The organism is Streptomyces sp. NPDC028331 (assembly GCF_055565775.1).
Map to the genome: position 1 here is coordinate 110620 of NZ_JBVHTR010000016.1, position 56635 is coordinate 167254.

General features: G+C 72.1%; 52 protein-coding genes and 1 riboswitch (2 of these 53 running past the window's edge). Of the genes, 25 read left to right on the plus strand and 27 right to left on the minus strand.

The window, feature by feature from the left end; all coding sequences use genetic code 11:
- Positions 1–445 carry the beginning of an aminoglycoside phosphotransferase family protein gene (locus ACZ4SW_RS23580; RefSeq protein ID WP_468248447.1) on the minus strand. The gene continues 476 nt to the left of window position 1, outside the view, so the window shows 445 of its 921 coding nt (coding positions 1–445); it begins with the start codon at positions 443–445; its stop codon lies beyond the left edge, outside the window.
- Between the two features lie 10 nt (positions 446–455).
- Between ACZ4SW_RS23580 and ACZ4SW_RS23585 the strand changes: the two genes are divergently transcribed.
- The 3 genes from ACZ4SW_RS23585 to ACZ4SW_RS23595 all read left to right on the plus strand — a co-directional run bounded on the left by ACZ4SW_RS23585 (position 456) and on the right by ACZ4SW_RS23595 (position 3160).
- The gene (locus ACZ4SW_RS23585) at positions 456–1121 is read left to right on the plus strand and encodes a rhomboid-like protein (RefSeq protein WP_468248454.1); all 666 of its coding nucleotides are present in this window, start codon (positions 456–458) and stop codon (positions 1119–1121) included.
- Between the two features lie 10 nt (positions 1122–1131).
- Complete coding sequence (locus tag ACZ4SW_RS23590; RefSeq protein WP_468248461.1) at positions 1132–2538, plus strand: NAD(P)/FAD-dependent oxidoreductase; 1407 nt, start codon at positions 1132–1134, stop codon at positions 2536–2538.
- Between the two features lie 106 nt (positions 2539–2644).
- Positions 2645–3160: a GNAT family N-acetyltransferase gene (locus ACZ4SW_RS23595; RefSeq protein ID WP_468248466.1), complete on the plus strand. Its 516-nt coding sequence runs from the start codon at positions 2645–2647 to the stop codon at positions 3158–3160.
- Here the strand turns inward: ACZ4SW_RS23595 and ACZ4SW_RS23600 are convergent.
- The 3 genes from ACZ4SW_RS23600 to ACZ4SW_RS23610 all read right to left on the minus strand — a co-directional run bounded on the left by ACZ4SW_RS23600 (position 3157) and on the right by ACZ4SW_RS23610 (position 4890).
- Positions 3157–3912, minus strand: a complete 756-nt coding sequence (locus ACZ4SW_RS23600) for a PP2C family protein-serine/threonine phosphatase (RefSeq protein WP_468248473.1) — start codon at positions 3910–3912, stop codon at positions 3157–3159. The two genes, ACZ4SW_RS23595 and ACZ4SW_RS23600, sit on opposite strands and share 4 nt — an antisense overlap.
- A 33-nt stretch (positions 3913–3945) precedes the next feature.
- Positions 3946–4134: a hypothetical protein gene (locus tag ACZ4SW_RS23605; protein ID WP_468248479.1), complete on the minus strand. Its 189-nt coding sequence runs from the start codon at positions 4132–4134 to the stop codon at positions 3946–3948.
- Between the two features lie 81 nt (positions 4135–4215).
- Positions 4216–4890: a pentapeptide repeat-containing protein gene (locus tag ACZ4SW_RS23610; protein ID WP_468248486.1), complete on the minus strand. Its 675-nt coding sequence runs from the start codon at positions 4888–4890 to the stop codon at positions 4216–4218.
- 107 nt (positions 4891–4997) lie between these two features.
- Between ACZ4SW_RS23610 and ACZ4SW_RS23615 the strand changes: the two genes are divergently transcribed.
- On the plus strand, positions 4998–5972 hold the full coding sequence (locus ACZ4SW_RS23615) for a zinc-binding dehydrogenase (RefSeq protein WP_468248493.1): 975 nt from the start codon (positions 4998–5000) through the stop codon (positions 5970–5972).
- 40 nt (positions 5973–6012) lie between these two features.
- Here the strand turns inward: ACZ4SW_RS23615 and ACZ4SW_RS23620 are convergent, their stop codons facing one another.
- The 3 genes from ACZ4SW_RS23620 to ACZ4SW_RS23630 form a co-directional block, all read right to left on the minus strand.
- A complete protein-coding gene (locus ACZ4SW_RS23620; protein ID WP_468248498.1) occupies positions 6013–6513 on the minus strand; it encodes a hypothetical protein in 501 nt (166 codons plus the stop codon).
- A 13-nt stretch (positions 6514–6526) separates the two neighbouring features.
- Positions 6527–7039, minus strand: coding sequence for a GNAT family N-acetyltransferase (locus ACZ4SW_RS23625; protein ID WP_468248506.1), 513 nt, complete (start codon positions 7037–7039; stop codon positions 6527–6529).
- Positions 7040–7151: 112 nt separating this feature from the next.
- The gene (locus ACZ4SW_RS23630; protein ID WP_468248512.1) at positions 7152–7727 is read right to left on the minus strand and encodes a TerD family protein; all 576 of its coding nucleotides are present in this window, start codon (positions 7725–7727) and stop codon (positions 7152–7154) included.
- A gap of 149 nt (positions 7728–7876) precedes the next feature.
- Here ACZ4SW_RS23630 and arfB point away from each other — a divergent pair, with 149 nt between their 5' ends.
- Positions 7877–8314 (plus strand): alternative ribosome rescue aminoacyl-tRNA hydrolase ArfB, encoded by a 438-nt coding sequence (gene arfB, locus ACZ4SW_RS23635; RefSeq protein ID WP_468248896.1) that lies wholly within the window; start codon positions 7877–7879, stop codon positions 8312–8314.
- A 21-nt stretch (positions 8315–8335) separates the two neighbouring features.
- Here the strand turns inward: arfB and ACZ4SW_RS23640 are convergent, their stop codons facing one another.
- On the minus strand, positions 8336–8809 hold the full coding sequence (locus ACZ4SW_RS23640) for a GNAT family N-acetyltransferase (protein WP_468248518.1): 474 nt from the start codon (positions 8807–8809) through the stop codon (positions 8336–8338).
- Positions 8810–8867: 58 nt separating this feature from the next.
- The gene (locus tag ACZ4SW_RS23645; protein ID WP_468248524.1) at positions 8868–9443 is read right to left on the minus strand and encodes a flavin reductase family protein; all 576 of its coding nucleotides are present in this window, start codon (positions 9441–9443) and stop codon (positions 8868–8870) included.
- Between the two features lie 401 nt (positions 9444–9844).
- Here ACZ4SW_RS23645 and cdgB point away from each other — a divergent pair, with 401 nt between their 5' ends.
- Positions 9845–11524, plus strand: coding sequence for a diguanylate cyclase CdgB (gene cdgB, locus ACZ4SW_RS23650; RefSeq protein WP_468248531.1), 1680 nt, complete (start codon positions 9845–9847; stop codon positions 11522–11524).
- Positions 11525–11642: 118 nt separating this feature from the next.
- Positions 11643–12581, plus strand: a complete 939-nt coding sequence (locus ACZ4SW_RS23655) for a CBM35 domain-containing protein (RefSeq protein ID WP_468248536.1) — start codon at positions 11643–11645, stop codon at positions 12579–12581.
- A 10-nt stretch (positions 12582–12591) separates the two neighbouring features.
- Here ACZ4SW_RS23655 and ACZ4SW_RS23660 read toward each other — a convergent pair whose 3' ends face one another.
- From ACZ4SW_RS23660 to ACZ4SW_RS23670, 3 genes are all read right to left on the minus strand, one after another.
- The gene (locus tag ACZ4SW_RS23660) at positions 12592–13521 is read right to left on the minus strand and encodes a 1-phosphofructokinase family hexose kinase (RefSeq protein ID WP_468248542.1); all 930 of its coding nucleotides are present in this window, start codon (positions 13519–13521) and stop codon (positions 12592–12594) included.
- Positions 13522–13677: 156 nt separating this feature from the next.
- On the minus strand, positions 13678–14820 hold the full coding sequence (gene nagA / locus ACZ4SW_RS23665) for an N-acetylglucosamine-6-phosphate deacetylase (RefSeq protein WP_468248549.1): 1143 nt from the start codon (positions 14818–14820) through the stop codon (positions 13678–13680).
- A complete protein-coding gene (locus ACZ4SW_RS23670) occupies positions 14820–15764 on the minus strand; it encodes an ROK family protein (protein ID WP_468248556.1) in 945 nt (314 codons plus the stop codon). Before ACZ4SW_RS23670 ends, nagA begins: the two co-directional genes overlap by 1 nt.
- Before the next feature lie 176 nt (positions 15765–15940).
- On the opposite strand from ACZ4SW_RS23670, the gene ACZ4SW_RS23675 reads away from it, so the two are divergent.
- The 3 genes from ACZ4SW_RS23675 (at position 15941) to otsB (ending at position 18488) form a co-directional block, all read left to right on the plus strand.
- Positions 15941–17164 (plus strand): extracellular solute-binding protein, encoded by a 1224-nt coding sequence (locus tag ACZ4SW_RS23675; protein WP_468248562.1) that lies wholly within the window; start codon positions 15941–15943, stop codon positions 17162–17164.
- Positions 17165–17213: 49 nt separating this feature from the next.
- On the plus strand, positions 17214–17441 hold the full coding sequence (locus tag ACZ4SW_RS23680) for a DUF3263 domain-containing protein (RefSeq protein WP_468248571.1): 228 nt from the start codon (positions 17214–17216) through the stop codon (positions 17439–17441).
- 201 nt (positions 17442–17642) lie between these two features.
- On the plus strand, positions 17643–18488 hold the full coding sequence (gene otsB / locus ACZ4SW_RS23685; RefSeq protein WP_468248578.1) for a trehalose-phosphatase: 846 nt from the start codon (positions 17643–17645) through the stop codon (positions 18486–18488).
- 35 nt (positions 18489–18523) lie between these two features.
- Here otsB and ACZ4SW_RS23690 read toward each other — a convergent pair whose 3' ends face one another.
- Both ACZ4SW_RS23690 and ACZ4SW_RS23695 read right to left on the minus strand, forming a co-directional pair.
- Positions 18524–19957, minus strand: coding sequence for an alpha,alpha-trehalose-phosphate synthase (UDP-forming) (locus tag ACZ4SW_RS23690; protein ID WP_468248585.1), 1434 nt, complete (start codon positions 19955–19957; stop codon positions 18524–18526).
- A 97-nt stretch (positions 19958–20054) separates the two neighbouring features.
- A complete protein-coding gene (locus tag ACZ4SW_RS23695) occupies positions 20055–21068 on the minus strand; it encodes a glucosyl-3-phosphoglycerate synthase (protein ID WP_468248901.1) in 1014 nt (337 codons plus the stop codon).
- A gap of 192 nt (positions 21069–21260) precedes the next feature.
- A riboswitch (SAM riboswitch) is annotated at positions 21261–21417 on the plus strand.
- Positions 21418–21435: 18 nt separating this feature from the next.
- Between ACZ4SW_RS23695 and thrC the strand changes: the two genes are divergently transcribed.
- From thrC to ACZ4SW_RS23750, 11 genes are all read left to right on the plus strand, one after another.
- Positions 21436–22716, plus strand: coding sequence for a threonine synthase (thrC, locus tag ACZ4SW_RS23700; protein ID WP_468248591.1), 1281 nt, complete (start codon positions 21436–21438; stop codon positions 22714–22716).
- A 52-nt stretch (positions 22717–22768) separates the two neighbouring features.
- The gene (locus ACZ4SW_RS23705) at positions 22769–23044 is read left to right on the plus strand and encodes a MoaD/ThiS family protein (protein WP_309063974.1); all 276 of its coding nucleotides are present in this window, start codon (positions 22769–22771) and stop codon (positions 23042–23044) included.
- A 449-nt stretch (positions 23045–23493) separates the two neighbouring features.
- The gene (locus ACZ4SW_RS23710) at positions 23494–23697 is read left to right on the plus strand and encodes a cold-shock protein (RefSeq protein ID WP_004986573.1); all 204 of its coding nucleotides are present in this window, start codon (positions 23494–23496) and stop codon (positions 23695–23697) included.
- A 376-nt stretch (positions 23698–24073) separates the two neighbouring features.
- The gene (gene groL / locus ACZ4SW_RS23715) at positions 24074–25699 is read left to right on the plus strand and encodes a chaperonin GroEL (RefSeq protein ID WP_388571858.1); all 1626 of its coding nucleotides are present in this window, start codon (positions 24074–24076) and stop codon (positions 25697–25699) included.
- Between the two features lie 209 nt (positions 25700–25908).
- Positions 25909–27033, plus strand: a complete 1125-nt coding sequence (locus ACZ4SW_RS23720; RefSeq protein ID WP_468248610.1) for an NADH:flavin oxidoreductase — start codon at positions 25909–25911, stop codon at positions 27031–27033.
- 235 nt (positions 27034–27268) lie between these two features.
- Complete coding sequence (locus ACZ4SW_RS23725; protein ID WP_468248617.1) at positions 27269–28810, plus strand: carboxylesterase/lipase family protein; 1542 nt, start codon at positions 27269–27271, stop codon at positions 28808–28810.
- An 84-nt stretch (positions 28811–28894) separates the two neighbouring features.
- A complete protein-coding gene (locus ACZ4SW_RS23730; protein ID WP_468248623.1) occupies positions 28895–29677 on the plus strand; it encodes an alpha/beta fold hydrolase in 783 nt (260 codons plus the stop codon).
- Positions 29678–29758: 81 nt separating this feature from the next.
- On the plus strand, positions 29759–30904 hold the full coding sequence (locus ACZ4SW_RS23735; protein ID WP_468248631.1) for an FUSC family protein: 1146 nt from the start codon (positions 29759–29761) through the stop codon (positions 30902–30904).
- Between the two features lie 85 nt (positions 30905–30989).
- Entirely contained in the window at positions 30990–31634 is a 645-nt protein-coding gene (locus ACZ4SW_RS23740; RefSeq protein ID WP_468248636.1) for a DedA family protein, read from the plus strand.
- Positions 31635–32050: 416 nt separating this feature from the next.
- Positions 32051–33316 carry a ricin-type beta-trefoil lectin domain protein gene (locus tag ACZ4SW_RS23745; protein ID WP_468248643.1) on the plus strand — a complete coding sequence of 422 codons (1266 nt, stop codon included), beginning with the start codon at positions 32051–32053 and terminating at the stop codon, positions 33314–33316.
- Positions 33317–33396: 80 nt separating this feature from the next.
- Positions 33397–34599 carry a glycoside hydrolase family 64 protein gene (locus ACZ4SW_RS23750; RefSeq protein WP_468248650.1) on the plus strand — a complete coding sequence of 401 codons (1203 nt, stop codon included), beginning with the start codon at positions 33397–33399 and terminating at the stop codon, positions 34597–34599.
- Between the two features lie 58 nt (positions 34600–34657).
- Here the strand turns inward: ACZ4SW_RS23750 and ACZ4SW_RS23755 are convergent, their stop codons facing one another.
- The 3 genes from ACZ4SW_RS23755 to ACZ4SW_RS23765 all read right to left on the minus strand — a co-directional run bounded on the left by ACZ4SW_RS23755 (position 34658) and on the right by ACZ4SW_RS23765 (position 38067).
- On the minus strand, positions 34658–36061 hold the full coding sequence (locus tag ACZ4SW_RS23755; RefSeq protein WP_468248658.1) for a PTS transporter subunit EIIC: 1404 nt from the start codon (positions 36059–36061) through the stop codon (positions 34658–34660).
- A 79-nt stretch (positions 36062–36140) separates the two neighbouring features.
- A complete protein-coding gene (gene murQ / locus ACZ4SW_RS23760) occupies positions 36141–37076 on the minus strand; it encodes an N-acetylmuramic acid 6-phosphate etherase (protein ID WP_468248666.1) in 936 nt (311 codons plus the stop codon).
- 52 nt (positions 37077–37128) lie between these two features.
- Entirely contained in the window at positions 37129–38067 is a 939-nt protein-coding gene (locus ACZ4SW_RS23765) for a MurR/RpiR family transcriptional regulator (RefSeq protein ID WP_468248674.1), read from the minus strand.
- Between the two features lie 55 nt (positions 38068–38122).
- Here ACZ4SW_RS23765 and ACZ4SW_RS23770 point away from each other — a divergent pair, with 55 nt between their 5' ends.
- Positions 38123–38506 carry a hypothetical protein gene (locus ACZ4SW_RS23770; protein WP_468248681.1) on the plus strand — a complete coding sequence of 128 codons (384 nt, stop codon included), beginning with the start codon at positions 38123–38125 and terminating at the stop codon, positions 38504–38506.
- Positions 38503–38823 carry a DUF4031 domain-containing protein gene (locus ACZ4SW_RS23775; RefSeq protein ID WP_468248688.1) on the plus strand — a complete coding sequence of 107 codons (321 nt, stop codon included), beginning with the start codon at positions 38503–38505 and terminating at the stop codon, positions 38821–38823. Before ACZ4SW_RS23770 ends, ACZ4SW_RS23775 begins: the two co-directional genes overlap by 4 nt.
- Here the strand turns inward: ACZ4SW_RS23775 and ACZ4SW_RS23780 are convergent.
- The 4 genes from ACZ4SW_RS23780 to ACZ4SW_RS23795 form a co-directional block, all read right to left on the minus strand.
- Positions 38771–39838, minus strand: coding sequence for a GNAT family N-acetyltransferase (locus ACZ4SW_RS23780; RefSeq protein ID WP_468248695.1), 1068 nt, complete (start codon positions 39836–39838; stop codon positions 38771–38773). The genes ACZ4SW_RS23775 and ACZ4SW_RS23780 overlap by 53 nt on opposite strands.
- 103 nt (positions 39839–39941) lie before the next feature.
- Positions 39942–44450, minus strand: coding sequence for an HD domain-containing protein (locus ACZ4SW_RS23785; protein WP_468248703.1), 4509 nt, complete (start codon positions 44448–44450; stop codon positions 39942–39944).
- 13 nt (positions 44451–44463) lie between these two features.
- On the minus strand, positions 44464–44826 hold the full coding sequence (locus ACZ4SW_RS23790) for a Pepco domain-containing protein (RefSeq protein WP_468248711.1): 363 nt from the start codon (positions 44824–44826) through the stop codon (positions 44464–44466).
- A 98-nt stretch (positions 44827–44924) separates the two neighbouring features.
- The gene (locus ACZ4SW_RS23795) at positions 44925–45569 is read right to left on the minus strand and encodes an HD domain-containing protein (RefSeq protein WP_468248720.1); all 645 of its coding nucleotides are present in this window, start codon (positions 45567–45569) and stop codon (positions 44925–44927) included.
- 46 nt (positions 45570–45615) lie between these two features.
- On the opposite strand from ACZ4SW_RS23795, the gene ACZ4SW_RS23800 reads away from it, so the two are divergent.
- Positions 45616–46293, plus strand: coding sequence for a maleylpyruvate isomerase family mycothiol-dependent enzyme (locus ACZ4SW_RS23800; protein ID WP_468248727.1), 678 nt, complete (start codon positions 45616–45618; stop codon positions 46291–46293).
- Here ACZ4SW_RS23800 and ACZ4SW_RS23805 read toward each other — a convergent pair.
- Positions 46290–50906 (minus strand): HD domain-containing protein, encoded by a 4617-nt coding sequence (locus ACZ4SW_RS23805; protein ID WP_468248733.1) that lies wholly within the window; start codon positions 50904–50906, stop codon positions 46290–46292. The two genes, ACZ4SW_RS23800 and ACZ4SW_RS23805, sit on opposite strands and share 4 nt — an antisense overlap.
- Before the next feature lie 289 nt (positions 50907–51195).
- Between ACZ4SW_RS23805 and ACZ4SW_RS23810 the strand changes: the two genes are divergently transcribed.
- Entirely contained in the window at positions 51196–51885 is a 690-nt protein-coding gene (locus ACZ4SW_RS23810; RefSeq protein WP_468248738.1) for a copper homeostasis protein CutC, read from the plus strand.
- Between the two features lie 14 nt (positions 51886–51899).
- On the opposite strand, the gene ACZ4SW_RS23815 is transcribed toward ACZ4SW_RS23810, so the two are convergent.
- The 5 genes from ACZ4SW_RS23815 to ACZ4SW_RS23835 all read right to left on the minus strand — a co-directional run.
- Positions 51900–52565: a response regulator gene (locus tag ACZ4SW_RS23815; protein ID WP_468248743.1), complete on the minus strand. Its 666-nt coding sequence runs from the start codon at positions 52563–52565 to the stop codon at positions 51900–51902.
- A 3-nt stretch (positions 52566–52568) separates the two neighbouring features.
- Positions 52569–53786, minus strand: a complete 1218-nt coding sequence (locus tag ACZ4SW_RS23820; protein ID WP_468248748.1) for a sensor histidine kinase — start codon at positions 53784–53786, stop codon at positions 52569–52571.
- A gap of 52 nt (positions 53787–53838) precedes the next feature.
- Positions 53839–54654: an ABC transporter permease gene (locus tag ACZ4SW_RS23825; protein WP_468248753.1), complete on the minus strand. Its 816-nt coding sequence runs from the start codon at positions 54652–54654 to the stop codon at positions 53839–53841.
- The gene (locus tag ACZ4SW_RS23830; protein WP_468248758.1) at positions 54651–55595 is read right to left on the minus strand and encodes an ABC transporter ATP-binding protein; all 945 of its coding nucleotides are present in this window, start codon (positions 55593–55595) and stop codon (positions 54651–54653) included. Before ACZ4SW_RS23830 ends, ACZ4SW_RS23825 begins: the two co-directional genes overlap by 4 nt.
- 178 nt (positions 55596–55773) lie before the next feature.
- Positions 55774–56635 carry the 3' portion of an MFS transporter gene (locus tag ACZ4SW_RS23835; RefSeq protein WP_468248764.1) on the minus strand. The gene runs 335 nt beyond the window's last position, so the window shows 862 of its 1197 coding nt (coding positions 336–1197); its start codon lies beyond the right edge, outside the window; its stop codon occupies positions 55774–55776.

Below are 56635 nucleotides of genomic sequence, written 5' to 3' on the forward strand. Positions count from 1 at the left end.
GGCGGGCCAGCAGCTCCGCGATGACGAGGACCGCCTCGCGCGTGTCCGGCACATGGGTCAGCATGCGGGTCTCGTCCAGCCGTTCGAGCAACAGCGTGCAGGTCGGCTCGTCGTGCTCCAGCAGGCGTACGGCACCCCGCCCGTCCCACGCGCGAAGCGCCAGGGGCTCGCCCTCGCTCTCCGCGTCCCGGAGCTGGAGCTTGAGCGCGGCCGGGGAACCTTCCCCGAGCGCCGACGGGCAGGCGGCACCCCCATCGCGGATCACCGGCAGGACCAGCGCGGTCACGCCGTACATCGCGGGCCCGTCCACCCGCAGCCCCCAGCGCCGAAGGAACTCCTCGGCCCTCCGGGGCAGGTCCGTGACGAACGCCCGCCCCGCCTCCCCGTTGAATTTCTCCTGAGAAGCGGCCAACTCGCCAGGCACCTCGATCACCTTTCCGACCATACTGGCCTGTGTGGACGGGGTCAGGCGGATCCGCAGCGGCCTCCGGGCCGCGGCGGAGTACATACGCAGCGCCCCGGGGACGTACGTGTGGCTGCTGATCCTGTTCTTCACGACCATCGCCCTGCACCACATGTCGCCGCACTTCGAGGAGCGCTTCCTGCGGCACCGCTCCACCAACATCCACCAACTGTCCGAGGACCCGCTGCGCGCGTTCATCACCAGCGCGATGTGGATCGACGGCGGGCACTGGCTGCCGTACGCCGCGCTCTACACGGTCTTCCACGCACAGGCGGAGCGCTGGCTGGGCACCGCCCGCTGGCTCGGCGTGTGCGCCGCCGCGCACGTGCTCGCCACGCTGGTCAGCGAGGGGGCGCTGTTGCAGGCCATAAGGGACGGGATGGCCCCGCACTCCGCGGTCTACACGCTCGACTTCGGGGTCAGTTACGCGCTGGCCGGGGTGGTCGGCGTGCTCACGTACCGGATCGCCGCGCCGTGGAGGTACGCGTACCTGACCGTCGTCGCGGTGGTCTACGCCCTGCCCCTGACCGCGGCCCCCACCTTCACCGATGTCGGGCATTTCGTCTCGGTGCTGATCGGACTGGCCTGCTACCCGCTGACCCGCGGCTGCGGAAAACCATGGAATCCGAAGGAGACACTGGTCGCTCTCAGGAGCTAACGTCCCGCGCATGAACAGTGCGGTGAGTGGCGTCGTCAACGGCGGCGTCTCCTTCTGGTACGCCGACGACGGCCTCCCCGACCCCCGCGAACCCCTCGCCGGGGACGCGTCCGCCGACGTGGTCGTCGTCGGCGGCGGCTACACCGGTCTGTGGACCGCCTACTACCTGAAGAAGGCGGCGCCCTTCCTGCGCATCGTCGTCCTGGAGCAGAGGTTCTGCGGCTACGGCGCCTCCGGCCGCAACGGCGGCTGGCTCTACAACGGCATCGCGGGCCGCGACCGGTACGCGAAGCTGCACGGCCACGAGGCCGCCGTACGCCTGCAGCGGGCGATGAACGACACGGTCGCCGAGGTCGTCCGCGTCACCGAGGAGGAGGGCATCGACGCGGACGTGCACGCCGGCGGCGTCCTGGAGGTGGCGTACACGCCCGCGCAACTGGCCCGGCTCAAGGCGTTCCACGAGCAGGAACTGTCGTACGGGGAGAAGGACCGGGAGCTGTACGGCGCCCGGCAGACCGCCGAGCGGATCCGGGTCGCGGACGCGGTCGGCTCGACCTGGACCCCGCACGGGGCGCGGCTGCACCCGGTGAAGCTGGTCAAGGGTCTCGCGGCGGCCGTCGAGGCGCTCGGCGTGACGATCCACGAGCACACCCCGGTCACCGAGATCCGCCCCAAGCACGCGGTGACGCCCTACGGCACGGTCCGCGCCCCCTACGTCCTGCGCTGCACGGAGGGCTTCACGGCCGCCCTGAAGGGCCAGCGGCGCACCTGGCTCCCCATGAACTCGTCCATGATCGCGACCGAGCCGCTCACCGACGCGCAGTGGGAGCGGATCGGCTGGCAGGGGTGCGAGACGCTGGGCGACATGGCGCACGCCTACATGTACGCGCAGCGCACCGCCGACGGCCGCATCGCGCTGGGCGGCCGGGGCGTCCCCTACCGCTTCGGCTCCCGCACGGACAACGACGGCCGCACCCAGCCCGCCACCGTCGAGGCGCTCCACGACATCCTGGTCCGCTTCTTCCCGTCGCTGGCCGGGATCGGGATCAGCCACGCCTGGTCGGGCGTGCTCGGCGTGCCGCGCGACTGGTGCGCCACGGTGACCCTGGACCGCTCCACGGGCCTGGGCTGGGCGGGCGGCTATGTCGGCTCGGGCGTCGCCACCGCCAACCTCGCCGCCCGCACACTCCGCGACCTCGTCCAGCAGGACGCGGGCCAGGCGGGCGCGACGGAGCTGACGGCGCTGCCCTGGGTGAACCACCGGGTGCGCAGGTGGGAGCCGGAACCGCTGCGCTGGCTGGGCGTGCACGGCATGTACGCCACCTACCGCACGGCGGACCGGCGGGAACGGACGACGCCGGGTACCGAGTCGTCACGGCTGGCACAACTGGCCGACCGGGTCGCCGGACGCCACTGATCCGGCGACCGGCGACCGGCGTACGACGCCCGCGCCGAGCCGTCGGCGCCCGCGGGCCGGGGCCGGGCCTTGGTGGTCCCGGCCCCGCCTGTGTTTGACTGCCCGCATGATCCGCACCGCGACCCCCGACGACATCCCCGTCATCCACACCCTGATCCGCGAACTCGCCGCCTACGAGAAGGCGGCCGACGAGGCCCGGGCCACCCCGGAACAGCTCGGCGAGGCGCTGTTCGGGGCGCGCCCGGCGGCGTTCGCGCACATCGCCGAGGACGACGGGGGACAGGTCGTCGGGTTCGCGCTGTGGTTCCTGAACTTCTCCACCTGGCGGGGCGTGCACGGCATCTACCTGGAGGACCTGTACGTCCGCCCGGAGGCCCGCGGTGCCGGCCACGGCAAGGCGCTGCTGACGGAACTGGCCCGCATCTGCGTGGAGCGCGGCTACGAGCGCCTGGAGTGGTCGGTGCTGAACTGGAACCGCCCCTCGATCGACTTCTACGAGTCCCTGGGCGCCCGCCCGCAGGACGAGTGGACGGTCTACCGGCTGACCGACGGGGCGCTGGCGGAGCTGGGGCGGTCCGCGGTGCGGCGGTCCCCGGCGGAGCGGTCGGCGGCGGACTCCTAGCCGTCGGCGACGCGGACGACCGCGAGGGTGATGTTGTCGGGGCCGCCCGCGCCGATGGCGGCCTCCCACAGCTCGAAGGCGGCCCGTCCGTCGTCGTGCTCCCGCAGCACCTCGTCGATCGTCTCCTCCGGCACCGGATCCGTGAGACCGTCCGTGCAGACCAGATAGCGGTCGCCCGGTGACAGCGGTGTGGCCGTCACATGCGGCACGACGGCACGGTAGTGCGGGGAGCCGCCGAGGCACTGCGTGACCAGCGAGGTGGTGCGCCGCCCGGGCGCCAGGGGCGGGCTGTCGTCCACGCTCACCTGCCGCAGGCCGCTCGGGGGCGCGGCGAAGACCCGGCTGTCGCCGACGTTGAAGACCAGCAGCTCCTCGGGCAGCAGGACGGCACCCGCGACGGTGGTGCCCATCATCGCGAGTCCGCGGCCGTCGTCGTCGCCGCCCTCGGCGGCCGTGTAGACGGCCCGGTTGCAGGAGTCCACGGCGCCCCGGACGGCGTCCTCACTGCTCAGCGCAGGCCCGAGGGCCGCGAAGCGCCGGGCCACGAGCGCGCTCGCCACCTCGCCCCCGGGGTGCCCGCCGAGCCCGTCGGCCACGGCGACGACCAGGGGCGTCCCGAGGGGGAAGACCAGCGTCTGCGGGTTCTCGGTGACGGTGGCGCACAGCGTCCACGGTCCGGCGACGAGACTGTCCTCGTTCTTGTCCCGCAGCAGGCCCGGGTGGCTGAGTGCGCTGACAGCGACATACGACACCGAAGGCCACCGCCGATCACGGCGTCACCGTGGTCAGGGGCGATTCGGCCCCTGCTCGTCCCCGCCCCGCTCGCCCTCCGCCTGGGACGGCTCCGTGCGGGGTACCTCCGGGTGCTGCTCCCAGGCACTGCGCTCGCCTGGCTCGTCGCGCTCACCCTCGGCCTGCGACGGGGTGTGGGAGTACAGCCAGGTGTCGTACTCCGAGGCTCCGGATGACTTCATGACGGGCCTCCTTCGTCGGCTCCTCTCCATGGTCCACCCTGGGAGGTGCCCAGGCGAGCCACGGCGGCACCGGGAACCGTCTCAGTCGGCCTCCGCCACCCGGAGCCCCATCGCCGCCGCCAGCACCGGCGCGAGGTCCAGCAACTGGGCATGGCTGACCGTGGCGCCGGACAGGCGGTCCACCCCGCGCGCGACGTCCAGCTCCGCCGCGCGGCGCAGGTCCACGTCCACCAGGGTCGCCGCCGTCAGGTCGGCTCCCTTCAGCACGCAGTCCACGAACTCCACCCGCTCCAGCCGGGCGCCCCCGAAGTCCGGCTCGATGAGGACACAGCCCTCGAAGACGACGTCCTTCAGCCGCGCCTTGCGCAGGTTCAGGTAGTCGATCTTGCCGCCGCGCACCAGTACCCGCTCCAGCACCGCCCCGTGCAACTGGGTCCCGCCGAGCCGGGCGTCCACCAGCTCCACGTCGCGCAGCGTCGCCTCCGCGAGGTCCGTGCCCACGCCCCGTATGCCCGTGAGGACCGAGTCCAGCACGCGCGCGTGGTGCAGCCCCGTCCCGTCCAGCGCGCACCCCGTCAGCGCGCAGTCCAGGAACCGGGCGCCCTCGCCGCCCTGCCCCGTGAGATCCGCGTCCCGGAACTCCAGCCCGTCGTAGTCCCCGTCCGGCGCCACCTCCCCGTCCGTCCACGCCGCCAACTCGGGCAGCCGGACCTCCGGCCGCCGCGCCGCCTTCACCACCCGCGCCTTCCGCACCATGCCCCCATGCTGCACCCCGCCACTGACAGTCGCCCCGGCCTGCGCCGTCGCCGCTTGACCTCAAGTGCGCTTGAGGCTGAAGGGTGGGACCGACGAGAGGAGCCCCCATGCACGCGATCCGGTTGCACGCCTTCGGCCCCGCCGAGAACCTCACCTTCGAGAAGGTGGAGGACCCGGAACCGGGCCCGGGCCAGGTCCGTATCGCCGTCGCCGCGGCCGGCGTGCACCTGCTGGACACCGCGCTCCGCGAGGGCGAGACCGGTCCCGCGCCCGGCCCGACCCCGCTGCCCACCATCCCCGGGCGCGAGGTCGCCGGCACCGTCGAGTCCCTGGGCGAGGGCGTCGACGCCCGCTGGCTCGGCCGGCGGGTCGTCGCCCACCTCGGCTTCGCGCCGGGCGGCTACGCCGAACTCGCCGTCACGGACGTCGCCCGCCTCCACGACGTACCGGCGAACCTGGACGCGGCGCAGGCCGTCGCCATGATCGGTACGGGCCGTACCGCGATGGGCATCCTGCAGTTCGCCGACCTGGGGCCCGGCTCCGTGGCCCTCGTCCCGGCGGCCGCGGGCGGCATCGGCACCCTCCTCGTGCAGTACGCCCGGCACGCGGGCGCCACCGTGATCGGGCTCGCGGGCGGGCCGGAGAAGGCCGCGCGGGTGCGGGAGAACGGCGCCGACCTCGCCGTCGACTACACGGACCCCGCCTGGGCGGGCCGGCTCGAGGAGTATCGCGGCAGGGTCACCGTGGTGTTCGACGGCGTCGGCGGCGCGGTGGCCCGGACCGCCGTGGGACTGCTCGCGCCGGGCGGCCGGCACCTCGTGTTCGGGTGGTCCGCCGAGGGCATCCGGGGCGGCCGCGGGTATCTCGTCGAGGGCGTCTCCGAGCAGGTCCTCGGCCCCGTGATGCTGCGGAAGGCGGGCGGCCCGGACCCCCTGCGCACCCTGGAGGAGCGCGCCCTGGCCGAGGCCGCGGCCGGCCGCCTGGTGCCGGCCGTCCAGCGCTTCCCGCTCGCCCGGGCGGCCGCGGCGCACCGGGCCCTAGAGACGCGGGCCACGGTCGGCAAGGTGGTGCTGGAGCCGTGAGGAGCGGTCCCGTACCCGGTGACGGCTTCGCGGGCTCCGGTCAGGGGACGCGGGGGAAGCGGGCCTGCAGCGTCCAGACCGCCGGGTTCTCGCCGAGGTCCTCGTGCAGGTCGGTCAGGTCGGCGAGCAGGTCGTGCAGGAAGTCGCGGGCCTCGCGGCGCAGTTCCGTGTGGGAGAAGGTCAACGGGGGCTCGGAGGGCGGCAGCCACTCCGCCTCGATGTCCACCCAGCCGAAGCGGCGCTCGAACAGCAGGCGGTCGGTCGACTCGGTGAAGTCCAGCTCCGCGTGCTGGGGCCGGGCGGCACGGCTGCCGAGCGGGTCCCGGTCGAGCCGCTCGACGATGTCGCACAGCGCCCATGCGAAGTCGAGCACCGGCACCCATCCCCACGCTGTGGACAGCTCCCGGTCCGCTTCCGTGTCGGCGAGGTAGACGTCACCGCAGAACAGGTCGTGCCGCAGGGCGTGGACGTCCGCGCGGCGGTAGTCGGTCTGCGGGGGGTCGGGGAAGCGGTTGGAGAGGGCGTAGCCGATGTCGAGCACGGGGGCGATGGTGTCACAGGGCCTTGCGCAGCACGGCGCACGGGCGGCCCCGCTCGCGGTCCGGGCGGCGGTCGACGACCTCGTAGCCGAGCGCCGTCCAGAAGGCGAGGCCGGCGGGGTTGTTCTCCAGCACGGCCAGGCGTACGGCGGTGCGGCCCGCGGCGCGGAAGCGGTCCTCCACCAGGGACGCCAGCAGTCGCCCGTGCCCGTGGCGCTGCATCGCCGCGTCCACCATCAGCAGGCCGATCCACGGGTCCGGGTCGGCCGGGTCCGGGTGGTGGGCCAGGGTGACGACGATTCCGACGAGCCGTCCGAAACTGCGGGCGAGCAGCACCTCCACGTCGGGGTGCGCCAACTCGTCGGCCAGCGCGGCCGCCACCTGTTCCGGGCGGATGTCGTCCGGGTCGGGGAAGTCGCCGCTGAGGGCGTGGAACTCCCGGTTGGAGGCGTAGAGCGCGGTGAGTTCGGTCAGCAGCTCACCCGGGATGTCGTGGTCGGGGGCGGGGGAGAGGGGCTCGAGGATCACTCGGGCAACGTATCGCGGACCGGTCCCGGAGAGGTTGCGGGAGGCCGCGGAAAACGCCGGGGCCCCGGCCTGCCACGGCCGGGGCCCCGGCGCGGAGGCCGAAGGGACTCCGTCAGACGTTGACGCCGAAGTCCTGGGCGATGCCGACCAGGCCCGACGCGTAGCCCTGGCCGACCGCGCGGAACTTCCACTCCGCGCCGTTGCGGTAGAGCTCGCCGAAGATCATGGCCGTCTCCGTGGCCGCGTCCTCCGACAGGTCGTAGCGGGCGATCTCCTGGCCGCCGGCCTGGTTGACGATGCGGATGTACGCGTTGCGCACCTGGCCGAAGTTCTGCGAGCGGGATTCGGCGTCGTAGATGGACACGGGGAAGACGACCTTGTCGATGTCGGCCGGGAGCGCCGCCAGGTTGACGTTGATCGCCTCGTCGTCGCCCGCGCCCTCGCCCGTGCGGTTGTCACCCGTGTGGACGATCGAGTTGTCCGGGGTCTGCTTGTTGTTGAAGAAGACGAAGTGCTGGTCGGAGTAGACCTTCCCCTGGGCGTTGACCGCGATCGCGGACGCGTCGAGGTCGAAGTCCGTGCCGGTGGTGGTGCGGACGTCCCAGCCGAGGCCCACGGTGACGGCGGTCAGGCCCGGAGCCTCCTTGGTGAGCGAGACGTTGCCACCCTTGGACAGGCTTACAGCCATTGTTGGGAGTCCCTTCCCTCGTTGCGTGTGCGGATGAAGCTACCGCCACCTCTAGCAACGCCAAGGGGGGTCCCCACGGTTCCGGATCTCTTTACCTTTTTTACCTGCCGCCGGAAATCAGGATGACGCGGACCGGGCGGGCGGGGAACATGGACGGCATGTCCGGTCCTTACGTCGTACGCGGCTCCGTCTCGCTTCCCGAGGCCGAGCTGATGTGGCGTTTCTCGCGGTCGTCGGGGCCCGGCGGACAGCACGTCAACACCAGTGACACCCAGGTGGAGTTGCGGTTCGACCTCGCCGCGACCGAGGCGCTGCCCCCGGTGTGGAAGCAGCGGGCGCTGGAGCGGCTCGCGGGGCGGCTCGTCGACGGCGTCCTCACCGTCCGGGCCTCCGAGCACCGGTCGCAGTGGCGCAACCGGGAGGCGGCGGCGGTACGCCTCGCGGCGCTGCTCGCCGAGGCGACGGCGCCGCCGCCGCGGCCGCGCAAGCCGACCCGCATCCCACGGGGGATCAACGAGCGGCGGCTGCAGGAGAAGAAACGGCGCTCGGAGACCAAGCGGGGCCGATCCGGCCGCGGCTGGACGTAGCGACTCGGCGCCCGGCACGGTTCAGGACAGATCGAGGACGCCCACCGTCTGCCCACCGCTCGTCTCCCCGTTCGTACGGAAGCCGAGTCCCAGGTAGAAGCCTTCCGGGCCGTCCGGTCCGGGATGCCAGGTGACGTACAGGCGGTCGCCGCCCCGGCGGCGGATCTCGGCGGCGACCGAGTCGACGGCGAACCGGCCGTAGCCCCGGCCCTGCTCGCCGGCCGCGATGTTCAGCCGCCACAGCCCGGAGCGCAGGACGCTGCCGTCCTCGTACCAGTCGATGTCGAAGAAGGCCATGAGGAAGCCGACGGGCCGGTCGCCGTCGAGGATCAGGCGCGGCCAGGCGACGCCGGCGGGGTGGGCGTAGGCCTCGGCGAGGGATTTCACCACCGGTGCGACGGCGTGTTCCTGGCCGGGGTGGACCCGAATGCCGATCGCGGCCTCGACATTGCGGGGTGTGATCTCTTCCAGCCGGAGTGCCGAACTCGTCGTCATCCGGGCACCGTAGGCCGGGCGGCAGTCGTCGGGCGACGGAATTTCCGGGCCGGGGGTCTCACCCCAAGTGCCGGTACCGCCCCCGGAAATACATCAGCGGCCCGCCCTCCGCACTCGGCACCCGTGCCGTGAGGACCCTTCCGATGACCAGTGTGTGGTCGCCCGCCTGTACCCGCTGCTCCGTGCGGCACTCCAGGGTCGCCAGCGCGCCGCCGACCAGGGGGGCGCCGGAGGCCTCGCCGCGGACGTACGGGATGTCCTCGAACAGCAGGCGGTCGCTGACGCGGCCCTTCATCGCGAAGCGTCCCGCGATGTGCCGCTGGCTCTCCGAGAGGACGGAGACCGCCCACAGCGGCTGCTCGGCGAGCAGGTCGTCCATGCGGGCGCCCTCGCGCAGGCTGACCAGGACGAGGGGCGGGTCCAGCGACACCGACATGAAGGCGGTCGCCGTCATGCCGACGTCCTCGCCCTTCGGCCCCTCGGGATCCAGCGCCGGCTCGTGCGAGGTCACCAGGACCACGCCCGCGGCCAGCCGGGACATGGCCGCGCGGAACTCGTCGTTGCTCACCCCCTCAGCATGCCCGGAGGAGGGCGGCACGGCGGACAGGGTCGGGACAGCGGAAGTCTTGAGCACGTCAAGAACGCTAGCCTCCGCTTCCGGGCGCCCGCATCGGGCCCGGGCCCCAACCGCGGCCTAGGACCAGCGACGGACGTCGTAGGATCTCAGGTCTGCACAGGGGCCCACGGAAGTCGGCATCGACGTCGGGTGCGTTCGAGGCCGGGTATGTTCGGCAGAAACACATGGAAAATGCGGAACCCCTCCTCAATTGTTCATCTTTGACTGTGACTTGAGTCACAGGAAGCGTATTTTGTTGACCCTGTGTACCTAGTGGGCAGCGCGCTGTGATTCAGTGGCGGAGACGCTGCATGACGCTACCCGGGGAGTACTCCGAGTAGTGCGCCGCGGAAGACCGGGAGAACGGTGGTACGCCGACGCATCCCTGGAGTTGCTGCGAGATCTCGAGGGGAGGGCGAATGGAAACCGAGTCGGAGCCCTATGTCCGTCTTGCGACCCTGCGGCAGCTTCACCAGGTGATGGCGGACATGAACACCGCGCGCAGCCTGGCGGACACGCTGCAGACGGTCGCCGACGGCATCGTCGGCGGCCTCGGCTACGAGCTGGCGGCCGTCAACCTCGTACGCCCCGACGGCGACCTCGTCGTCGCCGCGCTCGCCGGGAACTCCGCCGCGGAAGCGCTGATCACCGGCCGCGTCGGCTCCCGTGCGTCCTGGGAGCGGCGCCTGAACATGGGCGAGGCCTGGGGCACCCTGCGGTTCATACCCCACACCGAGGGCTGGATCCTCGACGAGGACGACGTGCCGCAGTGGTACACCGACGGCCCCGAGCCCCGCTTCGAGGACGAGTGGCACCCCTCCGACCGCCTCTTCGCGCCCATGTACACGCCGGGCGTCCAGGGCAGCTCCCGCGGTGAACTCCTGGGCGTCATCTCCGTGGACCGGCCGCGCAACGGGCGGCGGCCCGGCGCCTGGGGGCGCGAGGCCCTCCAGATGTACGCCTTCCACGCCGCCATCGCCATCAGCAACGCCCGGCTGCGGGCCAACATGCAGCGGGCCCTGGTCCGCCTGGAGCGGGAGCAGCAGGCGCTGCGCGCCAGCGAGGAGTCCTTCCGGCAGGCCTTCGAGTACGCCCCCTCGGGCATGGCCATCGCCGAGATGGGCGGCGACCAGCACGGCCGGATCCTGCGCACCAACGACGCGCTGTGCCGCCTGCTGGGCCGCCCCGCCTCCGCCATGCGCCGCTACTCGTTCTCCGACCTGGTCCACCCCGAGGACATCGGCACCCTGCTGCGCACCTCCGCCGAGGGCGGCCGGGCCGAACTGCGGCTCGGCCGCCGGGACGGCACCTACGTGTGGGTGTCCCTGCGCAACTCCGTCGTCGCCGACGCCGCCGACGGACCCCGCTTCCTGCTCACCCACGTCGAGGACATCGAGGAGCGCAAGCGCCGCGAGCTGCAGCTCGCCCACCGCGCCTCCCACGACTCGCTGACCGGCCTGCCCAACTCCGCGGAGCTGCGCGCCCGTCTGTCCGCCCGCCTGTGCCGGCGCCCGCAGTCGCTGCCGCCGAGCGCGGCGGACTCCCTGGACGCCGCGTACGGCGACGGGTTCCCGAGCGACCACCCGGCCGTCCACGAGGGCGGCGGGCACGCCTTCGACTTCCACGCCGTGCCGGGGCCCTACGACGCCTTCGACCACCATGTGCACACCGTCGCCCCGGACGGCGACGGCGACGACGGCACCAAGGGTCTCGCGGTCCTCTTCTGCGACCTCGACGGCTTCAAGTCCATCAACGACCGGTTCGGGCACAACGCGGGCGACGCCGTCCTCATCGAGGTCGCCCGGCGGCTCAGCCGCGGGGTGCGCGACGGGGACACGGTGGCCCGGCTCGGCGGCGACGAGTTCGTCGTGCTGGCGGACGGGCTCGGCAAGGCCGACGCCCAGGACCTCGCCGTCCGTCTGCGCAACGAGATCATCCAGCCGATCCGGGTCGACGGCCGCGCCATGCGGGTCGGCGCGAGTTTCGGCATCGGCTGGGCCCACTGCGGCATGACGGCGGACGAAGTGCTGAAATCGGCTGACGAGCGGATGTACGTAGAGAAACGGTCTCGTCCCAAACAGCACAGGCGTGCGGGATAAACCGCAGGTCAGCCACCGGGTGATGGGAACAACAGCCGTGCACGGTCCGGGGACCGGGTAGGCTCGCCATTCAGCCACGTACGCATCTGAACCCGCACCTGTTGAGGAGTACCTAGGGATGACGCCCGGCAACAACGGCGCGAGCACGCCCGAGGACGACGACCCGTTCGGCTACCTCTACGCCGACGGTCAGGCCAACGGCGCCCAGCCGCCCGCAGGCGGCTACGGCTACCCGGGTTCCGTCAACAGAGTGCGCACGGTCGGCCAGCGCCAGTACGGCCAGCCGCAGGCCCAGACGGCCGCCTACGGCCAGGTCCCGCAGCAGCAGGCGTACGGTCAGCCGAACGCGCACTACACGGCCCCGGAAACGGTGCCGGGAGGTGCCCCGACGAGCCGTCAGGCACCGGCGGCCCAGCCGCCCGGCCCCGGCCGCGGCCGGGGCCCCAACACCAAGGGCCTGCTGATCGGCGCCATCGCGGTGGTCGCGGCGGTCGTCATCGGCATCGGCGTCGCCATGATGAACGACGACGGGAACGACGGGAAGAAGGGCGGCCAGGCGGCGTCCACCCCGTCGACCGCGCAGAGCGCGTCCCCGAGCGGGTCCTCCACCCAGCAGTCCGCGCAGGACGGCAAGCTGCCGGCGATCGACGCGAAGGCACTGCACCTGGAGGGCGGCGCCACCACCGCGTCCGACGTCAAGGGCGCCAAGGCCGACGGCGGGACCTACGTCGGGAACTTCAACCACGTCGGCGCCGCCGTGACCTGGACGGTGGACGTCCCCTCCACCGGCAAGTACACCCTGCACACCGGCTACGGCGTGCCCGGCGTCGACGCCACCGCCACCCTCACGATCAACGGGACGGCGCAGACCACTCCCATGGGCCTGAAGAACTGGGCGCAGGCGCCCCAGGGCGACTGGGAGAAGGGCTGGACGAAGACGTACAACTGGATCGAGCTCAACAAGGGCACCAACACGATCCGGATCTCCTGCGAGCAGGGGAACCAGTGCAACGCCAACCTCGACCAGCTCTGGCTGACGAACGGCTGGTCGAAGTAGGCCCCGTCGGCTAAGCGGCCGTCGTCTCGGCGGTCACCGCGACCTGGTCCAGCAGCTCCTCGTAGGTGCGGCGGTCGAACTCGCCCGCCGCCGGGGCCAGTACCGTCGCCGCCGACAGCGCCACCGCCCGGGCCAGGCGCTGCGGCCACGGCAGGTGCTCCACCAGGCCCGACAGCAGGCCCGCGACCGCCGAGTCGCCCGCGCCCGTCGGGTTGCCCCTCAGCGGGCGCGGCGGGACGGCCCGCCAGCGTCCCTCCGCGTTCACGGCGAGCAGGCCCTCGGCGCCCAGTGAGGCGACCACCGTGTGCGCACCGCGCCGGCGGACGTCCCTCGTCGCCTGCGACGGCTCGTGGGAGCCGGTCAGTTCGGCCAGCTCCTCGGCGTTCGGCTTGACGATGTCCGGGCGGGCGGCGACGCCGCGGCGCAGCGGCTCCCCGCCGGTGTCGAGCAGCACGGGAACACCCGCCGCCCGCGCGGTGCGCACCAGGTGGGCGTACGCCCCCACGGGCACGCCCGGCGGCAGGCTGCCGCACAGGGCCACCGCGGCGGCGGAGCGCACCAGGTCGTCGTACGCCTGAAGGAAGGCCGACCACTCGGCGGGCGTTATCACCGGGCCGGGCTCGTTGAGCTGGGTGGTGTCGCCGGCCGACTCGTCGACCACCGCGATGGTGCGCCGGGTGGCGCCCGCGACCGGTACCAGTGCGTCCACGAGACCGTGCGTGCCGGTGAGCCGGTCCCGCAGCGAGCGGCCCGTCGCGCCGCCCGCGAAGCCCGTGGCGGTCACCTGGTGGCCGAGCGCGGCGAGCACCCGGGCCACGTTCAGCCCCTTGCCGCCCGGCCGTTCGGTCACCTCGGTCACCCGGTGCGAGGTGTGCGGCCTCAGCGCCCGTACGCGATAGGTGATGTCGAGAGCGGTGTTCAGCGTGACCGTCAGGATCACGTGGGGACCTCCCTCGAGAGTCGGACCGGCGCGGTCCGTGGGCGCGGACCGGGGAATGCGCCTGCCGTCGGCGGTTGCGGAGGCTCGATCATGCCAAAAGAGTCGGCGGTCGGCCCAGTCCCGGGGTCGACCGCCGCACACCAACAAACGGATGAATCACCCCAGTTGGGGATCGACCACCCACTGCCCGCGGCGCATCACGCCCTTGAGGCGGAAGTCGCCGTCCAGCAGCACCAGGTCGGCGTCCTTGCCGGGTTCCAGGGAGCCCACCCGGTCGTAGACGCCGAGCAGCTTGGCCGGGCCCGCCGAGACGGCCGTGACGACGTCCTCGACGGGCAGCCCGTCGACGGTGACCGCCCGGCGGAACGCGCGGTCCAGGGTGAGCGTGGAGCCCGCGATCGAGCCGCCCTCCACCAGCCGGGCCACCCCCTCGCTGACCTCGACCTCGAGCGGACCGAGCATGTAGCGCCCGTCACCGATGCCGGCCGCGTCCATGGCGTCCGTGATGAACGCCACGCGTGCCGCACCCGCCTGACGGAACGCCAGGCGCAGCGCCGCCGGATGCAGATGGACGCCGTCGTCGATCAGCTCCACCGTGACCCGCTCGTCCTCCAGCAGGGCGGCGACGGGGCCCGGTGCGCGATGGCCGAGCTGCGGCATCGCGTTGAACAGGTGGGTGGCGACCGTGGCGCCCGCGTCGATGGCCTGCACGGTCTGCTCGTACGTCGCGTCCGTGTGCCCGATCGCCGCGATCACCCCGTGCTCGGCGAGCAGCCGTACGGAGTCCAGGCCGCCGGGCAGCTCGGTGGCGAGCGTCACCATCACGGCCCGGCCGCGCGCCGCGTCGACCAGCTTGCGCACCTCCGCCGGGTCGGGGTCGCGCAGCAGCGCCTCGGAGTGCGCGCCCTTGCGGCACGGCGAGATGAACGGCCCCTCGAAGTGGATACCGGCGATGTCCCCCTGCTCGGCCAGCTCCGACAGCAGTCCCGCCTGCTGGACGAGGACGTCCATGTCGTCGGTGACGGTGGACGCGACGAGCGTGGTGGTGCCGTGCTCCCGGTGGGTGCGGACGGCCGTCAGGGCGTCGTCGGCCGTGCCGGAGAAGGAGGCGCCGCCGCCGCCGTGGTTGTGGATGTCCACGAAGCCGGGGACCAGCCAGTGGCCGCGCACGTCGACGACCTCCGCGTTCTCGGGGGCGAAGGCTGCGATGCGCGCGCCCTCCACGACCAGGCGGCCGTCGTCCACGACACCGCTGGGCAGCACCACCCGGGCACCGGCGAGAACCTTCGTAGTGGCCATCAGGTGGTTACCTCCGCAGGGTCGGTGGTTTCGAGGAGATCCCAGGCCAGCAGCCCGGCGCCGAGGCATCCGGCGGCGTCCCCCAGGGCGGCGGGGACGATCGACGGCAGCTTCTGGAAGGTCACGCGGCGGCGCACGGCCGCGCGCAGCGGTGTGAACAACGTTTCCCCGGCCTCGGCGAGCCCGCCACCGATGATCAGGGTGCGCGGGTCCAGCAGGGTGAGCGCGGTCACCAGGCCGTCGGCGAGGGCGTCCACGGCGTCCTGCCAGACCCTGCGTGCCCGCGGGTCCCCGGACGCCACGGCCTTGGCGCAGTCGGCGGCGTCGGCCTCCGGGGCGCCGGCCGCCTCGGCCCAGGCCCCGCCCACGGCCGCCGCGGACGCGTACCGCTCCAGACAGCCGCGCTGACCGCAGGGGCACGGGGTCCCCCCGGGCCGCACGACGATGTGGCCGATCTCGCCCGCGAAGCCGTGCGCCCCGGCCTCCACCCGGCCGCCGATGCCGATGGCGCCCGCGATCCCGGTGCCGAGCGGCACGAACAGGAACCGGTCCGCGCCCCGGCCGGCACCGAGGCGGCCCTCGGCGAGCCCGCCGGTGCGCACGTCGTGCCCCAGCGCCACGGGCACCCCGTCGAGCCGGCGGCTGAGCAGATCCCGCAGGGGCACGTCGCGCCAGCCCAGGTTGGCCGAGTACGCGGCGACACCGCGCCCGGCGTCCACGATCCCGGGGACGGCGACTCCGGCGGCGGCCGCGGGTTCGCCCAGATGCCGCTCGCCGTACGCGTGCAGCTCGGCGGCGAAGGCGAGGACCGACTCCACCACGGCGTCCGGCCCGCGCTCGCGGCCGGTGGCCCGGCGCGCCCGGTGCAGCAGCTCGCCTCCGGCGCCGACCAGGGCGGCCTTCATCCCGGTGCCGCCCACGTCGAGGGCGATGACATGTCTCACGGGGACAGTGTCACTCGTGGACCCGGAAGAGGTCTAGTCCACTGAGGTGGTGTAGACCTTATCCTTTGGATATTCCGAATGGCGAGACAGCAGGGCGGGCAAAAGCGGTGCAGGGACGCGGTACGCGCAGGACGACATGGGGCAGGGGCCTGATCGCGGTGGTGTCCGCTCTCGGCATGACGGGTGCTCTGGCGAGCTGCGCGGGTGCGGTGGGCTCGGGGGACGTCACGCTGCGGCTGGTGGCCGCGGACTACGGGGACTCGCCGGCGAACAGCTCCAAGAAGTACTGGGACCAGCTCGTCAAGGACTTCGAGGCGGAGCACTCCGGGATCAAGGTCGACGTCAGCGTCTACTCCTGGAACGACGTGGACCGCAAGGTCAAGGAGATGGTGGCCGCGGGTCACGCTCCGGACGTGGCGCAGATCGGGGCGTACGCGGACTACGCGGCGGCGGGCAAGCTGTACGAGGCCGACGAGGTGCTCTCGATCCCCGTCCAGGCGGACTTCGTCTCCGAGCTGACCGACGCGGGCAAGGTGAACCGGACCCAGTACGGCATGCCGTTCGCCGCCTCCACGCGGATCCTCTTCTACAACAAGACGCTGTTCACCGAGGCCGGCATCACCACCCCGCCGCAGAGCTGGAGCGACCTGGCGGCGGACGCGGCGCTGCTCAAGGCGAAGGGGGTGAAGTACCCCTACGCGCTGCCGCTGGGGCCCGAGGAGGCGCAGGCCGAGACGATGCAGTGGCTGCTCAGCGGCGGTGCCGGGTATCTGGACGGCTTCGGCTCCTACGCCCTGGACTCCGCGGAGAACGTGGCCACCTTCACCTGGCTGAAGGACAACCTGGTCGGCAAGGGGCTCACGGGGCCGGTGGCACCGGGGAAGCTGAACCGCGCGGACGCCTTCGCCGCGTTCACGCGCGGCGAGGTGGGCATGCTCAACGGGCACCCGTCCCTGATGAAGATGGCGCGCGAGAAGGGCGTGAAGTTCGGCATGGTGCCGATGCCCGGGATCAACGGCCGGGCGAAGTCGACCATGGGCGTGGCGGACTGGATGATGGCGTTCAAGCAGAGCGGCCACCAGGACCAGATCCGTCAGTTCCTCGACTATGTGTACAGCGAGAAGAACGTGCTGTCCTTCTCCCGCGAGTACGACCTGCTGCCGGTGACGAGTTCCGCCCAGGAGACCATGGCGCAGTCGTCCCGGGACCAGGACCTGGAGCCGTTCCTGCAGGAGCTGCCGAGCGCGGAGCTGTATCCGGTCGGCAAGACGTCGTGGGCGACGGTCAGCGCGGACATCAAGAAGCGGATAGGCGACGCGGTCGGCCCGAACGGCAGCCCGGCGGCGATCCTGGGCGGGCTCCAGCGGGCGGCCGTCACGGCGGACAACGCGGCCCGCTGACGGCGGGCACGCGGGGGAGCCTGTCGGACCCAGCGGTTACGGTTCCCCCATGGACGACCTGAACCCGAGAGAGAAGGCCATCCTGGCCCTGGAGGGCCGCGGTTTCTCCGGGCCGGGGGCCAAGGAGCGGGCCATACGGGAGCAGCTCGGCCTCGCCCCCGTCCGCTACTACCAGCTCCTCAACGCCCTCCTCGACGACCCCAGGGCCCTCGCCCACGCCCCGGTCACCGTCAACCGCCTCCGCCGCCTGCGCGAAACCCACCGCACGCAACGCTGACCCCACCACCGGCGAGCCGCGTGCGCACGACACCGCACCGTGACGGCGGCGTGCGGCGGGAGGGCCGCCGGGTAGCGGCAGCGTGACGGCGGTGTGCGGCGGGAGGGCCGCCAGGAGCCGTGGGGCGTCGGACGGTGCGCGCCCGGTGCGCCCCCGTGACCCCGTGGGTGCGCCCGGCTTCGCGCCGATAGGGTCGGACCCATGGGCAGCCACACGGACTCCTTGCCGACGCCCGCCACCCCGGCCGGGCGTGACGGTCTCGACGCCATCCTCGCGCGGCCCCAGCGGGCCGTCCTCGCCTTCGACTTCGACGGGACGCTCGCCCCGATCGTCCCCGACCCCGACCAGGCCCGCGCCCACCCCGACGCGGTCCCCGCCCTCGCGGCCCTCGCCCCGAAGGTCGCCTCCGTCGCGGTCGTCACCGGCCGGCCCGCCGGCGTCGCCGTCCGCCACGGCGGCTTCGCTGGCGTTCCCGGACTCGACCACCTCGTCGTCCTCGGCCACTACGGCGCCGAACGCTGGGACGCCCGCACCGGCACCGTCACCGCCCCCGCCCCCCACCCGGGAGTCGCCGCCGTCCGCGCCGAACTCCCGGGCTACCTCGACGAGATCGGCGCCTGGCGCGGCACCTGGATCGAGGAGAAGGGCCGCGCCGTCGCCGTCCACACCCGCCGCGCCGAGGACCCGCAGGCCGCCTTCGAGACCCTGCGCGAACCCCTCGCCGAACTCGCCGCCCGCCACGGCCTGATCGTCGAACCCGGCCGCATGGTCCTGGAACTGCGCCCGCCGGGCATGGACAAGGGGGTGGCCCTGTCGGAGTACGTCCGCGAGACCGGCGCCGAAGCGGTCCTGTACGCGGGCGACGACCTCGGCGACCTCCCCGCCTTCGCCGCCGTCGACGAACTCCGCTCCGACGGCGTCCCCGGCCTCCTGGTCTGCAGCGGCAGCGACGAGGTCACGGAGCTGGCGAAGCGGGCGGACCTGGTGGTCGACGGCCCCCAGGGGGTCGTACGGCTACTGAGGTCGCTGGCCGAGAGGCTGGACTGAGGCGACCCCGCCGGGCCGCACCCGAAGGACAGCTCTCACGCCTGAAGTGCGGCCAACTGGTCCAGGAACCACCGGGCGGGTGGAAGCGCCGTGGCCTGCGCAGCCAACCGCTTCGAGCGCTCCGCCCGCTCACCCGCCGGCATCGACAACGCCTCGTGCAGGGCCTGTGCCGTCCCCCGGATGTCGTACGGGTTCACCGTCACCGCGTCGTCGCCCAGCTCCTCGTGCGCCCCGGCCTCCCGCGACAGCACCAGCGCGCACCCCTGGTCCGACAGCACCGGAACCTCCTTGGCGACGAGGTTCATGCCGTCCCTGATGGGGTTCACCAGGGCCACGTCGGCGAGCCGGTACGCGGCCAGGGAGCGCGCGAAGTCGTCCTTGACGTGCATCTCGACCGGGGTCCAGCCCGGCGTCCCGTACCGCTCGTTGATCTCGGCGGCTACCCGCTGGACCTCCGCCGTGTACTCCCGGTAGACGGCCAGGTCCTGCCGGGACGGGTACGCGAACGCCACGTGGACCACCCGTTCACGCCACTCCGGACGGGACTCCAGCAGCTCCTCGTACGCCAGCAGACCCCGGACGATGTTCTTGGACAGCTCCGTCCGGTCCACGCGCACGATCGCCTTGCGGGGGCGGCCGTCGGGGCCCGTGCCGATCTGCTCCCGCAGGATCGCCATCCGTTCGTCCACGTCCTGCCGGTGCGCCCGCTCGCGCAGGAAGTCCGCGTCCGCGCCCAGGCCGTGCACCCCGATCCGGGTGTCCCCGAGCCCGCCGACGAGCGCCTCGCAGCACCCGGCGAAGGCGTCGGCCCACCGCCGGGTGAGGAAGCCGAGCCGGTCGGCGCCCAGCATGCCGCGCAGCACCTGCTCGGCGATGTCGTCGGGCAGCATCCGGAAGTAGTCCACCGGCGCCCACGGCGTGTGCGAGAAGTGACCGATCCGCAGGTCCGGCCGCAGCTCGCGCAGCATCCCCGGGACCAGCGTCAGGTGGTAGTCCTGGACCAGGACCGCCGCCCCCTCGGCCGCCTCCTCGGCCAGCGCCTCGGCGAACGCGCGGTTGTACGCCTCGTAGGACGCCCAGGCGTGCCGGAACTCCCTGCCGAAGACCGGCTCCAGCGGCGTCTGGTAGAGCATGTGGTGCACGAACCACAGCACCGAGTTCGCGATGCCGTTGTACGCCTCGGAGAACACCGTCGCGTCGATGTCGAGCATCCGCACGCGCTGTCCGCCGGTGTCGGCCGGATCCAGTGCCCCACCCGTGCGGCGTACGGCCTCGCGGTCGCCGTCGTTCAGCGCCGCGCACACCCAGACGGCGTCCGTGTCCGGTCCGATCGCCGACAGGCCCGACACCAGGCCACCTCCGCCGCGTTTGGCGGTGAGCCGCCCCGACTCCTCCAGCGCGTACGAGACCGGGCCGCGGTTGGAGGCGACGAGGATGCGGGCGCCGTGGGCATGCTGCGTGGAAGCCATGCCTCGAAACCTAGCCCGAGCCCAAAACGCTCAAACGTTTGCTTCGGCCGTATGCGGAGTCGTGTCCGCCACGTCCGGGCGTCCGGCCGCGCACGGTTCAGGCCACCTTCCGCTCCATGTACTCCGCGATCTCCGCCATCGGCGGCCTCTCCTCCGTGTCCACCGAGTACGTACGCGGCTCGAAGCCGTCCTCCCCCCGTTCGAACTGGGTGAGGGACGGGCGGATCAGATGGCCGCGGGCCAGCCGGAGCTGGGCCGTGCGGTAGATCGCGGCGGCCATGCGGCCGAGCGCCTGGCTGTCCTGGTGGCGGTGCTTGCGCACACCGACGTCGACCTGGGCCAGCGCGTCCAGCCCCACCAGGTGCAGCGCGTCCACCAGCATGCCCAGCTCGACGCCGTATCCGACCGGGAACGGCAGCCGTTCCAGCAGGGAGCGGCGGGCCGCGTACTCGCCGCCGAGCGGCTGGACGAAACCGGCGAGCTGCGGCCAGTGCATGTTGAGCAGCGGGCGCGCCATCATTTCCGTGACCCGGCCGCCCTGGCCCGTCCGTCGCCCGCCACCGTCCTCGTGCGGAGCACCTTCGGCGCGCTTCTCCTCATCAGCCGGGTCACCCTCGGCACCGCCGAGCGGCCGGTCGTACATCGCCTTCACCAGGTCCACGCCCGGGTCGGTGAGCAGCGGGCCCACGATCCCGGTCACGAAGTCGGACGAGAACTCCTTCAGGTCCGCGTCGACGAAGCAGACGATGTCGCCTCCGGTGACGAACAGGGAGCGCCACAGCACCTCGCCCTTGCCGGGCACGGCCGGTATGCGCGGCAGGATCGTGTCGCGGTGCACCACTCTCGCGCCGGCCGCGGCGGCGACCTGGGACGTGCGGTCGGTGGAGCCGGAGTCGACGACGACGATCTCGTCGACCAGTGGAACCCGTCGCACGAGGTCGTGCCGGATGACGGAGACGATCTCGCCGACCGTCTCCTCCTCGTTGAGCGCGGGCAGCACGACGCTGACCGAGGAGCCCGAGGCCCGTTTGGCGGCCATGATCTGGTGGAGCGGGCGGTCGGTGACGGACCAGGAGCGGGTGCTCAGCCAGCGCTCGACTTCTTCCAGCACGGTCTGCTGCTCCTCACATCGATAGCGGGGTGGGGGTGAGTCGGGGACGGTCGAACGGTCTCTCTTGTGATCCATCTCGCGGTTCGGACGACTATCTCAACTCTCCCGGCCGTCGGTTACAGTCTTGAACAACGCCGGTGACCATCGCATGTCGGGGTCCGCCCCGCCCGCGCCGGCGAGACAACCACATACAGCTCATCCAGAGGGGCAGAGGGACACGGCCCGATGAAGCCCCGGCAACCCTCCAGTCGGCTCTCGTAGATCGCTGTCGATCGTCTTCGCGAGGCTCCCGGCTAGGGAAGGTGCCAATTCCGTCTCACGGCGAGATGCGTCGTGGGGAAGATGAGGAGAAAGGGCCTCGCCTGACATGGCTGTGCAGACAGTTGCAAGCACCACCGACTCCGTGAACCTCGGCCCCGCCGCGGCCCTGTCCTGCCGCGAGTGCGGACACCGGGTGCCGCTCGGCCCGGTCTTCGCGTGCGAGGAGTGTTTCGGCCCGCTGGAGGTCGCCTACGACTTCTCGGGCTACGACACCGAGGAGCTGCGGAAGCGGATCGAGGCGGGCCCCGCGAACATCTGGCGCTACGCGCCGCTGCTGCCGGTCCCGGCCGACGTCGCCGACAAGCCGAACCTCAACCCGGGCTGGACCAAGCTCGTCAAGGCCGACAACCTGGCGCGCGAGCTGGGCGTCACCGGCGGGTTGTATGTGAAGGACGACTCCGGTAACCCGACGCACTCCTTCAAGGACCGCGTGGTCGCCCAGGCGCTGGAGGCGGCGCGCGTCTTCGGGTTCACCACCCTGTCGTGCTCCTCCACCGGCAACCTCGCGGGCGCGGTCGGCGCCGCGGCGGCCCGGGCCGGCTTCCGCTCCTGCGTGTTCATCCCGCACGACCTGGAGCAGGGCAAGGTCGTCATGGCCGCGATCTACGGCGGCGAGCTGGTCGGCATCGAGGGCAACTACGACGACGTGAACCGCTTCTGCTCCGAGCTGATCGGCGACCCGGCCGGCGAGGGCTGGGGCTTCGTCAACGTCAACCTGCGGCCGTACTACGCGGAGGGCTCCAAGACCCTGGCGTACGAGATCGCGGAGCAGCTCGGCTGGGAGCTGCCGGACCAGATCGTGGTGCCGATCGCCTCGGGCTCGCAGCTCACGAAGATCGACAAGGGGCTGCAGGAGCTGATCAAGCTCGGGCTCGTCGAGGACAAGCCGTACAAGATCTTCGGCGCCCAGGCCGAGGGCTGCTCGCCGGTGTCGACGGCGTACAAGGCGGGCCACGACGTCGTCCGGCCGCAGAAGCCGGACACCATCGCCAAGTCGCTGGCGATCGGCAACCCCGCCGACGGCCCCTACGTCCTGGACATCGCCCGCCGTACGGGCGGCGCCGTGGAGGACGTGACGGACGAGCAGATCGTCGACGCCATCAAGCTGCTGGCGCGGACCGAGGGCATCTTCGCCGAGACGGCGGGCGGCGTGACGGTGGGCGTCACGCGCAAGCTGATCGAGAACGGCGTCCTCGACCCGGCGAAGACGACGGTCGTCCTCAACACCGGGGACGGCCTGAAGACGCTGGACGCGGTGGCCGACACGGGGCTGACCGCGACGATCCGTCCTACCCTCGAGTCCTTCCGCGAGGCCGGTCTCGTCTGACCTCCGCCCGCCACAACCCACCAGCCGTACCCCGACCGGAGGTCATCCCCCGATGAGCGTCACCGTCCGCATCCCCACCATCCTGCGCACCTACACCGGCGGCCAGGCCGAGGTCACCGCCGAGGGCGCGACCCTCGCCGAGGTCATCGAGGACCTGGAGAAGAACCACACCGGCATCGCCGCCCGGGTCCTGGACGACCAGGGCAAGCTGCGCCGCTTCGTCAACGTCTACGTGAACGACGACGACGTCCGCTTCGAGCAGGGCCTTCAGACCGCCACCCCGGACGGCGCGGGCGTCTCCATCATCCCCGCGGTGGCGGGCGGCTGACGGTCCTTCGGAGGCACGTACCTTACCGTCGGTAACGCACGTCACTCACTGTTCATCGAATTGCCCTCTCCGTGAGAGAAACGGAGGGGGCAATTCTGCATGGTTGAACGGGGTAGAGTTGGGGAACGCGCTCCCGGACTCCCCTTCCGGAACCGCGATCACCTGCCGCACGCCCGATGAGAAGTAGCCAAAGTGTGCAGGGCTTTTGAGCCATTCATTCCTTTTGCCGGGCCCGACTTGCCCTGCATTCAGGTGAATTCTCCGTACATTCCCGACCGGTCGTGCCCCGAATTCTCGTCCGATTGACCTGTTGCAGACGGCAGTTGGACAGATACATTCAGCCGCGGTCGACGCGTTCCGGCGCACGCCCCCAACCGTTGGGGGGTGAGGTCTGACCCGGATCCGCGAAGTGTGGATCTGTGCAAGGGCCAGTAATAGGGGAGTTAGGCATGGCTCAGGGCACCGTCAAGTGGTTCAACGCGGAGAAGGGGTACGGCTTCATCGCGGTCGACGGTGGTGCGGACGTCTTCGTCCACTACAGCGCGATCCAGATGGACGGCTACCGCACCCTGGAAGAGGGCCAGCGGGTCGAGTTCGAGATCTCGCAGGGTCAGAAGGGCCCGCAGGCGGACATGGTCCGCGTGACCGCCTGATACAACGCGCCGACGACTGAACTGTTCGACGTGTCGAGGGGCTCGTATCCCGTCCGGGGTACGGGCCCCTCGGTCGTGTCCGGGGTGCGGGCCCTCGGCCGTGTCCGGCCACGGCTCCTCCAGGGGGCGCGCAGCGGCGTCCACCTGCGGATCATGCTCCCGAGTTCACCCTCCGATACCCCGGAGCGGCTTGCACTCGGCAGGGGCGAGTGCTAATCATTGGCGTTAGCACTCTGAAGGTGAGAGTGACAACAGATGGACCGGGTCGGTGAGGCCGCGGGCCGGGTGGGGCAAGGAACCTCCGGCCGGGGCCGTCCGTCGCGGGCGCGGGCGCGGTCCGAAGTAATCACCCCCAGTCCTGGAGGGACCACTTCACATGGCCAAGATCATCGCGTTCGACGAGGAGGCGCGGCGCGGCCTCGAGCGCGGCATGAACCAGCTCGCGGACGCCGTCAAGGTGACCCTCGGCCCCAAGGGCCGCAACGTCGTCCTCGAGAAGAAGTGGGGCGCCCCCACGATCACCAACGACGGTGTCTCCATCGCCAAGGAGATCGAGCTCGAGGACCCGTACGAGAAGATCGGCGCCGAGCTGGTCAAGGAAGTCGCCAAGAAGACGGACGACGTCGCCGGTGACGGTACGACCACGGCGACCGTGCTCGCCCAGGCGCTGGTCCGCGAGGGCCTGCGCAACGTGGCCGCCGGTGCCAACCCGATGGCCCTGAAGCGCGGTATCGAGAAGGCCGTCGAGGCCGTCTCCGCCTCGCTGCTCGAGCAGGCCAAGGACGTCGAGACCAAGGAGCAGATCGCCTCCACGGCCTCCATCTCCGCCGCCGACACCCAGATCGGCGAGCTGATCGCCGAGGCCATGGACAAGGTCGGCAAGGAAGGCGTCATCACCGTCGAGGAGTCGCAGACCTTCGGTCTGGAGCTCGAGCTCACCGAGGGTATGCGCTTCGACAAGGGCTACATCTCGGCGTACTTCGCCACCGACATGGAGCGTATGGAGGCCGTCCTCGACGACCCGTACATCCTGATCGCCAACTCCAAGATCTCCTCGGTCAAGGACCTGCTCCCGCTGCTGGAGAAGGTCATGCAGTCGGGCAAGCCGCTGCTGATCATCGCCGAGGACGTCGAGGGCGAGGCCCTGTCGACCCTGGTCGTCAACAAGATCCGCGGCACCTTCAAGTCCGTCGCCGTCAAGGCCCCGGGCTTCGGCGACCGCCGCAAGGCCATGCTCGGCGACATCGCCATCCTCACGGGCGGCGAGGTCATCTCCGAGGAGGTCGGCCTCAAGCTGGAGAACGCGACCCTGGACCTCCTGGGCCGCGCCCGCAAGGTCGTCATCACCAAGGACGAGACCACCATCGTCGACGGTGCCGGCTCCGCCGACCAGGTCTCCGGCCGCGTCAACCAGATCCGCGCCGAGATCGAGAACAGCGACTCCGACTACGACCGCGAGAAGCTGCAGGAGCGCCTGGCGAAGCTGGCCGGCGGCGTGGCCGTCATCAAGGCCGGTGCCGCCACCGAGGTGGAGCTCAAGGAGCGCAAGCACCGCATCGAGGACGCGGTCCGCAACGCGAAGGCGGCCGTCGAGGAGGGCATCGTCGCCGGTGGTGGCGTGGCCCTGGTCCAGGCGGCGCAGAACTCCTTCGAGAAGCTGGACCTCGAGGGCGACGAGGCCGTCGGCGCCGAGATCGTCCGCAAGGCCCTGACCGCCCCGCTGACCCAGATCGCCGTCAACGCCGGCCTCGAGGGCGGCGTCGTGGTGGAGAAGGTCCGCAACCTCACCCCGGGCCACGGCCTGAACGCCGCGACCGGTGAGTACGTGGACATGATCGCCGAGGGCATCATCGACCCGGCGAAGGTGACCCGTTCCGCGCTGCAGAACGCCGCCTCCATCGCCGCGCTGTTCCTCACCACCGAGGCCGTCATCGCCGACAAGCCGGAGAAGGCCGCCGCGCCCGCCGGTGGCGGCATGCCGGGTGGTGACATGGACTTCTGATCCTTCCGAGGATCGGTACCAGTCCTTCCGTACGAGGGCGGCACTCCCTGTCTGTGGCAGGGGGTGCCGCCCTCGGGCGTGTCCGGGATCACGCGGGCGTCCCGCCCGACGGGGAATGTGGGGCGGCGCATAGATGGTTGCTTCAGAAGCTGCAACAATGCGCGCGCACATACCAGTCGGTTAACACAGCGATCCGAGGAGCCCCTCACGTGACCGTCACCACCCCCGCCTCCCGCGCGGCCCAGATCCTGTCCCGTCCCATCGCGCTGGGCGGCCTCACCGTCCCGAACCGGATCGTGATGGCGCCGATGACCCGCATGTTCTCCCCGGGCGGCATCCCCGGCGAGGACGTGCGCTCCTACTACGCGCGCCGCGCCGCCGCCGGCGTCGGGCTGATCGTCACCGAGGGCACGTACGTGGGTCACGAGTCGGCCGGCAACAGCGGGCGCGTGCCCCGGTTCCACGGCGAGGAGCAGCTCGCGGGCTGGGCGAAGGTCGCCGAGGACGTGCACGCGGCGGGCGGCACGATCGTCCCGCAGCTGTGGCACATCGGCATGGTCCGCAAGGACGGCGACGCCCCGTACCCGGACGCCCCCGCGATGGGCCCCTCCGGCCTGGTCACGGCGGGTGCCGAGCCCACCGGCAGGGCGATGACCCAGCAGGACCTGGACGACGTCATCGCCGCGTTCGCCCAGGCCGCCGCGGACGCCGAGCGCATCGGCTTCGACGGCGTGGAGATCCACGGCGCCCACGGCTACCTCGTCGACCAGTTCCTGTGGGAGGGCACCAACCGCCGCACGGACGCGTACGGCGGCGACCCCGTGTCCCGCACCAGGTTCGCGGCCGAGATCGTCGCGGCCGTCCGCGAGCGGGTGTCCCCCGACTTCCCGGTCCTCTTCCGCTACTCGCAGTGGAAGCAGCAGGACTACACCGCCCGGCTCGCCGAGAGCCCCGAGGAGCTGGAGGCGATCCTCACCCCGCTCGCTGCGGCGGGCGTCGACGCCTTCCACGCCTCCACGCGCCGCTACTGGCTCCCCGAGTTCGAGGGCTCGGACCTCAACCTCGCGGGCTGGACGAAGAAGATCACCGGCAAGCCGTCGATCACGGTCGGCTCGGTGGGCCTGGACGGCGACTTCATCGGTGCGTTCCAGGGCGAGGGCGCGCAGGTCAAGGGCATCGACAACCTCCTGGACCGGCTGGAGTCGGAGGAGTTCGACCTGGTGGCGGTGGGCCGGGCGCTGCTCCAGGACCCGGAGTGGGCGAAGAAGGTGCTGGAAGGGCGCTTCGACGCCCTGAGCGCGTACGACGCGGCGTCGCTGAAGACCCTGCACTGACGCGGACGCAGTGGCCGCACAGCCCCGCGCCCTTCGAGGGCCGCGGGGCTGTGCGGTGTGCGGCTGCGCAGGCGCAGGTCTCCGAGGCCAAGGCGTAGAGTGCCACCGATCATCAGGTCGGGCGGTCGCCGTCCTGCCCGCGAGAGCGGGACGGCGGCCGCCCGGCCGCCCGTACACCCTGCTCCACCGGCACCCGGACGAGGGGGCCGGCCCGGCAACCAGTGAGGGGTCACAGATGACGACAGCCGAGTCCCGCAGGCCGGCCACCGACGACGAGCCGGGGCCCGTGGTGCGCACCGCGGGCGGCGCGGTGCGCGGGCGCCGGGAGGACGGCCTCGCCGTGTTCCGCGGCATACCGTTCGCCGAGCCGCCGGTGGGGGAGGCCCGCTTCCAGGCGCCGCGCCCGGCACGGGCCTGGGAGGGCACGCGGGAGGCGGACGCGTTCGGGCCGCCGCCCCCGCAGGAGGCCGGCATCGGCTTCCCGGACAGGACCCTGGGCGACGACTGGCTGACCGTCAACGTCTGGACGCCCGACCCCGATCCGGCCGCCCGCCGCCCCGTGATGGTGTGGATCTACGGCGGCGCCTACAAGTTCGGCCACGGGGGCAGCCCCGGCTACGACGCCCGGCACCTCGTCCGCGACGGCGACCTCGTGGTCGTCACCTTCAACTACCGCGTCGGCGTCGAGGGCTTCGCCCGCATCGAGGGCGCCCCCGCCAACCGCGGTCTGCTGGACCAGGTCGCGGCCCTGGAGTGGGTGCGGGACAACATCGAGGCCTTCGGCGGCGACCCGCAGCAGGTCACCGTCTTCGGCGAGTCGGCGGGGGCGGGGTCGATCGCCGCGCTGCTGGCCATGCCCCGCGCGGCCGGACTGTTCCGGCGGGCGATCGCCCAGAGCGTGCCGGGCACGTACTTCTCCGACGAACTGGCCCGCGACCTCGCGACCGCCATCGCCGCCGAGGCGGGCCTGCGCCCCACGGCCGCCGACCTGTCGGCCGTGGCCCCGCGCCAACTGACCGACGCCGGCCAGGCGCTGGGCGCGAAGATGCTCCAGTACCAGGACCGCTGGGGGCAGGTCGCGCCCACGGTGACCCCCTTCTCGCCGGTCGTCGACGGCGAGGTGCTGCCCACCACGCCCTGGCGGGCGCTGGCGGCCGGCGCGGCCCGGGACGTCGAGCTGGTCACCGGGCACAACCGGGAGGAGTACCAGCTCTTCCTGGTCCTCGGCGACATGCTCGGCCGGATCACCGACGAACAGGTGACGGGAGCCCTGCGCCTGTTCGCACCGGGCCCGGACGGCGAGGCCGCCTACCGTGCCGCGTTCCCCGACGCCACGCCCGACGAACTGTACGAGCGGGTCCAGTCCGACTGGCTGTTCCGCATGCCCACCCTGCACCTGGCCGAGGCGCAGGTGGCCGGGGGCGGCCGCGCGTACGCGTACGAACTGACCTGGCCCGCCCCGGGCGGCGGAGGCGTCCTGCGCGCCTGCCACGGCCTGGACATCCCGCTCCTCTTCGGCACGTTCACGTCGGATCTCGGCGCCCTGCTGTTCGCGGGCGTGGAGCCCGGCCCGGAGGCCGAGGCCCTGGCCTCCCACTTCCGCGCGTCCTGGACGACGTTCGCGAGGACGGGCGACCCGGGCTGGCCGGCGTACGACACCGAGCGCCGGCTGGTGCAGGTGCTGGACGCGGACCCGACGGTCACCGCGTACCCGGAGGAGACGTCGCGGCGCATCTGGGCGGGGTACGAGTTCCCCGCACTGCCGCTGCTGGCCTGAACGCCCTTGGTGCACGATGAAGTTGGCGAGCGCGCCCGGAATACGGTCCGCAGCCTGCCGCGTTGGCCGATCATGACGCTGCGCTTGACACTCCCGAACGGCACCCACCTCGCCTACGAGTCCACGGGCGAGGGCCCGCTCGCCGTGTACGCCCACGGCCTGCTGCTGAGCCGGCAGGCCGAGGCGGACCTGGGCCTGTTCGGCTGGGCGGCGGTCGAAGCCCTGCCAGGCCGCCGCTTCGTGCGCTACGACGCCCGGGGACACGGCGAGTCGGGCGACCGCCCGCACGCCGACGACTACACCTACCCCCGGTTCGCCGACGACCTGCTGGCGCTCATGGACCGTCTGGACGGCGGGCGGCCCGTGGCGGGCATGGGCGACTCGCTGGGCTGCGCCACCGTGCTGACCGCGGCGGTGCGCGCACCCGAGCGGTTCGACCGCCTGGTGCTCATGATCCCGCCGACGGCGTGGGAGACCCGGCCCGCCCAGGCGGAGCTGTACCGCACTCTCGCCGACGTCACGGACAAGGAGGGCGTGGAGGGCTTCGCGGCGGCTCTGGCGGGCGCGCCGGTGCCGGAGTCCCTCGTCGGCGCACCGGGCTACCCGCCGCGGTCGCTGGGCGCGCACCCCGAGACGCTGCCGGCACTGCTGCGCGGGGCGGCGGCCTCCGACCTGCCCGCCCGGGAGGAGATCGCCCGTCTCACCCAGCCCGCGCTGATCCTCGCCTGGAGCGGTGACCCCGGACACCCGGTCTCCACGGCGGAGCGACTCGCCGAGCTGCTGCCCGACGCGCGGCTGCACGTCTCGCACAACCCCGCCGACATCGCGACCTGGGACGAGCGCATCGCGGACTTCCTGCGGGAATAGCTCCGCACGCACCCGGCACCGGGCGCGAGCAGGCACGGGAAAGCGGGCATTCATCGCGAGCCCCGTGGCACCTGGGTTGCCATGAGTGGCAAGCGAACGGTGATCCAGCCGGTGGGGCACTGGCTGCAGACGGCCGGCCAGGCGGTGCGGCGGGCCTGGAAGGGGCCCGGCCGGGAGCGCGACATCGTCATCCAGGCGCTGAAGGCGGCACTGGCCGCCTGGGTGGCCTGGGCCGTGGCGGGCTGGTGGCTCAAGGCCCCGGTGGCCTTCGTGGCGCCCTGGGTGGCGATCGTCCTGGTGGAGTCGACGGTGTACCGGTCGATCGCGCGCGGGCTGCAGCAGCTCGCGGCGATCGCCACCGGCACGGTCGTGGCGACGGCGGCGGCCCTCCTGCTGCACGACACGATGACCGCCATGGCGCTGGTGCTGCCCACGGTCGTCCTGCTGGGCCACTGGCAGCGCCTGGGCAGCCAGGGCATCTACGCGGCCACCGGCGCCCTGTTCGTCCTGACCAACGGGCAGGTCACCGTCGCCACCTCCGGTGCCCGGATCGCCGAGGCGACCTTCGGCGCCCTGGTCGGCATCGCCGTCAACGCGCTGATCCGGCCCCCGGTCTACCTGCGCGACAGCCGCGCGGCCCTCCAGGACGCCGCGGGCGAGGCCCACGACATCCTCGAGGCGGTGGCCGACGGGCTGGCCGAGGACCGGTGGGACGCCGACGAGGCCGCCGGCTGGCACGAGCGCGCGCTGCGCCTGGAGCGTCTGGTGGACCAGGCGCGCTCCGCGGTCGGCTGGAGCCGGGAGAGCATGCGGATCAACCTCCGCCGCCGCTCCCGCGCGCTCTCCGCGCCGGGCAAGGACTACGACGACGCGGTGGTGGTCCTCGACTACGCCGCCGTGCACACCGCCGGTGTCACCCGGGCCGTCCTGGAGGCCGCGCACGAGGACCGGCCGGTGGCCCGCCCGGACCCGTCCGTCGCCCGCCGCTACGCGGACTTCCTGCGCCGGACCGCGCAGGCGCTCCAGCTCTACTGCCAGAGCCGCTTCGGCAGCCGGGACGACCACGAGCTGCGCGAAGCCGTGCGGACGCTGCGCGACACGCACGAGGAACTGCGCCGGCACCTGACCCGCTCGGTACCGGACGACCCCGGCGAGATCGCCACCTACGGCACCCTGCTCACCCAGGCGCGCCGCCTGGTCGACCAACTCGTCGCCACGGAGCCGTGACGCCCGCCCGCCCGGGACGCGCGGGCGTGCAGGACCATGGAAACCGGTGCCGACAGCTCATGCCCAGCCGCACGGGAGACCGCCGATGACACAGCCCCCGCTTCCCGGAGTCCTGGCCGACGTCGCCCCGATCCTGGACCACTGGGGCTACCTGGCGGTCGCCGGTCTGGTGTTCATCGAGGACTTCGGCGTGCCCGTGCCCGGCGAGACGGTCCTGATCGTCGCCGCCGTCTACGCGGGCGCCGGCCGGCTGAACATCGTCCTGGTGGCGGTCATCGCCTTCTGCGCCGCCGTGCTCGGCGACAACGTCGGCTACGCCATCGGCCGCTTCGGCGGCCACCGGCTCGTCGAGCGCTTCGGCCGCTACGTGCTGCTCACCCCGGCCCGCGTCGAGAAGGCGGAACGCTTCTTCACCCGGCACGGCGGCAAGGTGGTCACCGTCGCCAGGTTCATCGAGGGTCTGCGCCAGGCGAACGGGATCATCGCCGGGCTGGCCGGGATGCCCTGGCGCCGTTTCCTGATCTTCAACTCCGTGGGCGCGGCCCTGTGGGTCGGCGCCTGGGTCACCTTCGGCGGCCTGGCCGGAGTCCACCTGAACACCCTGTATCCGGCGATCCAGCGCTACGAGCTGTACGTGCTGGTCGCCATGGCGGTGGTGATCCTGGCCGTCATCGGCCGCCACCTGTACCACCGCCGCCACCGCGACGCGGAGCGGCAGCCGGAGCAGTGAGTGGGCGGCGGCGGACCGTGGCGGCCGTCGAGCGGGTGTCCTTACGCGTCGTCGCGGCGGCACCTCACTGCGGATGCCGCCCGCGCGGACGCGGACCGTCGAGGCGGGCAGTCCGTCGCGCCCCCTGGCGCACCACTCCGACCCGCCCGCAGGGCCGCTCTGGTTAAGTGCGGCTTAAACACTGCTTAAGCCGCCTTCAGTCTCCGCCCGTATCCCAAGTAACCGCAGGTCAGGCGGTTTTGGGGGTGCACGGGACAGGTTGGCCGAGGCAACGGTCGTGCGTACCATCGGGGTCCACCCACGGCTCCACGCAGTCGAGAGAGCGCTCTCAAAAAGAGCGCTCCGCCTCCTCGCCTGCGCCCCGCCGTACGGACGGAACAACCCGCATCCCCCACAGACAAGGTGTCATCTCAGCCATGGCAGCTCATCGCGCTCGTCGGTGGACGCTGGGCGGACTGGTCCTGCTGGTCGCCTCCGCACTCGCCGCAGCCGTCCTCATCACGACCGGCCCCGTCACGAACCGGGCCAGCGCCGCGACTGCTGCGGTGACCTGGTCCGACGACTTCGACGGCAGCGCCGGAAGCGCGCCGGATCCCGCCAAGTGGACGCTCGAGACCGGTGGTTCCGGCAACGGCAACCACGAACTGCAGTACTACACGGCGGGCAACCGGAACGCCGCCCTCGACGGCGACGGCCACCTGGTGATCACTGCGCGCAAGAACACCGATCCCGGGTTGCAGTGCTGGAACGGGCCCTGCCAGTACACCTCGGCCAGGCTCAACACGGCCCGGAGCTTCACCCAGGCGTACGGCCACTTCGAGGCCCGCATCAAGATCCCCCGCGGCCGGGGGGTCTGGCCGGCCTTCTGGATGCTCGGCGACAACCTCGGAAGCGTGGGCTGGCCCGACAGCGGGGAGATCGACGTCATGGAGAACGTCGGTCACGAGCCCGGCGTGGTCCACGGCACCATCCACGGCCCCGGCTACTCCGGCTCCGGCGGCATCGGCGCCGCGTACACCCTTCCGGGCGGCAAGGCGTTCGCCGACGACTTCCACGTCTTCGCGGTCGACTGGAGCCCGACGGCGATCACCTGGTCGGTGGACGGCCACGCCTACGAGACGCGCACGCCGTCCGACCTCGGTGGCAAGAAGTGGGTCTACGACCACCCGTTCTTCCTCATCCTGAACCTCGCCGTCGGCGGCGACTGGCCCGGCAGCCCCGACGCCACCACCTCCTTCCCGCAGACCATGGTCGTCGACTACGTCCACGTCTCGACCTCCGGCACGGGCGGCCCGACCGGCACGACCGGCGCCATCAAGGGCATCGGCGGGATGTGCGTCGACGTCGCCGGCGCTTCGACGGCGGACGAGACCCCGATACAACTGCACAACTGCACCGGCGCCGACGCCCAGAAGTGGACCCTGGGCAGCGACGGCACCGTCCGCGCCCTGGGCAAGTGCCTCGACGTGCGCGGCGGTTCCACCGAGAACGGCGCCCCCGTCCAGCTCTACACCTGCAACGGCAGCAAGGCCCAGCAGTGGACCTACACCGCCGCCCACGACCTGACCAACACCGGCGCGGACAAGTGCCTGGACGCCAAGGACAATTCGGCGGCCGACGGAACCCGGCTGCAGATCTGGACCTGCGGCGGCACCCCCAACCAGAAATGGACCGTGGGCTGACCGCGCACGGCAGACGGACCACCCCACCCCATCCCCCCACTCGCCTCCCCGAGGCACCCGCACCAAGGAAGGCACGGCACATGGCACCACGTCACCAGCGCAACCTCACCCGCCGCAAACTGTTCATCGCCCTGGGCGGAGCGGCGGTCGCAGCGCCCGCCGTCGCGGCCCTGGGCCCCTACGCCCTCGCCGGGACGACGGACAACCGTACGAAGGCCGCCGCGGCGGGAGCGCTCCCGCTGACGATCGTCAACAACAGCGGCTCGTTCGACAACGCCTCGGTGCACGTCTACATCGTGGGCAACCAGGACGGGAAGCAGGTACGGGTCACCCCTGACGGCACCCTGGCTCCGATAGCCCTGTCCGACAACGGCGCGGACGGCTTCACCGACTACGCCATCTCCCTGCCCGCCGCCGGAGAGGCCCGCCTCACGCTGCCCCACATGTCGGGCCGCATCTACGTGTCGCTCGGGCAGAAGCTGAAGTTCAAGGTCGTCAAGGACGGCAACGGAAACCCGGCACTGCAGTACCCCGCCGGCTGGGTGACCTCCGACCCCAACTACCGCGTGCTGCACGACTGCGCCGAGTTCACGTACAACGCCTCGGGCATGTTCTGCAACACGACCATGGTCGACATGTTCAGCGTACCGATGAGCATCCGGCTGACCGGGGCCAAGGACCAGACCACGGGCACCCTGCGCGACGGCGGCCGGGCTTCGGTGTTCAGTGCGGTCAAGCAGGTCGCGGAGTTCGCCCCCCTGGTCGTCGACGACCTCCGCGTCATCGCTCCCGGACACGGCCTGGACGCGGGCCTGTTCCCCAAGGACTACTTCGCCCCGTACATCGACCAGGTGTGGAGCACCTACACCGGGAAGGACCTCACGGTCACCACCGACGCCGGCACCTTCAGGGGCCGGGTGCGCGCCGACAAGCTCATCTTCGACGGTCCGGCGCCGGTCGCCTTCAGCAAGCCGTCCACCCGCGACGTCCTCTTCTGCGACGGCAACCTCGCCGCGCCGAACGACGGCACCACCGGTCCCGTCGCCGCCGTCCTGGGCGCCGGCTTCAACCGCTCCACCCTGCTCGGCAACCCCGTCCAGCCGGTCACCGACGCCTCGGCCTTCTACCGGACCGCCCTCACCAACCACTACGCGAAGGCCGTGCACGCGGCGACCCGGGACGGCAAGGCCTACGGCTTCGCCTTCGACGACGTCGCCGACTTCGCCTCCTACATCCAGGACACCGCACCCACCGGGGTCCGGCTGACCCTGACGCCGTTCTAACGGACCTCGCGCACGCTGAACCCCACCAGGCGGCGCTCGTGTCGACGGGGGCGACGGGCTACGTCCGCCGCGCGAAGCCGAAGAGGTAGGTGGCCGCGAAGCCCACCGCGTACCCCGTCAGCAGCCCGCCCCCGTAGATCGCCGCCGTCACCCCCGGCCCCCTGTTCCCCGCCAGCAGCGGAAACAGCGCCCAGCCGGACGGTCCGATCGCCGTCGCCCCCACCTTGTAGCCGAGCATCGCGAAGCCGCCGACGAACGCTCCGCCCGCCGCCCCGCCCACACACGCCGTGAGGAACGGGCGGCCGAGCGGCAGCGACACCCCGTAGATCAGGGGTTCGCCCACGCCGAGCAGGCCCGCCGGGAGGGCCGAGCGGATCGTCGTACGCAGGGAGAGGTCGTGGCGGAGGCGGACGTAGACCGCCAGGGCCGCGCCCACCTGGCCCGCGCCCGCCATCGCCAGGAGGGGGAGCAGGACCGTGGAGCCCTGCTGTTCGATGAGGGTGGTGTGGATCGGGATCAGGGCCTGGTGCAGGCCGAGCATCACCAGGGGGAGGAACAGGCCGCCGAGCGCCAGGCCCGCGAGAGCGCCCGTCGTCGACAGCAGCCAGTTCGCCGTCGCGCCGAGGGCGCTCGCCGCCGCTCCGGCCGCGTACATCAGGACGTACAGCGTCACCAGGCCGGGGACCAGGACCGTGAGCGTCGGGGTCAGCAGGACGTCCAGGGTGGCCGGGACCCAGGTGCGGCACCACTTCTCGACGTACGTCGCCAGGAGCGCGGCGGCCAGGGCGCCCAGCACGCCGCCCTGGCCCGGGGAGAGCGCCGTCCCGAGCACCGTGACCTTGGCGACCCCCGGGTACACCACGACCGCCGCCACCGCCCCGCCCAGCACCGGAGTGCCGCCGAACTCCTTCGCCGTGTTGTGGCCCACGAAGACCGCGATCAGGGCCATGAAGGCGGAGGACAGGGCGGTGAGGGCGGGGGTGAGGGACGGCAGCAGGCGCAGGTTCAGGAGCAGGCCGGCCGCGCCCGCGATGACGCCGCAGCCGATGAGGGCCGGGATCAGCGGGACGAAGACGTTCGCCACGCGGCGCAGGAGGATCTTGCCGGGCGTGGCGTTGCGCCGCCGCCGGGCCTCCTGCAACGCTGCCGCCCGGGCAGCCGGCTCTCCGGCCGACGCGGCTTCCCGGGGGGCCGGTCCCTCGGCGCTCGTGCGGAGGAGGGCCTCGAACTCCGCCGTGACCTGTGCGGCCCTCCCCGGTCCCAGCACGATCTGGTACGTGTCGTCGTCCACCACCCCCAGCACCGCGGGAAGCGCGCGCAGGGCTCCCTCGTCCACGAGGGAGCGGTCGGCCAGGCCCAGCCGCAGCCGGGTCATGCAGTGGGCGACGGAGGTGACGTTCGCGGGGCCGCCGACCAGGGGGAGCAGGGCGGCGGCCGTGGCGGCGTATGAGGTACTGGGCACGGGTCGAGGGTGCGGCCCCCGGGCGGTACCGGGGTGGGCGCCGCGCGGAGACCTCCGCCGCACTCCACCGAAAGGCGGCTCAGCCGGCCGACTTCTCCAGCGCCGCGCGCAGATGCCCTCCGCTCTCGGTGAGGAGACGTTTCGCCGTCGGGCCGTCCACGCCGCCCAGGATGGTGAGGATCGCGTCCTTGACCTCGCCGTCCGTGGTCGCGAGAGCACGCTCGATCTCCTCGTCGCTCGCGCCCGTCGCCAGCGCCACGATGCGGTGGGAGCGGGCGCGCAGCTTGTCGTTGGAGGCGCGGACGTCGACCATCAGGTTCCCGTACGTCTTGCCGAGGCGGATCATCGTGATCGTCGAGAGCATGTTGAGGACCAGCTTCTGCGCCGTGCCCGCCTTCAGCCGTGTCGAGCCGGTCAGCAGTTCGGGGCCGACGACGATCTCGATGCCGTGGTCGGCGGCCGCCGCGAGCGCGCTGTCCGCGTTGCAGGACAGGCCGACCGTCAGCGCCCCGCGCGCCCGGGCGTGCTCCACCGCGCCGACCGCGTAGGGCGTGCGCCCCGACGCCGAGACGCCCACCACCGTGTCACGCTCCGTCAGCGTCAGCGCGTCGAGGTCCTCGGCCGCCAGCTCCCGGGAGTCCTCGGCGCCCTCGACCGACGTCACCATGGCGCCGGGGCCGCCCGCGATCAGGCCCACGACCTGGGAGGGGTCCGTGTCGAAGGTCGGCGGGCACTCGGACGCGTCCAGGACGCCGAGCCGCCCGGCGGTTCCGGCGCCCGCGTAGACGAGCCGGCCGCCGCGGGCCATCCGCTCGGCGATGGCGTCGATCGCGGCGGCGATCTGCGGCAGCCGCGCGGCGACCGCGGCCGGCACGGTCGCGTCCTCGCCGTTCATGAGCCTCGCGATCTCCAGCGTCGGCAGCCGGTCGATCTCCGCCAGCTCGGGCCGGAACGCCTCGGTGGTCAGCGTCTCCAGCTCGGCGCGGAGATCGCGGGGGTCGGACGTGGAGGTCATGGGGTGGCTCGTTTCCGGTGCGGCACTGTTCTGGGAGGAGGAGGGGAGACGGCTAGCGCTTCGTTCCGCCCCGTGGGCGGTGACGGTGCGCCAACGCCTCGTACGAGGCGGCCAGCGCCGGTGCCGCCGTCTCGTACGTCCGTTGCGCCACCCCCACGAACAGGCAGTCCACCACCAGCAGTTGGCCCGTGCGGGACGACATCGCGGCCGGTCGCAGCTCGCTCTCGCGGGCGGTGGAGGTGGTCAGGACGTGGTCGGCGTACTGCGAGACCGGCCCGTGCGGGCGCCCGGTGATCGCGACGGTGGTCGCGCCGTGCTCGAAGGCGACCCGCAGCGGCTCGATGACGTCGCCGGTGGAGCCGGAGTGCGTGATCGCGACCGCGACGTCCTTGGGGCGGAGCTGCACGGCGTTGGTGACGGCGAGGTGCGGGTCGCTGTGCGCATGGGCTATGAGCCCTATCCGCAGCAGCTTCTGCACCAGGTCCTGGGCGACGAGCCCGGAGGCCCCGATGCCGTACACGTCGACGCGGCGGGCGGCGGCGAGCGCGGTGACGGCGGCGCCGAGCTGCACGGTGTCGAGCCCGGCCGCCGTGTCGGCGAGGGTCTGCTGTTCGTCGTGGGCGAGCTTGGCGACGACGTCCGCGATGGGATCGTCCACCGCGATGTCCGCGGTCACGGACGGGGCGCGGCCGGACTGCTGTTGGGCGGCCAGGCCGGCGAGGGCGAGCCGCAGGTCCCGGTAGCCGGGGTAGCCGAGCAGGCGGGCCGTGCGGACGACGGTGGCCTCGCTGGTGCCGGTCCGTTCGGCGAGGCCGGTGACCGTGAGCGCCGCGCAGCCCGCCGGGTCCCCGGCGACGGCCTCGGCGACGCGCTGCATCGACCGGGTCATGGTCGGCGCGAGGGTGCGCACCTTGGCGGCGAGCGCGGCGGGGGCGGGTGGCACCTCCGAGCCCGTCGGCCCGGCGAAGATTTCCTTCACGTCGCGGGTCACATGTGAAAGCTATTTTCGATTCGGCCGTCCGGTCAAGAGTGCGCACAATAGGGGCATGGATCCCATCAGTCCCCTGGAGCAGGCCCTGCACGCGGCGCGCGCCCTGGTGCTCGCGGACCTGATCGCGGGCGAGGTCGCCCAGGCGGACGTGGTCTCGCTGGTCGAGGACTCCGTGGCCCAGCGGCGATGGTGGGTCGAGCAGTGGCCGGACGGCGCCGACTATGTGGCGGGTCTGGTCGCGCAGGACGTCCAGGACGCGCTCCTGGAGCGGTACGGCCGCTGGCCGTTGTGCCCGGTCTGCGGCTCGGGCGACCCGCACGCCCTGGACGTCGAGCCGGAACTGGGGCCCAACCCGCACTGGGTGTGCCCCAAGGCCGGGGTGAAGGTCGCGGCGCTGGGGTCGCTGGGCAGGGCGACCGGCGGAATGGCGTCCTCGTGACGGTCTACGTCGACCCGCCCGCCTGGCCGGGGCACGGCCGCCTGTGGTCCCATCTGATCAGCGACGTCTCGTACGACGAACTGCACGCGTTCGCCGAGAAGCTGGGCGTACCGCGCCGGGCCTTCGAACGCGACCACTACGACCTGCCGTCGGGCCGCTACGCCGACGCGGTGGCCGCCGGTGCGGTGGAGGTCTCCAGCCGCGAGGTGGTCCGGCTGCTGCACGCGTCCGGACTGCGCCGGCGCAAGGGGCACGAGCCGGGGCTCAGCGGTGCAGCACGTACGCGTACGTCTCCTCGTCCTCACTCACCCGGGTGAAGCCGGCCCGGGTTATGACGCCCTGCGACGGGGTGTTCGTCCGCTCGATGGTGGCGAACAGGGTGCCGACGTCGTCCCTGGCCAGCGCCCACGCGGACAGCGCGCGCAACGCCTCGGTGGCGTAGCCGTGGCCGCGGGCGCCCTCGACCAGGTCGTAGCCGACCTCCGCGCGCCCCTCCTCGTCCGGGGCTCCGTGGAAGCCCATGCTCCCGATCGCGCGCCCGTCGTCTTTCCGGACGAGCACGAAGACACCCCACTCCGGCCGGTGCACCCCCGCCTCGTACGCCTTCACGAGCATCCCGGCGGCTTCCCGCGTGCCGTCGAAGGGCGCGCCGTCGAGCCATTCGAAGCCTCCGGTGCCGCCCAGGCGCAGATCGGTGGCGGCCGCCGGGGTGACGCCCTGAAGGGTGAGCCGCTCGGTGGGGACGACGATGTTGTTGGTCCAGCGCCACTCGGTGACCGGCTCACGCCCCGGCAGGTCGCCGCGGCCCGTGGCCCACAGGAGCGTCGGCCAGGGCTCGGGGCCGGGCCGTACGTGCGGGAACAGCCGCATGAGCAGGTCCTCGCACAGCTCGTCGGGCGGCGCGTAGGCGAGCCCGAGGCCCTCGGCGATGTCGTGGGTGTGCAGCACGACCTCGGCGATGCCCATCGCCGCGAATCCCTCGCGGTCCGCGCTGCGGAACGGGTACGGGTGGAAGGCGCGCACCTCGCGGGGCGTGGTGGCGACGGCGGCGGCGAGCAGCGCACCCGTCGTCTCGATCACCTGCAGCAGGCCGGAGTTGTCCGTGCCCTCCTCAAGGGTGATGTCGAAGGGAACGTAGTCGTCCTGCGCACGCCCCGCCAACTGCCCGGCGTAGGCGATGAGATCGCTGGTGATGTGCTCGACGGTGGCCCGGCAGCTCCACTCCAGCCGCCCCGCCCGCACCCCGTCCCAGTCCCGCTCCGCGGCCGTCCGCAGCAACTCCACGGCCCCCGCGACGGCTTCCGTCACCCGTTCCCCGCCCATGCTTCGCATTCCGGTCAGCATAGGTGTTCGTGCCCGGGCCCGCCCCGGAATAGTCCGTTGCCCGCCACGCCGGACGGAGGGGTGTTCTCCGTCCCGGGACGGCCGGACGGGATCAGCGGCGGGTGAACCATGTCTCGGCGTCGTGCCGGAAGCCGAGTTCCGTTGCCCTGGCGGCCACCTGGCGGAAGGGGCGCTGCACCATGATGGCGGCGGCGGCGATCTCGGCCAGTTTGACGGTGCGGCCCTTCCCGTGGACGGAGTCGCCGCCTGGACCGGCGGGGGCGAAGGAACGCATCAGGACAAGGTCGTAGGCAGGATCATCGTCGCACTTCGCCACCTGATCCAGCCCCTTCAGCACGGCTCTGAGCGAAGCGACGGAGACATCGGCCAGGGTGGCGGCGACGCGGAGGCGGGTGGCGATGACGGAGGGCAGCCCGGACCGGTCCTGGTTCCCCGGCACGGTCCTCGCCGCCAGGCCGCGCAAGGAGCCCCCGGGACCGCCGGCTCCGTCGCGCGGCACGTCGAAGAGCGCGAGTGCCCGGACCGCATCGCGAGGCGAAGGGCCTTCCGGTGACCGCTCATAGGTCTGCAGGGTGGGAGTGGGGCCGTTGAAGTCGCGCAGCGCCGGGCGCCAGGCCGATCGCCCGGTCGCGAAGACGTCCCGTACCGCCGACGACACGGAGAAGCCCAGCCTGACCAGCCGCTCCGTCGCGGCCTTCGGCCGGAGGTTCTCATGCCCGGCCGCACGCCGGATCTCGTCCGGGGTCGCCTTGGACGCTCGAGCACGTGACGTCGGCAGGGCCGCGGACTGGTTGAGCAGTGCCCAGGCGAGGTTCCGGTCCGTGGAGTCGATGTCGCCCGGGTCGAGGAGGCAACCCGGGACTCGATCGGGGAGCACATAACCCAGCTCGTGCAGGCGCGCGGCTGCGGCGGCAGGGTCTTCTTGGACGTAGAGGTGCGCGAGGGGCACGCATGCGCCCGGTGGGAGGAGGGCTTCCGGGAGGATTTTCCTCCTGTCCAGCGAGAGCAGGGGCAGGTCCTCGGCGGTTGCCGCCGCGAGCCTGCCGAGAGGCACCACGTCGTAGCCCAGCCGGTTCAGTCGTTCGGCGACCTCGCCGACGCCGCATCGCATCCGTGCCGCCGTGACGAGCGCCTCTTGCGCCGACACCGGCCGGTGGTCGGGCCGCCAGAAGGGGAGCGTGTCGAACTCCACGAGCCCCACGGGCTCGCTGTCCTCCGGGTAGGAGAGGCCCTGGGCACCGACGCCGTGCCGCCGTCTGCGGGCGAACCGCGCACTGACGCTGGACAGGTAATCGTCCCAGCTGTCCCTGTCCTGAAGCCCGCCGAGGGACAGCAGCTCCATGTCGGACGGTCTGGCGATGGGGAGGGGATCGGTCGCCTGCTCCGGATGCAGCGCGCGCAGCCGCCACCGGACGACGGGTTCCGGCATGCAGAGAATCATCAGGGCGGCGACGATGTCGTGATGGCTGCCGGCCCACGGGCAGGTGCCGGTGACGGCCGGGAGCAGCAGGAGGTCGGCGGGGAAGTACCCGGTTCTGCGTGGGTCGAGTGTCCAGTCCTGGCACTTCCAGAAGATGCCCTTCCGCGATGCCCGGTCGGTGATCTCGTCGGCCAGGACGGAGTCCTCGTCGTGCACGCGCTGCAGCCACGAAGGAGTGAGGAAAGCCGGGTGGTCGACCAAGTCGTCGACGGCGGCCACGCACCGGTCGTGCACCAGCTTCTCGTCGTAATGCAGGAGGCTCTTGCGGTCGACCGAAAGCGTCGCCTGCTCCGCGTGGAGGTTGACCACTCTTCCGAACAGGTTCTTGTCGGCGGAGATGCCGTCCACGAGCACGGGCACCTCGCCCCGGGCCCACCACATGCCCTGCCCGGCGGCCTCGACCGTTTCCGTCCGTGCCGTGCGGGTGAACAAGCCACGCGTTGAGGCGACGGTCCAGGAAGAGCTCTGTCTGCTCCAGACGTAGGGGGTGGGGTCCGACGTGAGGTCGAAGGTGCGGCGTGAACCGCGTTGCGGGGGGTCGGAGGACCACTGCCATGGTCGGAGGTCCCGCACCTTGTCGTCCGCCAGCACTCCCGGCGCCCATTGGCGGATCTGTCGCCCGTCGTGGGCCTCTACCCGATACGGAGACACCCACAGGTATTTGTGCAGCTCCTCCCCACTGGACGGCAGCTCCCGTCCCGCGCTCCCGTAGAGCCGGACGGTCGTCCCCGCGTCGGTTCCGGGACCCAGATCCTCCACCCGGAACAGGTTCCCCGGCCCGGCGATCGTCACCTTCAGCACCCTGCCCGGCCGCCCCGCACGGTCCAACCGGCATGTCGTGACGGTGATCTCGTCGGCGATCATGAAGTAGCTCAGGACGCCGAGCCCGAATCGGCTCACCGGATGCAGCTCGATCGGCGGATCGAGGGACGCCCACAGCGCCGCCTCCTCCGTGTACTCCGGGAGATCGACGAAACGGGAGCCGCCGCGGGAGAAGGAGCGGCTGAGTTCCGTGTAGCCCATTCCGATGCCGTTGTCGGAGCATTCGAGGTATGGGCGGTCGGCGTCGTCGGTCCCCTCGGTGAAGAGGACCCTGCCCTGCCAGTCGACGTCCGTCCCGGTACGCCGCAGGTACTCCGTACGAGCGGACCGGTACCGCAACGCGTCCAATGCGTTCTGGTACAGCTCCCGGATCGCCAGCCCCCGCTCGCCGTAGAGCTGTTCGCCCATGAGGAGTTCCTGGACGCGGTCGTCGGCGAGTCGGAACCTGATTCCGGCGGAGAGTTCCGCCGGGGTCGCGGCGCTGAGGCGCACCAGTTGGGCGTCCGCGTACGCGGGCAGCGAGGCCAGCGGAGCCAGGGAGCCGCCGTCGCGCCATGACTGCTTGTGGATGTCGCGCAGCAGGGCGTCGACGGTCTCGGAGTGGTGGCGGAGGGCCAGTTCGACGGCCGGGTGCTCGCACAGGGCGCTGAGCGACCGGCCGGCGCCGGAGGCCAGCCAGTGCGATCGGCGGACGGTCGTGCGCAGCGCCTTCAGTGAGACACCGTCGGAGATGCCGAGATGCTCCACGAGGACCTCGGGCAGGTCGGCCGGGTCGATGGCCAAGGCGTGGGCGGCCTTGAAGAGCGCGGAGACCAACCGCTCGCGGACCGTGTGTTCGTAGGGCGTACCGGCGGCGACGGGGCGCTCGTCGACGAGGGCGGTGTTGCGGGCGGTGCCCGGTGCCGCGCCCGGCGCGACGCGCTGTTCCCTGAGGTGGGACAGCAGACGTGAGGCAGACAGTTCCGCACTGGTCCAGTAGGGCAGGGACGCGACGTCGGCGCACGTCAGGAAGGTGGGCGTGAATGCCTCCGGCTGCTGGACGAGCCAGCGGTGAAGGCCCCACCAGCGGATGTCCCGCGCGGCTTGCGACGAGCCTTGGTCCAGGGTGCGCAGTCGGCGGTCCAGGCGGGAGAACTCCTGGAGGAACTGGCTGAGTTCGTCATCGGCGAGTCCCCGTCGGGCCGCGTGCGAGGCCCAGTGCGCCTGCGCGGCGTAGGGCAGCAGCGACAGCAGGGCCGCCTCGGTCGGGGACAGCCGCGTCCCGGCGGTCAGCCGCAGCAGCAGGAACCCCATGCGCTCCGTCGTGCGCTGTGCCAGCTCCCGGTCGTACCAGGGGTCCTCGGCCAGTGACCTCTCTGCCGCGGTTCGGAGTGCGGCGAAGTGGGCGGCGAGACGTTCGGCGACGTCCTTCAGCAACGTGACGGCCGTCGCCTGGGCGGGGTCGGTGAGCTTCCAGGCCACGTGCTGAACGACCGCCTCGGCCCAGGTCAGTTCCGCGCCGGTCGCCGGCGCGGTTCCCTCCAGCGGAGGGAAGATCACGAAGTCGTCCTGGTCGTCCTCGGTGAGGATGCGGACACGCTGCGGGCGTCCCGGTTTGCCGTAGGCGGTGTGGAGCGCGTTGATGCGGCTCTGGGCCGCGCTCCGGAGCTCGCGCAGACTGCTCACCGGCCCGCCGAGCAGCTCGCTGACCGCCCGGGAGAAGAGACTGAAGGACTCCCGCGGCCCGGTGCCCACCTCACAGCCGTCCCGGACGCTCTCGGTGTCCCGCACGAAGCGGGCCACTTCCGCCTGTGAGCACGCGTACACGTACGCCACCTTGCGGCGCAGCGTGGCGGCGACCCGCCGGTCGCTCCAGGCCGCGGTGCCCATGGTGTCACCCATGGTGTCGCGCTGGATGCCCTCGCGGCAGGCGTCGATCAGGAAGACCACCTGGTCGGCGCTGCTGTTCTCCAGCTCGTCCCGCCAGTCGATCTCGACGCAGCCGCTGGTGAACGTGGACAGCTCGGGCCGGATGTCCTGGGGCACCAGATAGTCCTTGCCCTCGGAGTGGACGCCATGGCCGCTGAGCATGATGAGTAGCCGGTCGCCGCGCTTGGCGCCGGCGAGGAAGCCTGCCACCTCGCCGTTGATCACATTGGGCGTGAACCACGGGGCCCGGACCAGATGCACCTGGTGGAAACCGCGCTTGGCGAGTGCCGCCCCCATGAGCTCCAAGTCCTCCGGAATGAAGGGCAGGGAGCTGATACCAGGGGCTTCGTACTGTGCGACCCCGATGAGCAGGGCCTTGTAGCGCACCACCGCGGCACCGCTGTCAGGACGGTCGCCTGAACACGAGTGTCAGGCCGCGGGTGCCCTGAATCTGCCCGGTGCCGATGAGCTGGATGCCACCGCCGGCGGTGACCTGGAAGGACAGCTGGGCCTCGGCCAGCGGGAGAGTGCCGCCGCGCGCCGCGGCATCCGCGAAGAGCTGCTGCAGGGCGTCGACGGTGTCGGCGAGGTTCTTGCGCAGCGGGCCCAGCGGGACGGACCTGAGGACCGGTTCGCCGTCCCCGCGCCCCCGCCCGCCGAAGAGTCCCATCGTGTCGTCGCCGGAGCCGTCGCCGCCCCCGCTCTCCTCGGTCACCGTGACCCAGAACGGAAGGCTCGGCTCACCGAGCTCGTTCGCGTGCTCCATCCCCCAGCCCTTCCCCCGTAACACTGACGTGTCACCAACCTTAGACGCGTGGGAGGGAGTTGAGGAGACGGACCAGAAATGTTTCCAGGGTGACCGCGCTAGGCGCCGAGCAGATCCAGCTCCGACCGCACGTTGTAGCGGGCCGTCGCCTCCCACCTCTCCTGCCCGTACGGGGTGCGGAACAGCCGTGGCAGGCCGAGGAGCCGGCGCAGAACCTCCGCGCGGCCCTCGCGGAACGCCTCGGTCGGCACGAAGTGGTACTCCTCGCGGACGGCCGCGGTGTAGGCGGCGTACGCCGACGGGGGCGAGGCGAGGATCGCGAGGTCCGCGTCGCACAGGACCTGGCCGTTGCGGTCGTCGTCGGCGGGGTCGTGGGTGACGGTGAGGCGCACCAGCCGGGCGACCTCGGCGGTCCGCTCCTCGGGCACCTCTGCCTCGGTCAGCGCGCGCTCGGCGAGACGCGCCGACCGCTCCTCGTTCTCCGACCGCTCCGGCAGGTACACGGCGTCGTGGAACCAGCCCGCGAGGCGCACCGCGTCCGGGTCGTCCGCGTACTCCTGGAGCACGTCGACGCGCTCCAGGACCGCCGCCAGGTGCTCCACCGTGTGGTACCGGCGCTGCGGCTCCGACCAGCGGCGCAGCAGGTTGTCGGCGTACGGCGCGGGATCGGGCCCGGCGGCGCCGCCGCGCACCGCGAGCAGGGTGCGCCGCCAGTTCTCACGCAACGCGTCGAGGTCGGTCATGGGGGCATTCTCCCGTGTTCACCTCGGGGCACCTAGCGTGGGGCGTATGACGACCGCAGATCTGCACGACGACGTACGAGACCCGGAACTGCCCGGTCTGCTGCTGACCGCCGAGCGCGACGCGCTGATCCCGCTGCTGCGCTCCCGCGCGGACGCGGACTTCGCGCTGCCGACCGCCGCGTGTCCGGGCTGGACCGTGCGGCATGTCCTCGCACACTGCTCGGCGGCCCTGACCCGGGTGGTGGAGAACCGTTTCGAAAAGGGCGTGTTCAGCCCCGAGTCGAACGACCGTGACATCGCCGAGCGCGCCGACTGGACCAACGCCCAGGTCGTGGACGAGCTTGAGCGCGGCATGACCGAGGCGGGCCCCGTGATCGCGAAGGCGGGCGGGGTGCTCGACAGGATCGCGCTCGGGGAGTGGGTGCACGGCGGGGACGTACGGGAGGCGTTCGGCGAGCCGGGGGCGTACGCGGGCGCCGGACTGCCGTACGCGCTCACCCTGCTCGCCCGCATCTCCCGGGAGCGGGGGCGCGTCCCGCTGCACGCGGACCTCGACGACCTCGACGAGCCGCTGCTCCTGGGCGACGCGAACGGGGAGCATCCGCCGGCCCGGTTCATCGGCGACGCCGCCACGCTGGTGCGGCTCTACTCCGGCCGGCCGCTGACGGCGGCGTCCTATGAGCTGGTCGGCGTGGAGAAAGGGGAGTTGAACCTCTTCGGCTAGGTGGTCCTGGGAAGGAACTCGGGGCTGGGCCGCCGGATCGGATCACCGAACCACCCTTCGGCCTCGTGGCGGAGGCCCAGCCCCGTTGCGGCGGCGACGACCTCGTGAAAGGGGCGGCGCGTGATCAGGGCGGCGGAGGCGATCTCGGCGAGACGGACGGTGTTTCCCGAGAGGCGGCGGCCGAGCACGGGCGGCTGGCCTTCGAAGTGACGAAGCAGGATCTGCTCGTAAGCGGGTTCCTTGTCGGTGACGGGGTCCCGGCCCAGTCTCCTGAGAGCCGCCTTGATGGTGCGCTGCGGGAACCCGGTGAGTTCTGCCGCGATGCGCACGGCCGTCGGCGTCATGGCGACTTCAGGCATCTGCCTGGCCGCATTCCTGAGTTCCTCGCGCTTGAGGCCCAATCCGATCTCGAACCCGAGGTCCTTCAGGGCCGTGACTTCTTCACTGCCGTACGGCACAGTCCTAATGCCTGGCTCGAACGTCTCCCGAATCTCCTGGTACGGAATCATCCTGGACCTACGGTGGGTGATGCCCGTGCGGGCCACTCGCCTGTGCGCGGAGACCGACGTACGCCCGGTGAGGTCGTCCGGCACGGTGAACCCCAACCGCCCCAACTCCTCGGCGACCTCGCGCGGGTCCCGCTCGGTGCGTGCGGCGGCGCACAAGAGCTGTTCTTTCGTGATCGCTGTCGGGACTTCCTGTGCGGAAGACAGTGCATGGGGGTGCAGCATGAGCGACCGGGCGAGTTCCCGGTGAGCGGGGGTGATATCCGGCCAGCGAGCCAGAATGGTGTCGAAATCCTGGGGAACCCGGAAATTCAGCTCCCTCAGGCGCCGGGCTGCCGCGGCGGGATCTCTCTGGTAGAGCAGGTGAGCCAGCGGCACAACGCTTTCGGTGGTGAGCCGTAGGGGCTGCTCAGCGGGCAGGACCTTGGTTTCGTGGGGCGGCGCAGGCTGCTGCACCGTGGTGAGGGAGATATCGGCGGCGGAACCCGTTGGCTCGTCGACCTGGTAGCCGATGCCCCGCAGCCGTTCTGCCGCGAGGGCCGGCGAAACGCCCAGGTGATGGGCGGCTTCGGTGACCTCATCCGCCAGCACGGGCCGGTGTGCGGGGCGCCATGGGAACAGGCTTCCGAGCGCGCGGACGACCTGTTCCTGCAACTCGTCCCTGTTGTACGCGGGCCATGCCCTGAAGGGGGTGCGAGGGTTCCGTTGCAACTTGTCGCGCAGGACGGTGTCGGCCTCCTCGAGCAGTCTCTCCCAGTCTTCGACGGTGTACGCCGCATGTGCACTGAGCAATCTCATGTCCGACGGCAGAGCGGCGGATTCCCAGGGCTGGGCCGGCAGGCCGAGCAGGGCGCGCAGCCGCCAGCGGACCACGGGCTCGGGCATGAGCAGGACCAGCAGGCCGGCCACTTGGTCGTGGTGCGTGGGCGTTCCGGTGAACCTGCCGGTAGCAGCCGGAAGCAGCAGCAGGTCGGGCGGGAACAGGCCGAGGCGTTCGGCGTCCAGCGTCCAGCCGCCGGAGGACCAGACCATGCCCGCGGAGGCCGCCCGGGCTGTGGCGGCCTCGGCCAGGACCGGGTCCTCCCGGTACAGACGGCACAGCCATGGCGGAGAGATGATGTCCGGGTGTTCGACCAAAGCGTCGAGGGCGGCCATACAGCGCTCGTGCACCAGATCCTCGTCGTAGGAGAGGATCTTCTTGCGGTCCACGGAGAGCGTCGCCTGTTCGGATCCGTGGAGATCGACCGCCCGACCGAACAGTTGCCGGTCGGCGGCGATACCGTCCACCAGGACAGCACCGCTGTCACTCGTCCACCAGACGTCGTGCGGGGGTGCGGCATGGGCCACGCGCGGGAGCGGCAGCGGCGCGTCCTGCTTCTGGGTCTCCGGGAGCGGGACGCCGGCCAGGTGCGTGGACCAGAGATAGGGCGTGGGCTCGCTGGAGACCTCCCAGTCGGACTGCGGCCGGTCATCGGGGTCCCCCGCCGGCGCCCGCCCGGGAAGCCCCGTGGCCGCCAGCACTCCGGGCTGCCGCACCCATAGTTCCGCCCCATCCGGCGCGGTGACCCGGAAGGGCGAGACCCACAGGTACTTGCCCAGCTCGTCTGCGCTCGACGGCACTCCCCGCTCGGGCGCGGAGATGAGCCGCACTCTGGTACCCGCGTCGGCGCCGGGCCCCTCGTCCTCGACCCGGAACAGGTTGCCCGGCCCCGCGATGGTCACCTTGAGCAGGCGCCCGGGACGTCCGTCCCGGTCCAGGCGGCAGGTCCACACCATGAGTTCGTCGGCGATCATGAAATAGCTGAGCACGCCGAGCCCGAAGCGGCTCACCGGGTGCAGTTCCACCGGTGGATCGAGTGCCGCCCACAACACGCCCTCCTCCAGATACTCGGGGAGGTCCACGAAACGGGCACCGCCCTGGGAGAAGGAGCGGCTGAGTTCCGTGACGCCCATGCCGATGCCGTTGTCCTCGCACTCCAGGTACGGGCGGCCGCGTTCGTCCGTGCCCTGCCGGAAGGTGACCTCGCCCTGCCACTCGGGCAGCCGCACCCCCGTGCGGCGCAGGTACGCGGTGCGTGCGGCGCGGTAGCGCAGGGCGTCCAGCCCGTTCTGATAGAGCTCCCGCACCGCCAGCGCACGGTCGCCGTACAGTTGTTCGCCCATCAGGAGTTCCTGTACCCGGTCGTCCGCGAGACGGAAGCGGATACCGGTGCTCAGGTTGGGCGGGGTGGCGCCACTGGGCTTGACGTGCTGCGCGTTCGCGTACGCGGGCAGGCCGCTGAGCGGGGCGAGTGAACTGCCCTTCGCCGCCGCCGAGTGGTTGATGTCGCGCAGCAGTGCGTCGACGGACTCGACGTGCTGCTTCAACGCCAACTCCACGGCCGGGTGCTGGCACAGCGCGCTCAGGGAGCGCCCGGTGCCCGAGGCCTGCCAGTGGGACTGACGGATGGTGGTGCGCAGGGCATCGAGCGAGACACTGTCGGAGATGCCGAGGTGTTCCACCAGCACCTCGGGCAGGTCGGCCGGGTCGATGGCGAGCGCGTGTGCGGCCTTGAGCAGGGTGGAGACCAGGCGTTCGCGCACCGTGTGTTCGTGGGCGGTGCTGGGTGCGACCTCGTGCTCTTCGGCGAGCTCGGTCGTTCGCGTGGTACCGGGGACGGCGGCGGGGGCGATGCGCTGTTCCTTGAGGTAGCGCAGCAGCCGCGCGGAGGAGAGCTCGCGGCGTATCCATGAGTAGGAGGCGGGCAGTTCGTCGGCCCAGGTCTCCTTTTCGTCACCGCCGCTGCCGTCGTCCGGGGGGTCGGGCGCGTAGGTTTCGGGCTGCTGGGCCAGCCAGCGGTGGTAGCCCCACCAGTTGATGTCCCGTAGCGCGTCGGCCTGCGCTTGTTTGAGGTTCCGCAGGCGGCGGCCGATGCGTGGGAAAAGCTTCAGAAAGGTGCCGAGTTCGTCTGCCGACAGCCTCCGCCCGGCCGCCTGCCGGGCCCAATGGGCCTGTGCTGCGAAGGGCAGCACCGCGAGCAGCGCCGCCTCGGTGGGGGACAGGGACGTGTCCGCCATGCGCTGTACCAGGAAGCCGACGCGTTCGGTCGTACGCTCGGCGAGTGTCGGGTCGTACCAGGGGTCGTCCGCCAGGGCGCGCTCCGCTGTGGTGCACGAACGGGCGAGTTCGGCCGCGAGTCGACGGCAGGCCTCCTTGAGCTGGGCGACATCGTCCGTCTGGTCCGGTGCCGTCAGCTTCCAGGCCAGATGGGTCGTGATCCGCTCGGTCCAGACCCGCTCGGTGACCTGGAGCCGGGACGACGGCAGCTCCGCGGGCGGGAAGACGGTGAACTCCGCCTCGTGCTGCTCGGTGAGCACCCGCACACGCTGGGCCGGCTTCGGCTTGCCGTACGCCGCGTGCAGTGCGTCGATGCGCTGCTGGGCCGCGGCCCGGAAGCCGTCCAGCGCCGAGAAGTCCTCGGAGACCGGGAGGTGCCCGCCGAGCAGGTCGGAGACGGCGCGCGAGAACAGGCTGAACGACTCCCCCGGCTCGGTGCCCACGTCGTGGCCCGGGTGCGGTGCATCGTTCGGCCGGACGAAACGGGCGTACTGCCCTTGCGAGCACGCGTATACGTAGGCGACCTTGCGGCGCAGCGCGGCGGCGGCCTTCCGGCTGCCCCAGGCGGCGGTGGTGGCCTTGGTGTCGCGTTGGATGCCCTCCCGGCACGCGTCGATCAGGAAGATCACCTGCTCGGCCGGGCACTCCTCGAGCTCTTCCGCCCAGCCGATCTCGACACAGCCCTTCGCGAAGGTGAAAAGCTCCGGCTGGATGTCTTCGGGGACCAGGTAGTCCCGGCCGTTGTAGTGCACCCCGTGGCCGCTGAGGACGATGACGAGCCGGTCGCCGGGCCGGGCGGCGCCGAGGAAACGGGTCACCTCGCCGTTGATCTCATTGGGAGTGGCATACGGGAACTGCGCGACGTTGGCCTGGTGGAACCCGCGTCTGACGAAAGCGGCGGCCATCCGTTCCAGGTCGTCCGGCACGAACGGCAGCGGCTCGATGCCCGGGGTCCCGTAGTTGGATGCGCCGATCAGCAGCGCCTTGTAACGCGCCTCGCTCTCCACCACCTGACGGCGCTCCTTCAGGAGGGCCTCGTGACAACGAGCGTGAGTCCAGGTGTTCCTCGTACCCCAGTCATGCCCTGTCCCCCTTCGGCGCATCAGGTGTTTCAACTCTATTCGGCCCGGGGCGTTCCGGGGTGATGGTCCTGATAGTTGCGCCGGGGGGGGGAGAGGGTGATCGGCGGACGGGGCCCCGGGCCTCGCGCGGGGTGGCATATTGGACTAGACCTGTGATGTCCTAGTGCCGTGAACGCGCAGGGCAGCGATCTTTGGTCGCCTGACGAAGTGGGGTCTCATGAGCGAGCGTGCAGTCCTTGAGGTGATCGCCCTGGACGCCGAGGACGCGGTCGCCGCCCAGGCCGGAGGTGCGGACCGCCTCGAGGTGGTCGCCGACATGGCCTCCGACGGGCTCACCCCGCCGGTGGCGGCCTTCGCCGGGATCCGCGCCGCCGTCGACATCTCGCTGCGCGTGATGCTCCGCCTCGGGGACGGGTTCGCGGCCGGTGACGTCGAGGCGCTCGTGCGGGCGGCGCGGGAGCTGCGTGCGGCCGGTGCCGAGGAGTTCGTGCTCGGCTTCCTCGGCGAGGACGGCGGGCCCGACCTCCAGGCCGTGGAGCGGCTGGCCGGGGAGCTGGACGGCTGCCGCTGGACCTTCCACCGCGCGATCGACCGCGCGGCCGACCGCGACGCCCTGCGCAAGCAGCTCGCCGAGGCGCCCGGCCTGGACACCTACCTCACGGCGGGCTCGCCGGACGGCGTGGACGACGGCCTGCCCACCCTCGTCGCCGAGGCCGCCCGGCGCGGCGAGCCCGGCTACACCCAGCGCCTCATGGCCGGCGGCGGCCTCCGTCTGGACCACGTCCCGCGGCTGCGCACGGCGGGCGTCGACGCCTTCCACATCGGCGCGGCGGCCCGCACGGGCGGCTGGACGACACCGGTGTCGGCGGAGGCGGTCAACGTCTGGCGCACGGCGCTCGACGCCTGACCGCCGCGGCGGGCTCACCCGGGCCGGACGAGCCGGGTCTCGTAGGCGAACACTACGGCCTGCACGCGGTCACGCAGTCCCAGCTTGACCAGGATGCGGCTCAGGTGGGTCTTGACCGTCGCCTCCGCCAGGTTCAGGGCCTCGGCGATCTCCGCGTTGGACAACCCGCGCCCCACCTGGGTCAGCACCTCGCGCTCCCGGGCCGTGATCCGGGCCAGACGCTCGTCCTCACGGGTGCCCGCGGACGGGGAGGGGAGCCGGTGGGCGAAGTTCTCCAGCAGGAGCCGGGTGATCCGCGGCGCCACGACCGCGTCACCCGCGGCCACGCAGCGGATCGCCGCCAGCAGCTCGTGCGGCAGCGCGTTCTTCAGCAGGAAGCCGGACGCGCCCGCGCGCAGCCCGGCGAAGGCGTACTCGTCCAGGTCGAAGGTGGTCAGGATCAGCACCTTCGCCTCGGGGCACTGCGCCACGATGCGTTCCGTGGCCTCGATGCCGTCCACGCCGGGCATGCGGACGTCCATCAGGACCACGTCCGGTCGCAGCGCGTGGGTCATGCGCACGGCCTCGGCGCCGTCGCCGGCCTCGCCGACCGCCTCCATGTCGGCCTGGGCCTCCAGCACCATGGAGAACGCCATCCGCAGCAACGGCTCGTCGTCGACGAGGAGAACTCTGATCGTCATGGCTCACGCTTCGTTCTCGGACAGGTCCAGCACCGCACGGACACGCCAGCCGCCCACGGACCGCGGCCCCGCCTCGAACTCGCCGTCGTACGCCGCGGCACGCTCCCGCATCCCGTGCAGCCCCTGTCCGCCGGATGCGACCGGGACCTGCACCACGGGGCCGTCGTCGGTGACCTGCACCGTGATCCGCCGTGGAGCACAGCACACCCGGACGTCGGCCCGGGTGCCCGGCGGGGTGTGCTTCAGGGTGTTGGTGAGCGCCTCCTGAACCAGGCGGTACACGGTGAGCTGCGCGGGGACCGGCACGTGCGCGGGGTCGCCGGTGACATCCAGCAGCGTGGGCAGCCCGGCCGCGCGGACCTGGTCGGCCAGCGGCTCCAACTGCGCGATGCCGGGCATGGGGTGGCGCAGCGCGTCGGGTTCGTCGGCACGCAGCACGCCCAGGAAGCGCCGCATGTCGGTGATCGCCTGGCGTCCCGTCGTGGACACCTGCCGCATCGCCGCGGTCGCCCGCTCCGGCGAGTGCTCCTGCGCGAAGGCGGCGCCGTCGGCGAGTGCCACCATCACCGACAGGTTGTGCGTGACGATGTCGTGCATCTCCCGGGCGATCCGGGTGCGTTCGCCGGCGACCGCGAGCTGTGCCTGCTGGTCCCGTTCACGCTCCAGTCGGACGGCCCGTTCCTCGAGGAACGCCAGATGCGCGCGGCGGTTGCGCATGTTCATGCCGATCACCGCCGCCGCCACCACCATCGCGGACAGGGCGACGAACGACTCGACGGCGCGGTCCTCCGGTGCCCACCGCGCGGACGCGAGCAGCGCCCCGCCCTCCAGCACCCCGATGGCGAGCCAGGTGCGCTGCCGCGGGGCGTACGCCGCCACCGTGTACAGCGCGATCAGCAGCGAGACGTCCGCGGGGGTGCGCAGATCGGCGCACCACTGGACGAAGGCGACCGAGGACATGACCAGGAACACCGTGAGCGGCGCCCGTCGCCGCCACACCAGTGGGAGCGCCAGCAGCCCGGTGACCAGCAGGACCGGCCCCATCAGGGGGCGGAGAGCGCGGTGCGCCGCTCCGGTCTGCGCCAGGAAGACCGCCGCCGCGAACAGCGCGTCGACGGCCCCTGGGGACAGGCGTGCCCGCAGACGCAGCCGGGGGCGCCCCACGAGGGCGCGCCACGACCGGGCCCGTAGCCGTAGGGCCTGAGGTGGTGCGGACGTCATCGAGGTATCCGGAAGCCGTCCGCCGGGAGGAGGGCGCCCGGGTCGGCGGGCATCAGGCATCCCGTCGTTTGAGCGCCACCGCCGCCCCGGCCAGCGCCACCAGCGCGTACAGGCAGAACACCGCGAACCCGGTCCATGGCGCCAGCGTATGCGGCTCCTGGTGGATGTGGAGGAGGCCCTGCCCCGCCGTGCTCGGCAGGTACTTGTTGATCGCGTCGAACCACGACGACGGCAGCGCCTCCGCCAGTACCGGCAGCACCAGCAGCACACCGAACAGGGTGGCGATCGCGCCCGCCGTGTTGCGGATCAGCGCGCCGAGCGCCACGCCGATCAGACCCACGCCCGTCAGATACAGACCGGCCCCGAGCACCGCGCGCAGCACGCCCGGGGCGCTGAGCGAGGTCCCCAGATGGTGGCTCGAGAGCGCGGCCTGTCCGACCAGGAAGGCGACGAGCGAGGCGACCGTCATCAGCACCCACGCCACGGCCGCGTACACCAGGGCCTTGGCCCACAGCACGGGGAGGCGGCGCGGCACCGCGGACAGCGAGGCGCGGATCATGCCGGTGGCGTACTCGCCGCTGATCACCAGCACGCCCAGGACGCCGACGGCGAGCTGGGCCAGGAAGAAGCCGCGCAGGCTGACCAGCGTCGGGTCGAAGTTCATCCGCTCGTCGGCCGGCAGATGGGACCAGCGGTCGGCAGTGAAGTAGCTGAACAGATAGCCCAGGCCGATCATCGCCACGACCGCGGCGAGCAGCGTGAACAGCGTCGACCTGAGCGACCGCAGCTTGATCCACTCTGAGTGGATCACCCGTAGCTGCGTGACCTCGCCCCGCTCCGCCTCCGGAATCACCGATGCCGTCGTCATGCCGCACGCCCTTCCCCGCCAGCGCCCACGAGCTGCGCCGCCGGTGCCTGGTACTCCACGGCGTCCCGGGTCAGCTCCATGAACGCCTCCTCCAACGACGCCTGCTGCGGCGTCAGTTCGGCCAGCGCGACACCGTGGTCGGCCGCGATCCGCCCGATCCGCTCGCTGGTCAGCCCGGTCACCAGCAGCACACCCGGCTCGTCCGAGGCGATGGTGACGTCCGGGCCGGCGAGCAGCCCGCGCAGCTTCTCCGCGTCGTCGGTGCGCACCCGCACCAGGTCCCCGGCGGCCTGCGCGGTGAACTCCGCCACCGACGTGTCGGCGATCAGCCGGCCACGGCCGATGACGATCAGGTGCTCGGCGGTCAGTGCCATCTCCGACATCAGGTGCGAGGAGACGAGGACCGTGCGTCCTTCGGCGGCGAGTCCCTTGAGCAGGTTGCGGATCCAGAGGATGCCCTCGGGGTCCAGCCCGTTGACCGGCTCGTCGAGGATCACGGTCGCCGGGTCGCCCAGCAGTGCGCTGGCGATGCCCAGCCGCTGCCCCATGCCCAGCGAGAAGCCGCCGACCCGCTTCTTCGCCACCGCGCGCAGCCCGACCAGGTCGATCACCTCGTTCACCCTCCGGGCGGAGATCCCGTGGGTCGCGGCGAGCGCCAGCAGGTGGTTGTAGGCGGTGCGGCCGGTGTGGATGGCGCGCGCCTCCAGCATCGCCCCCACCTCGTGCAGCGGCGCCCGGTGCTCCGCGTAGCTCTTGCCGTTGACGACCGCCCGGCCCGAGGTGGGCGCGTCCAGCCCGAGGAGCATCCGCATCGTGGTGGACTTGCCCGCCCCGTTCGGTCCGAGGAACCCGGTGACGACGCCGGGACGTACGGTGAAGCTGAGATCCGCCACGGCGACGCGTTCACCGTAGCGTTTGGTGAGGGAATGGGCCTCGATCATGGAGTGTCCTCGGGGAGTCCTTGCAGGGGAACCGGATTCGTACTCGGCCGGACCCGCTCCACGCTAGAAGTGGCCCTCACCCGGATCGACACCCCACAGACCGACCTTCCGGGCGCCCCGTGTGCACCCACGGGCTGAACGACGTACACCCGGCGATGTACGCGGCCCATCCCGCATGTCACCGGTGCACCCCGGCCGCGTACTCGTCCGGTGCCGACCGTCCCCCGGTGCTCTCCGGCACCCGGGGCCGCGTCGTCAGCGCCGCCACCGCCGTCGCGAGCGCCATCAGCCCGGCGCCCACGCACAGGAACCAGCGGTCGCCGAGCAGGGTGATCGCCAGGCTGCCGGTGCCGCCCGCCGCCGCCATGCCCAGGTACAGGGCGCTGCTGTTGAGGGAGACGAGGACGGGTGTGTTGGCCGGGTCGAGGGACGCGAGGCGGGCGATCAGTGCGACCGCGATCGACCAGCCGGTCAGCGGGGTGAGCGCGGAGGCCGCCAGCGCGGTCGGCATGGTGCGCAGGGTCCAGGGCTGGGCGGCCGCGATCACCAGGTAGGCCGCGCAGGCGGAGAGGATCACCGCGCGCGGCCCCCACCGGTCGACCAGCCGCCCGCCCAGTTGTGATCCACCGACCGCCGCGATCCCGGACACCAGGAGCAGCAGCGTCAGCCGGTCCTGGTCGCCGCCGGTCGCCGGGCGGGTGGCCAGCGTGTAGTAGATGTACGTCGTCTGGAAGGCGAGGAAGACCAGGAACGTGGTCAGGGCCGCGCCGAGGACGCGCGGGTTGCCGAGCGGGGCGAGCCGGTCGCGCAGGCTCAACCCGCTGGTCGGCTGCGGGAGTTCGCGCAGCAGCAGGGTCAGTCCGGTGAAGGCGGCGGCGCCGAGCCCGGTCACCAGCCACATCGTCAGCCGCCAGTCCGTCCGCCCGATCCAGGTGCCGAGCGGCACACCGAGCGCGGTGGCGACGGTCAGTCCGCCCATCACGACGGCGATCGCCCGCCCGCGCCGCTCCGGCGGCACGAGCGAGGTGGCCACGGCGTTG

Coding starts and splice junctions, on each gene's coding strand:
- ACZ4SW_RS23590 (WP_468248461.1), top strand. CDS start 1,132: ATGAACAGTGCGGTGAGTGGCGTCGTCAACGGCGGCGTCTCCTTCTGG.
- ACZ4SW_RS23595 (WP_468248466.1), top strand. CDS start 2,645: ATGATCCGCACCGCGACCCCCGACGACATCCCCGTCATCCACACCCTG.
- ACZ4SW_RS23605 (WP_468248479.1), bottom strand. CDS start 4,134: ATGAAGTCATCCGGAGCCTCGGAGTACGACACCTGGCTGTACTCCCAC.
- ACZ4SW_RS23610 (WP_468248486.1), bottom strand. CDS start 4,890: ATGGTGCGGAAGGCGCGGGTGGTGAAGGCGGCGCGGCGGCCGGAGGTC.
- ACZ4SW_RS23615 (WP_468248493.1), top strand. CDS start 4,998: ATGCACGCGATCCGGTTGCACGCCTTCGGCCCCGCCGAGAACCTCACC.
- ACZ4SW_RS23630 (WP_468248512.1), bottom strand. CDS start 7,727: ATGGCTGTAAGCCTGTCCAAGGGTGGCAACGTCTCGCTCACCAAGGAG.
- arfB (WP_468248896.1), top strand. CDS start 7,877: ATGGACGGCATGTCCGGTCCTTACGTCGTACGCGGCTCCGTCTCGCTT.
- ACZ4SW_RS23640 (WP_468248518.1), bottom strand. CDS start 8,809: ATGACGACGAGTTCGGCACTCCGGCTGGAAGAGATCACACCCCGCAAT.
- cdgB (WP_468248531.1), top strand. CDS start 9,845: ATGGAAACCGAGTCGGAGCCCTATGTCCGTCTTGCGACCCTGCGGCAG.
- ACZ4SW_RS23655 (WP_468248536.1), top strand. CDS start 11,643: ATGACGCCCGGCAACAACGGCGCGAGCACGCCCGAGGACGACGACCCG.
- nagA (WP_468248549.1), bottom strand. CDS start 14,820: ATGGCCACTACGAAGGTTCTCGCCGGTGCCCGGGTGGTGCTGCCCAGC.
- ACZ4SW_RS23675 (WP_468248562.1), top strand. CDS start 15,941: ATGACGGGTGCTCTGGCGAGCTGCGCGGGTGCGGTGGGCTCGGGGGAC.
- ACZ4SW_RS23680 (WP_468248571.1), top strand. CDS start 17,214: ATGGACGACCTGAACCCGAGAGAGAAGGCCATCCTGGCCCTGGAGGGC.
- otsB (WP_468248578.1), top strand. CDS start 17,643: ATGGGCAGCCACACGGACTCCTTGCCGACGCCCGCCACCCCGGCCGGG.
- ACZ4SW_RS23690 (WP_468248585.1), bottom strand. CDS start 19,957: ATGGCTTCCACGCAGCATGCCCACGGCGCCCGCATCCTCGTCGCCTCC.
- thrC (WP_468248591.1), top strand. CDS start 21,436: ATGGCTGTGCAGACAGTTGCAAGCACCACCGACTCCGTGAACCTCGGC.
- ACZ4SW_RS23705 (WP_309063974.1), top strand. CDS start 22,769: ATGAGCGTCACCGTCCGCATCCCCACCATCCTGCGCACCTACACCGGC.
- ACZ4SW_RS23710 (WP_004986573.1), top strand. CDS start 23,494: ATGGCTCAGGGCACCGTCAAGTGGTTCAACGCGGAGAAGGGGTACGGC.
- groL (WP_388571858.1), top strand. CDS start 24,074: ATGGCCAAGATCATCGCGTTCGACGAGGAGGCGCGGCGCGGCCTCGAG.
- ACZ4SW_RS23725 (WP_468248617.1), top strand. CDS start 27,269: ATGACGACAGCCGAGTCCCGCAGGCCGGCCACCGACGACGAGCCGGGG.
- ACZ4SW_RS23735 (WP_468248631.1), top strand. CDS start 29,759: ATGAGTGGCAAGCGAACGGTGATCCAGCCGGTGGGGCACTGGCTGCAG.
- ACZ4SW_RS23740 (WP_468248636.1), top strand. CDS start 30,990: ATGACACAGCCCCCGCTTCCCGGAGTCCTGGCCGACGTCGCCCCGATC.
- ACZ4SW_RS23745 (WP_468248643.1), top strand. CDS start 32,051: ATGGCAGCTCATCGCGCTCGTCGGTGGACGCTGGGCGGACTGGTCCTG.
- ACZ4SW_RS23750 (WP_468248650.1), top strand. CDS start 33,397: ATGGCACCACGTCACCAGCGCAACCTCACCCGCCGCAAACTGTTCATC.
- murQ (WP_468248666.1), bottom strand. CDS start 37,076: ATGACCTCCACGTCCGACCCCCGCGATCTCCGCGCCGAGCTGGAGACG.
- ACZ4SW_RS23770 (WP_468248681.1), top strand. CDS start 38,123: ATGGATCCCATCAGTCCCCTGGAGCAGGCCCTGCACGCGGCGCGCGCC.
- ACZ4SW_RS23780 (WP_468248695.1), bottom strand. CDS start 39,838: ATGCGAAGCATGGGCGGGGAACGGGTGACGGAAGCCGTCGCGGGGGCC.
- ACZ4SW_RS23790 (WP_468248711.1), bottom strand. CDS start 44,826: ATGGAGCACGCGAACGAGCTCGGTGAGCCGAGCCTTCCGTTCTGGGTC.
- ACZ4SW_RS23795 (WP_468248720.1), bottom strand. CDS start 45,569: ATGACCGACCTCGACGCGTTGCGTGAGAACTGGCGGCGCACCCTGCTC.
- ACZ4SW_RS23800 (WP_468248727.1), top strand. CDS start 45,616: ATGACGACCGCAGATCTGCACGACGACGTACGAGACCCGGAACTGCCC.
- ACZ4SW_RS23810 (WP_468248738.1), top strand. CDS start 51,196: ATGAGCGAGCGTGCAGTCCTTGAGGTGATCGCCCTGGACGCCGAGGAC.
- ACZ4SW_RS23815 (WP_468248743.1), bottom strand. CDS start 52,565: ATGACGATCAGAGTTCTCCTCGTCGACGACGAGCCGTTGCTGCGGATG.
- ACZ4SW_RS23820 (WP_468248748.1), bottom strand. CDS start 53,786: ATGACGTCCGCACCACCTCAGGCCCTACGGCTACGGGCCCGGTCGTGG.
- ACZ4SW_RS23825 (WP_468248753.1), bottom strand. CDS start 54,654: ATGACGACGGCATCGGTGATTCCGGAGGCGGAGCGGGGCGAGGTCACG.
- ACZ4SW_RS23830 (WP_468248758.1), bottom strand. CDS start 55,595: ATGATCGAGGCCCATTCCCTCACCAAACGCTACGGTGAACGCGTCGCC.